A 55,783-nucleotide genomic window follows, 5' to 3' on the forward strand; every position below is an offset into this window, starting at 1 on the left:
TGGCGTTGAACGCGTTCGCTTCGTCGCCCGGGGCCTCGGCCAGCCACGCCGAGGCGTTGTGCACGATGGCCCGCAACCGGTCGGTGTGCTGTTTGAGCTGTTCGATAAATCCCAGGATCCCGGCTTCGCTGGCCAAGTCGGCGAACAGCATCGTCGCCCCCAGGTCACGCAGCATCTGCACGCCCGGGCGTTCGGTACGATAGGTGGCGATCACCGGTTGCCCGTCTTCAAGCAGGCGTCGGGCGCAATGCAGGCCGACGCGCTGGGCTGCGCCGGTGATCAGGATCGGTGCGGTGGCGCTGGACATAGGGTGGCTCGGTTCACGGCAAGAGCAAAACTATAACAGCGACGCAAGATGGCGACGATGACTCTGTGGGAGGGGGCTTGCTCGCGAAGGCGGTGCGTCAGTCAACATTAATGCTGAATGTACCGCCGTCTTCGCGAGCAAGCCCGCTCCCACAGAGGATCATCGGCGCAGCTTAATGATTCTGCGTGGACGGCTTGACCGGCAACGCCTGTTGCGGCGCACCGTTCAGCCAATTCGCCAGCAGATGAGTCGACATCGGGATAAACAGATAGACCATCAGCGGCGTCAAAATGAGTGTGCTGATGAGCACGCGACTCAACAGGCCCAGCTCGCTCAGCAGGGGGCCCAACAGGAAGTTGAACAGCAGCGACACGGGAAAGAACGCGAGCCAGATGGCCACGGCCTGCTTCCAGCGCGGCGGACGCTGGCCAATCGTGCCGAACCAGCCATCGATACCGCGCACCCGGTGTTCGGAAGGATCGGCAAACAGCTCGCTGCCCCGTCCCAGCCAAGCCGTGCGCGAGGCGGAGTGTTCCCAGGCATGCAGGGTCTGCTCGTCGACAAAGCGGAAAATGATCTGGAACTCGTCATCCTCGGGCGGTGGGGCGAGTACGCCCGAACCCAGGTAGCCGGGAAAGTCGGTCGCCAGTTGTTCGCCCTCGCGCAGCCAGGCGATCAGGTCCTGGTAGCGTCCGTTGGCGACGCGGCGGGCAACCATCAGGGTGACGGGTGAGGTAGACATTATGTATCTCCGTAAGACAAGGCGCGGCACTCCGGGTAGGACGTTCGCGGGAGACGCTCCCGGGGTGGTGGGTAACGTCTGGTCGCCAAAAAGCACGCAAGGATTATTCCTGATCGAACGAAATACAACAAAACCACATATCGGTAATGTTTCTTGTTGTCATCATATGACTCGGAGGGAGTAAACTGGGATCCAATTTGCCAGCCGGACTTGTCTGCCAAAATGAGCGTGATCACAGAAGATAACTTCGTTTTCCAGGCGTCGGGTGCCTTCAAGCGGGAAGACTTGTTCCCCATCCGCGAAGTGGCACGCTTGACCGGTGTGAACCCTGTAACCCTGCGCGCATGGGAGCGTCGCTACGGTCTGATCCAGCCCACTCGCACCGAAAGCGGGCATCGCCTGTATTCCTTGGGCGATATCGAAAAGGTGCGCAGCATCCTGGCCTGGATCGAGCGTGGCGTGGCGGTCAGTAAAGTGGGCAAGATCCTGGCGAAGACCGAGTCGGTGCAACCGGTCTCCGCACTGATCTCATCTGATCTGGTAAGCGCCGATTACGCCCAGTGGCAGCAACAGGTGGCGGATGCGGTTGGCAACTTTGACGATATAGAGCTGGATCGCATCTACGGGCAGATTTTCTCCACCTACACAGTACCGGTCATTTTTCAGGACATCCTGATGCCGCTTTGGCGACAACTGCTGCAACGCCAGCAGACGTTCGGGCAAGCCAGCGAATGGGTGTTTTTCGATGGTTTCCTGCGTTCGCGCATCATCCAGCGACTCTTGTTAAAGCGCGAAGGCACATCGCGGCGGGTCCTGGTCAGCGCCATTGCCGGGCAGTGCCGCGAGCTGGAGCTGCTGGTCACGGCGCTGTATCTGTCCAAGGCGGAAGTAGGCGTCAGGGTGCTGACGGTCGGCCTGCCATTCAACGAACTGCCCCTGGTGTGCCAGAAGGTCCAGCCTTTGGCGCTGGTCCTGGTGTCCAATCATGCGCCGGTCCCCGAGTTACCCAAACGTTTGGGTAAATTGGCGATGAGCCTGGATTGTCCGTTGATGTTGGCCGGCGATGCGTCCGATCTGGCTGAAGACTGCCTGGCAGGTTCGTCGATCGGTTGCCTGGGCAATGAAGGGACGTTGATGCGCCAGCGCTTGCGGCAATTATTGACGGGTACTCTGGATACGTAATACCCGGTTTGTGCAGCAGGGGACTAGATATGCATGGCCGGATGGGTCAGGCGGTGCTGCTGAAGGATGTACTGACGCAGGCGCTCGGTCTCATCCTCGTCATTCTGGCTCAGATGGTAGGCAAACAAACCTTGAGCAGTTTCCCGTTCGAAGGTGCCCCGCAACGAAATTCTCTCGTAGCCTGACGGGCTGAACCACAAAGCGAATTGCTTGGGTGGCTTGGTCCGGCTGCGGCTTTCCAGCAAGACACCTTTACAGGACACCTCGTGTACCCAGAGAGGTCCTGGCCGGCTCCGGGCATCTTCCAGAGCCACTGGCTCCTCGAGGGCCAGGCGCCATGGGCGTACCTTCGGTCCGTCTTCGTAGATACTCGGCACACCCAACCGCAGGTGCATCGCATGGAATTCATCTTCCACCAGATGCAACGGGAAGGTCATTTGCTGGTTTTCAAAATTGGCTTGCAGCGTAACCTGCTCATTGGCCGCCAGGCGCGTCAGCAGGTCACGGATTTGCGATCCACCGTTTACCAGCAAGCTCGACGTGACATCCCGCTCGTTCAACTGCGGGTTGTGCTGCATGGTCCGGATGAAATCCAGTTCATCCTGAGTCAGGAGGGCATCGCGCTGCATGGTCTACTCGAAATGATGATTTACATATTCACTGGTGATTGTAGTGACTGACCGTTAATTCGCGGCTTTGTTTGTACCGTTCGTCGCCTCGAGCCGAGTAATTGTTTCCCGGGCTTCGGTCAGTTGCTGTTCCAACTGGGCGATACGCTGCTGGGCCTTGACCTGGGCCGTGACGTCTTTCTGGACGCCGACGAAATAGGTATGGCCGTCGGCCTCGCTTCTAACCGTTGATAACGACAGTTCATTCCAGAATGGCGTGCCATCCTTGCGGTAGTTGCGCAGCACCTCTCGGCACGCACCACCTTTCTTCAAGGTATCGCGAATCAGTTCGAGGGAGGGCTGGTCGCGATCGCCCGATTGCAGGAATCGGCAATCCTGATAGAGGATTTCGTCGCGGTTATAACCAGTCAATCGTTCGAAGGCTGGGTTCACGTAGATCAGGATATTGTCTTCGTCGCCTTCTTTTTCGGCGATGACAATACCGTCGTTCGAAGCATTGATGACCAGTTGCATCAGATGAGCGTTGATCATGGCGGGCCCCTTTAAACATCCTTGTTAAAGCACATTCTAGAAGAAATCGACAGGCTGTCTACTGGCCATTATTGGCTTGTTGAGAGCTATTCGCAGCCCGGCGAGTGCTGCTGTTACTATCGCGGTTCTCTTATTTTGGTTCAGGATCAGATTGATGAAAGTCGCCATCCTTTCCGGCTCGGTATATGGCACCGCCGAAGAAGTCGCCCGACACGCTGCCAAACTGTTTCGCGACGCGGGTTTTGAAGCCTGGCACGACCCTCGCGCCACCCTGGCGCAGATTCAGGCATTTGCTCCAGAGGCCTTGCTGGCGGTGACCTCTACGACGGGCATGGGTGAGTTGCCGGACAACGTGATGCCATTGTATTCGACGCTGCGCGACCAATTGCCTGGGTTCCTCCGCGGCTTGCCTGGCGCTGTGATCGGCCTGGGCGATGCCAGCTATGGCGATACGTTCTGCGCCGGGGGCGAGCAGATGCGCGAGCTGTTCGGTGAGTTGGGCGTGGGTGAGGTGCTGCCGATGCTGCGTCTGGACGCCAGCGAAAGCGTCACCCCGGAAACCGATGCCGAGCCATGGCTCGCTGAATTGATCGACGCCTTGCGCCGTTGACGGACGGGCGGTGACTCGTTCGGCCAGTAAGCTGGCTGCCAATGCAACTACCGCCTGCGCAAGAGCTGACTAGACTGGACTTCTTGGGCATCAAGTTTCTTGATCAGATTCACATAATAAGAAACTCACATAATAAGAAACCAAGGGGATCCGAGCCGTGAGCGTAGCGCCCGTCCAATCAACACTCAGCATCAAAGATCAGGTCAGTGCGGCCGAATGGCAAACCCGGGTAGATCTTGCCGCCTGCTATCGGCTTGTCGCCCTGCATGGCTGGGATGACCTGATCTTCACCCATATCTCTGCCAAAGTCCCCGGCACTGAAGATTTCCTGATCAACCCGTTCGGGTTGATGTTTCATGAAGTCACCGCGTCAAGCCTGGTCAAGGTTGATCAGGCCGGCAACAAACTGATGGACAGCCCTTACGAGATCAACCCGGCCGGCTACACCATCCACAGTGCGGTGCACGAGGTGCGTCATGATGTGGTCTGTGTGTTGCACACCCACACTGCTGCCGGTGTCGCGGTGTCGGCACAGAAGCAGGGTGTGCTGCCGATCAGTCAGCAATCGCTGTTCGTGCTGTCGAGCCTGGCCTATCACGCGTACGAAGGGGTGGCCTTGAATCATGAAGAAAAAGCACGTTTGCAGGCAGACCTGGGCGACAGTAATTTCCTGATGCTGCACAACCATGGCCTGCTGACATGCGGCGGCACCATCGCCGATACCTTCCTGATGATGTTCACCTTCCAGCGAGCCTGTGACATCCAGGTCCTGGCCCAGAACGGTGGTGCCGAACTGATCGCCATCGAACCGCAGATCCTGGCCGGCGCCCGGGCAATGATCGCCGGGGTGACCAGAAGTGCCCAAGGCATGGGCGGTGCACTGGCCTGGCCGGCGCTGCTGCGTAAACTTGACCAGCAAGATTCGGGTTATAGAAGCTGATGCCTCTGGCCCAGATTCCCCTGCGCATCTGGCGCCAGCGCGGCCAGACCTTCATGTTCCGTGGTCATGCCATTCGTTACTGGGTGGCGGGGCAGGGCGAGCCACTGCTGCTGATCCACGGTTTCCCCACCGCCAGTTGGGATTGGCATTACCTGTGGCAGCCATTGGCGCAACGCTACCGGGTGATTGCGTGTGACATGCTCGGTTTCGGCGACTCCGCCAAGCCGATGGATCATGCCTACAGCCTGCTGGAGCAGGCGGATCTGCAACAGGCGCTGCTGGCGCATTTGAATGTGAAGCAAGCGGTGCATGTGCTGGCCCACGATTACGGTGACAGCGTGGCCCAGGAGCTGATTGCCCGGCATGGCGAGGCGCGCATCCAGATCGCCAGTTGTGTATTTCTCAATGGCGGCCTGTTCCCCGAAACCCATCGTCCGGTACTGGCGCAAAAACTGTTGCTCAGCCCCCTTGGCTGGCTGCTGGGGCGGGCGTTCTCCCGACACAGCCTGGTTAAAAGCTTTCACCAGATTTTCGGCCCCAGGACCGGCCCAACAGAAAGTGAGCTGGATGACTTCTGGAGCCTGGTGCAAACCCATCGAGGTCCGCGGATCATGCACAAACTCATCGCCTATATTCCCGAGCGGCGTGTGCAGCGAGATCGCTGGGTACAAGCGATGCAGCGCGGCGAGGTACCGTTGCGGGTGATCGACGGCGCGGTCGACCCGATTTCCGGTGAGCACATGGTGGCGCGCTATGAGGCCCTGATCCCTAACCCGGACACGGTGCTGTTGCCCGACATCGGTCACTACCCGCACACCGAGGCACCGGCGCTGGTGCTTGAGCACTATCTGGCATTTCGCGAAGCTATCGCGGCGCCGCGCAGACAAATGGCTTGTTCATGATGATTTAGCACGGCAGGAGCAGACCTGTGGGAGCGGGCTTGCTCGCGAAGGCATCGGCACATCCATCACATGTGCCTCTGCCAGCAGGGAAATCGAATATGCCGCTGTGGTGTGGGCCTGCATCATCCCCCCACCTTATCGGCCACCATTCACTTCCAACCGTGTTGATTGTGACCGGCCGACTTGTGCCGGACACTCGTGCTCATTGTCCTGTCGGCCTACTGGAGTTCTGCCATGAATGAATCTGTGCGCTTCGAAGATAAAGTCGTGATCGTCACAGGAGCCGGTGGTGGCCTGGGGCGCGCCCATGCGCTGTTGTTCGCCAGGCAAGGCGCGAAAGTATTGGTCAACGACCTTGGCGGCTCGGCGCAAGGGGAAGGGGCCAATGCCTCGGCTGCGGACCGGGTGGTCGCCGAAATTCGCGAAGCCGGCGGCATTGCCGAGGCCAACCACGACTCAGTCACCGATGGCGACAAACTCGTTCAAAATGCCCTCGACGTGTTTGGTCGGGTCGATGTGGTGGTCAACAACGCCGGTATCCTGCGGGACAAGACCTTTCACAAAATGGACGACGCCGACTGGGACCTGGTCTACCGCGTTCATGTCGAAGGCGCCTACAAAGTCACCCGCGCCGCCTGGCCGCACCTGCGTGAGCAGAATTATGGGCGGGTGATCTTCACGGCCTCCACGTCTGGTATCTACGGCAACTTCGGCCAATCCAACTACGGCATGGCCAAGCTCGGTCTGTATGGCCTGACCCGCACCCTGGCCATCGAAGGCCGCAAGAACAATATTCTGGTCAATGCCATCGCCCCTACCGGCGGTACTCGCATGACCGAGGGTCTGATCCCGCCGCAGGTGTTCGAACAGCTCAAGCCAGAACTCGTCAGCCCGCTGGTGGTGTACCTGGCCAGTGAAACCTGCCAGGAAACCTCCGGTTTGTTCGAAGTAGGCGGCGGTTGGATGGGCAAGGTGCGCTGGGAGCGCAGCCTGGGTGCCGGCTTCGACCCGCGCAAAGGTTTCTCGCCTGAAGACGTCGCCGCCCATTGGCAGCAGATCTGTGATTTCGAAGATGCGGTACACCCCAATGACAACCTGGAAGCGTTGAAGGAGATGATGGCGAATCTGCAACGTCACGCCGTTTAATCCGCCGCCTCGACCGGTTGCCGTCAGCGACGGCAACTTCGGTCAGGGGAAGTATTTCTTCACCAGCGCCGCCAGGTTTGCGGCGGTCTCGATATCCATCACACCGTCATATTTCGCCTGCCGAAAGTGCAGCTGGAAGGCCCGCACCAGACGCTGGAAACCCGCAGCCGTGGTGGCTGCCGACGTGTCATAGCCATATTTCTTGAACAGCCCGAGCAATTGTTCGCGGGTGGGCAAGCCGTTGCATTGGTAGGCCTGCGTGTAGGCCTTTTGCGTGGGCTCATCGAACCACGCGCCAATGCCCTTGGTGTACAACGCCTGCCAGGGAAACATCGGGCCGGGGTCGCTTTTCCTACCGGCAGCAATATCCGAATGCCCCATCACATTGACCGGGCTGATGTCGGGATAACGCTTGAGAATGTTCAACGCCAGGTGTTCGATCGCCTCGATTTGCTCGGGCTGATAGGATGGAAAGGTGAATTGCCCTTGGTTATCGGTGGCAAGGTTGACGATTTCTACGCCAATCGAGGTGTCATTCAAGTTATTGCGACCGCCCCAACTGCTCACCCCCGCGTGCCAGGCACGTTGGTTCTCGTCCACGAGATTGAAAATCTGCTGTTCCTTGAAACCTGCTTTCACATAGCTCGGATCGCTGATGTCCGGAACGAGGTAGTGGGCGCTGACCGAAGCACCGGTCAGTGCGCTAACAGAGGATGAAAAGTTCGCGGCCGTGTAATGAAAAACCAGAAAGCGAACGCGGCTGTTATAACCTTTTTTTGATCGAAAGCTGTTGCAGTTGATCGGCGTCATAGAGAACTCACTGAAGTTTAAAGTCGAAGCAGAATGCTGCGACTGACTTTCAGCCTATCAGCGAATTTTTAATGGGTGCGTAGTGGGTTTCTTGCTTTGTTGTAGGAACGGGCGCTTGGATATGTTCTCTGGCGACTATCAGCAACCGCTGCAACCTATGCAGCGGTTAATACCCTAAAACATTCAAACTGGGTTTAGAGATAACGTTTTTCTTTTATGAATTCTGGTTCTTGCCAGTTCGGGCCTTTGATCGCGACGGGGCCTTCACCGTTCGCCAGGACTCCTTCTTCAAATAGTCTAGCGTAGGTTCTGAGCAGTTCTCCGTTTGCCACAACTTCAAAACGATAGCGTCCAACCATCCTGTCCAGTGAAGGATAAGCCATGCCGATACCGAACGCTGAGACAATATCTTTGATCGATTCGTTTCTCACGATCTGTTCGATAGTGCTCATTAAAACTCTCCTTTCAAAAGACGTTTGTATATTTCTTCCATTTGCTTTCTACCCGCCTCGAGTGCTTCCGAGGAGTACAGCAATGATTCGCTACTGCCCAGCTTATAATCCTCCAGCGTGGCAGTGTGTGCGTTGTTCCATTCGGCCGAGCCATTGCTCGGAATGAAGTCATCCGCCAGCCCTTGGGCTCTGAACCTCTCTAACTCTCTGGTCTCGTGGGTATAAAAGCGTTTGTCGACGTCACCTGGATTCATCTCACCGCTCAATATGCGCTCAAGCCGCTCAATCATTATGACATTAGCATCAGATTGATCGAGCCGGGCAATATGCAGTTTCACGGCATCTAAACCCTCTTGAGTGACCATGGCTGTCCTCCAATCCAACTCCAGAATAGGCCCACCGGCCTGCTGTGGATTGAAATCGCGCCCACTGTGCTCACCTTTGGTAGTGGCGCCCTCGTAAGGACTGTTAATGACGGTATAGATCGGCGGAATGCCCGACTCGGGTGGGAACACCGTAACGAACCCACCAAAACGGTAGAGATCAAACTCCGGGTGCGTATCGATTCGTCCAGCGACCGCCTCCGGGGTTGCGCCGGTATAAGGGATCATGTTCGGCACGCTGGCAGGCAGCGATGTAGACGCGCCATTCGGCTTCACTATGGGAGTCCAGATAATGTTGCTGGACGCGGCATCCGGACTTATGGATCGGTAAAAGTTACCCAATGAATCAAGCGTGGCGAGCTGTACGGCTGCTTTGGACAACGTCGGCGCACTGTGGGTGGCCGTTACGACATACTCTGTTTTGTTGCCCGTTGTTCTGGAACCAATGGCGAGAGGCAGGTTGATCTCACCCTGGGCTGCTGCGATGGCGCGCAAATCGTCGGATTTGTCCGGTGTGAGCTCAGAAAGCGGGACGCTCAAGGAGTAGAGGTCACCGTTGCCCAGTTCCGACGAATAAAACAGTGCCGCAAACCCTGCCAAAGCTGGCGCGGCTACTGCGGAGGCCGACTCGACTACCATGGTGATCGCGGTTCGTAGCGCAGCCTGGATGGCCAGGGTCGTTTCTTGGCTTGTGGCCAAGGTGCTGCCAGCGGTGGCGAATACCGGACCGGCGCCGGCTGCCGCGCCCAGCATGGGGAATGTGCGACCAGACAGGGCTTGGCGCAGTGCTTGTACCTCGGCCGTGCGTCGGATTTCGGCTTCGGTTGCCTTGCGTGCCTCCTCTGCGGCCAGGCGTTTGGCTTCGGCTTGAGCTGCGGCTTTTGCAGCCGCTGCCAGGCGCTGTGCCTCTGCTGCCAGCCGTGCTTGTTCTTCGGCCAGGCGTTTAGCCTCTGCCGCCAGTCGTGCTCGTTCTTCGGCCAGACGTTTAGCCTCTGCCGCCAGCCGTGCTCGTTCTTCAGCCGCACGTTTAGCTTCGGCTTGGGCCTTTGCCTGAGCCGCTGCCGCCGATTTTGCCTTGGCCTCGGCAATGGTTTTGTTTTGTATGGCTAAGCGGGTCTCCAACAGTTTTATCTGTTCGGCCAGGAACTTCGCCTGGTAAGCTGCGGCGTAAGAAATATTCCATTTGGCTATTGCGTTGTAATAACCTCTTTGCCCTCCGCGACGACCAACGAGCTCGAAACCTTTATGGGCAGGATCTCTGGCCTTGTGGGTCAGTGGGTCGTGACCATAATAAAGGTTGGCGGTTTTTATTTGTTGTTGGTGATCTGCCCTGGCTTTGGAAAGTTGTAGATTAAGTGTCCGTAACTCGATGTCGAAATCAGAGGCCGTTGTCGGGATCGCAGCCCGAACAGTTGCTCTTGTTTTTACGAGTTCGGCATCGGTTATGTAGGTAATGTTTTTGATGTTTTCTTTGAAGCATTCTTCGACAGATTCATTGCTTTCATCCAGCCAATCAAAGGCATAGTCAACTGCGTCGTATGCGCGATCGGCGTGGTCGGGACCTGACACTCCCCTGGCGCTAAATCCGAATCCAGAAGACGACGAAGGTGTACGGGGTATGCCTCTATTTACGAGAATATTTTTCTCTTGCTGCATATCGAATCCCTTTCGATTAGCGTGTTGATATAGCCATGTGTTCAGTATTTGCCATCATTCATGGCTATTGATGTCGTCGCCATCCAAGGCGACGAAGAAGACTATAAGTTCGATCACATAAGCCGGGCAGGTGAGCTTTTCCGACGGTGTTGTAGGAAACAAGAAGTTTTATCTGGGAAATAACCGCACATAAAAAAGGCCGCTGCAAAAAGCAGCGGCCTAAACATGACGTTGCAAAGGAGCTACAAATCAACGTCGGTGAACACGGGATGATGGATCGATACGCCAATCCATCCGAAGGACGGTGCGTCAGGTACGAGGGGACCATGACGACTTGTGCTTGCAGGCCCGTTGCTCTGCAAGCCCGGCCAGCATAGGCATCGTGTGCGTTCGGAAACAGCCCGGAACCGGACATGCACTGTTGCAGGGCGCGCAACAGTCAAAAGGCCGGGATGAATATGCGCGGCGCTGATGGTCCATCATCCAGTCTGTCCATGCTCGGCGCAAAGACCCGCCCCATAGGGGGGGTCATCCTTTCGGGGTACAGCGCGAATACCTCCTTGGTGCGCTTATCGCCCATGGCGGGCGGCAGTAGGGTGAAGCCTCTGTCACTCACCGGGGAAGACGCATGACAACAATAACAATGCGCGCCATCTTCAAGCCGCAGGCGCTGGCCGTCGCGGTGGCCTTGGGTTGCTGTGCCCAGGCGCAGGCCGTTTCATTCAACATTGGCGAGATCGAGGGGCAGTTCGACTCCTCGCTGTCCGTGGGCGCGAGCTGGGGTATGCGCGACGCGGACAAGGACCTGATCGGCACGGTCAACGGCGGTACGGGCCAGTCCTCCACCGGTGACGATGGGCGGCAGAACTTCAAGAAAGGCGAGACCTTTTCCAAAATCTTCAAAGGCCTGCACGACCTCGAACTCAAGTATGGCGACACGGGTGTGTTCGTGCGCGGCAAGTACTGGTACGACTTCGAACTCAAGGACGAAAGCCGTCCGTTCAAGGACATCAGCGACAGTAATCGCAAGGAAGGCGCCAAGTCGTCAGGGGCGCAGATCCTCGATGCCTTCGTCTACCACAACTATTCCATCGCCGATTTGCCGGGCACGGTGCGCGCCGGCAAGCAGGTGGTCAGTTGGGGTGAGAGTACCTTCATCGGCAACTCCATCAACAGCATCAACCCGGTGGACGTGTCTGCGTTCCGTCGTCCGGGTGCAGAGATCAAGGAAGGCCTGATCCCGGTGAACATGCTGTTCGCCTCCCAGGGTTTGACCGACAAGCTGACCATCGAAGGGTTCTACCAACTGGAGTGGGACCAGACGGTTGTGGACAACTGCGGTACGTTCTTCGGCAATGACGTGGTGGCCGATGGTTGCACCAGTGGCTACACCGTGGGCAGCCCGGCGATCGCGCCATTCGTGCCATTGACTCAAGCCTTTGGCCAAGGCATCGAGGTGAATGACGAAGGCGTTGTCATTGCTCGCAGCGGCGACCGTGACGCCCGTGATTCCGGGCAGTGGGGCACCGCGTTGCGCTGGCTCGGCGATGATACCGAGTACGGTTTGTACTTCATGAATTACCACAGTCGCACGCCGACTGTTGGCACCACCACGGCGGGCGCCTCGACGTTGGCGGCCCTGCCTGGAATGATCGCGATCGCCAACGGTATTTCTCCCGGCAGTGGTGCCGGCCTGGCGCAAAGCGTGATGCTGGGACGTGGTCAGTATTACCTCGAATACCCCGAGGACATTCGTCTGTACGGCGCCAGCTTCTCCACCACGCTGCCTACCGGCACCGCATGGACCGGCGAAATCAGCTATCGCCCCAACGCACCGGTGCAGATCAATACCAACGACCTGACCCTGGCCTTGCTCAACCCGATTGCCGGTGGCGCGGCATCACCTATTGCCACCTCGGCAGGCGCCGACAACACCGGCTACCGCCGCAAGGAAATCACCCAGGTCCAGAGCACCCTGACGCACTTCTTCGACCAGGTACTGGGCGCTGATCGCCTGACCCTGGTGGGCGAGGCGGCGGTGGTACACGTCGGCGGTTTGGAATCCAAGGACAAACTGCGTTACGGCCGCGATTCGGTCTACGGCCAGTACGGCTTCAACGGCGACACCGACGGTTTTGTCACTTCGACCTCCTGGGGCTATCGCGCCCGGGCGATTCTCGACTACTCCAACGTGATCGGTGGCGTGAACTTCAAGCCCAACGTGTCCTGGTCCCATGACGTGGCCGGCTACGGTCCCAACGGCTTGTTCAACGAAGGCGCCAAGGCCGTCAGCCTTGGTGTCGATGCCGATTACCGCAATACCTACACCGCCAGCCTCAGCTACACCGACTTTTTTGGCGGCGATTACAACGTTCTCGAAGACCGCGATTTCCTCGCGTTGAGCTTCGGCGTGAACTTCTGATCTGGCTGACAAGGAAAACCCAATGCGCAAGATGATCCTGCAATGCGGTGCCCTGGCCTTGAGCCTGCTGGCCGCGAACGTAATGGCGGCAGTCTCGCCGGACGAAGCGAATAAGCTGGGCACCAGTCTCACGCCACTGGGCGCGGAAAAGGCCGGCAACGCCGATGGTTCGATCCCGGCCTGGACCGGTGGCATTCCAAAAAACGCCGGTGCGGTGGACAGTAAAGGCTTCCTCGCGGATCCGTTCGCCAATGAAAAACCGCTGTTCACCATCACTGCCGCCACCGTGGACAAGTACAAGGACAAACTGTCCGAAGGCCAGGTCGCGATGTTCAAGCGCTACCCGGAAACCTACAAGATCCCGGTCTATCCGACCCACCGCAGCGTGGGCCTGCCGCCGGAAATCTACGAAGCGGCCAAGCGCAGTGCGCTCAATGTGAACGCCATCAACGACGGTAACGGCCTGGCCAATTTCACCGGCAACCGCTACTACGCGTTCCCGATTCCCAAGAACGGCGTGGAAGTGCTGTGGAACCACGTCACCCGTTATCACGGTGGCAACCTGCGGCGGGTCATCACCCAGGCCACCCCACAAACCAATGGCAGCTTCACGCCGATCCGCTTTGAAGAAGAAATCGCCGTGCCGTTTCTGATCAAGGACGCCGACCCGGAAAAGGCCAGCAACGTGCTGACCTATTTCAAGCAGTCGGTCACCGCCCCGGCGCGCCTGGCCGGTAACGTGTTGCTGGTGCATGAGACCCTCGACCAGGTGAAAGAACCGCGCCTGGCCTGGATCTACAACGCCGGCCAGCGCCGCGTGCGTCGCGCCCCGCAAGTGGCCTACGACGGCCCGGGCACCGCCGCCGACGGCTTGCGCACCTCGGACAACTTCGACCTGTTTTCCGGTGCGCCGGACCGCTACGACTGGAAGCTGATCGGCAAAAAGGAAATGTACATCCCGTACAACAGCTACAAGCTCGATTCGCCGAGCCTCAAGTACGACGATGTGATCAAGGCCGGCCACATCAACCAGGACCTGGCTCGCTATGAATTGCACCGGGTCTGGGAAGTGGTCGGCACGGTCAAGCCCAGCGAACGGCACATCTACGCCAAACGCCATATGTACTTCGACGAAGACAGCTGGCAGGCGGCACTGGTGGATCACTACGACGGTCGCGGTCAACTGTGGCGGGTGGCCGAGGGGCATGCGCAGTTCTACTACGACCACCAGAACCCGGGCTACACCCTTGAGGCGCTCTACGACATCATCGCCGGTCGCTACATCGCGCTGGGGATGAAGAACGAGGAGAAGCACAGTTACGAGTACGGTTTCGAAGCCAGGGCGGCCGACTACACGCCGGCGGCGCTGCGTTCGGAGGGGGTTCGTTAAGGACTGGCATTTAACTGTGGCGAGGGATTGATCTGTGGGAGCAAGGCTTGCCCGCGATGAACGATAACGCGGTTGAGCTTTTAGACTGCGGCGTGTCCATCGCGGGCAAGCCTTGCTCCCACAGTAAATCCTCTCCTCACAAAGTGTGCCTGACTTGATAATCATGATCGACCGGCAGCGAATCTGCCGGTCATTTTTTTATGGGCGCCAATCAGCGCGCTGAATACTTCTCCAAAGGTGAGCGGCACAGGACTAGGGTGATGGAACAATAATAAACAGGACTCTCGCACATGACCGCCATGACTCCGTGCCCGGATCGTCCTGGATTGCTGCCTCGCCTGTCCTCGACGCATGTGCCACGGCGGTCCTTGAGCGAGCCCTTGCTGACCTCCGAGGCGCGGGTGAAGCTGCTTTGCGCCCCGCCGGGCAGTGGCAAGAGTGCGTTGTTCGCCGAATGTTTCCTGCAGGCCCCCGCCGAGTGTCGGCTGCACTGGCTGCCCCTGGCCGGCGCGGTGCTCGACACGCAGCAGATGTGCGAGTGCCTGGCGCAAACCCTCGGCTTGCCCACGCAGGATGAAGCAGCGCTGTTGGCGCACCTGGCGCGTTTGCAAACGCCGACCTGGCTGTTCCTGGATGATTATTGCCGGGTACCGAATCCCGAGCTGGACCAATTCCTCGACCGTCTGTTGAACGTCAGCAGTCCGGCGTTGCACCTGTGGATCAATAGCCGCCGCCGTCCACATTGCAATTGGCCGCGGCTGTTGCTCGATGACGAGTTGCACGAATTCGACACCCAGGCCCTGGTCTTCACCCATGATGATGTCCAGCAACTGCTCAGTCATCTGCCCGCCCCCCAGGCAGCCCGTACGGCCCGCGAGGTGATTCAACGCAGCGGTGGCTGGTGCGCCGGGGTGCGCATCGCCCTGCTTGAGCGTTGTGAATGGGCGCGCCGTCATGCATCACCGGGGCGGCCAGGGACCTTGCATGATTACCTCGAGTACGAGCTGTTCAGCACGCTGGCCCCGGACCTGGCGCAAGCCTGGCGCGTGTTGGCCCATTTACCGCGCTTCAATGCCCGACTTTGCGAGCACCTGTTTGGCGAGACGGTAGGCGCCGAATGCCTGCCTTTGTTGCTGGACCTGGGGTGTTTTATCGAACCGTGGGAGCAGACTTCGGACTGGCTGCACATTTTTCCACCCCTGGCCCGCCTGGTACGTGACGAGCCCTGGTCGCAGGGACGGTCCTGGCATCGACGGGCCTGCCAGTGGTTCGCGGCCGAACAGGACTGGCAAATGGCATTCGAACAAGCCATGCACGCCGGAGAGTTCGAGTCCGCCGTCAGCTTTTTGCAGCACCTGAGCTTCGAGCACGTCTTGCAGCGCAACAACGTGGCGCTGTTGCTGAACCTGCATGATCAACAAGGTGAGGCGTTGACGCTCGGTACACCGCAATCGGTTGGGTTGGTGACCGCTGCCCTGCTGTTCGCCGGACGCTTCGAACAAGCGTCGGCGTGCATCGAACAACTGGCCAGATTTGTGCCACAGCCCCAGGCCTGTCAGCAGCGAAAACTAGTGGCGCGGTGGCAGGTCCTGCGGGGGTGGCTGCTGCACCTCTCTGGCGATGGCGAACAGGCGCACGAGCATTTCCTCCAGGCCCAGGCCGGCCTCGATCCAGAAGCCTGGGCGCTGCGGTTGCTGTGCCTGTTAGGGCTGACGCAACAGGCGTTGCTCAAAGGCGAGCTGGCCGAGGCTCACCGGATCAACCGCGAGGCGTTATGCCTGGCGCGCGCCCAAGGCTCGCTGGTGTTTGAAGGGCTGCTGGAACTGGATCACGCTCAAGTGCTGGAACAGCGCGGTGCCCCTCATCGGGCCGACCATCTGCTGAGCGCGGTCCAGGCCTTGCTGGATAAGCCTGGCCAGGATTTTTCGGCCTTGTCAGGGCGTATTGCCTTGCGACGTGGGCGCCTGGCATTGCGCATGGGGTTTGACGAGTTGGCCGCCGAGCAGTTTCAAACCGGCCTGGAAACCGGCCTGCGCAGCCAGGACAAACAAGTGCTCTATGGTTTTCTCGGCAAAGCGAACCTGGCGGCCAACCAAGGCGACTACGGCGAAGCGTTCATGCAACTGCGCGATGCCGAGCGGATCATGCAGCAGCGGCACATCCCCGACACGGTATACCGCGGCGTGTTGCTGCAAACCAGTTGCCAGTTCTGGTTGCAACAAGGGCGCCCGGAGCTGGCCCATGAAGCCTTGACCCGCGTGTTGCGGCATTTTCGCGGGCCCCAGGCCAAGCATGCGCCTCCCGCGACCCTGGAGCTGATACCGCGACTTGAATATCTGCTGGTACTGGCCGAGGTCTACCTGCATCGAGCCCACGATCCGCACACCCAGCTGGGAGCAATGATCGCCCAGGCGCAGCGCGGTGAAATGCACAGCCTGGAAACCGAGTTGCATCTGGCGTTGGCTGAAGTGGTCTGGTTGTCCGGCGACCGTTCCCTGGCTCGGACGATGGTGCGCGAGGGGCTTGAGCGAGTCGCCAACTGGCGGGCCCAGCAAGCTCTGTGTGAGCTGCGCTTGCGCCAGCCCGAGCTGGTGCGTTGGGCACAAACGGCGGAGCAGATCGAGCCGCCCGCCGTGCTGGCGGTCGAGGAAACGTTACTCAGCCATCGTGAGCTGGAAGTGCTCGAGCTGATTGCGCAAGGCTATTCCAATCTACAAATTGCCGAGCGGTTATTCATATCGTTGCATACCGTAAAAACCCATTCGCGGCGAATACATAGCAAGTTGGGGGTGCAACGGCGTACTCAAGCGGTAGCGAAGGCTAAAGTCATGGGGGTAATGGCTTAGATTGAAAGTAATAAGTGGAAGTCTTTACGCACTCTTACATTTGTCTTTTTACAGTAAGGGGGTGGGCTGATGTATAACTGAGCCGACGGATCGAACAGGACGTTTGACCATGACATGACAAGGACGTATATGAACACTCAGTTATTTTCTTCTTACTCCGAAAAACTGCGGGCACTGAAGAATACTCGCGTGGATTTTGCAGTGCAGGTGCTGTTGGGGCGTTATCTGGAGGCACTGGGCGTCAACCCGCTGCACACGTATCTGAATACATTGGCGGATTTTCCGAATCCCGAAGTTGGAACTTCCGAAACCCTGTTCGATGAAACGCTGGCCTGGGTTGAAAAACAGCGGGCGCCCCACTACACGCAAGGCATCAGTAACGTTTTCAGCAAGCGTTATTCCTTTGCCGCTGAAGATCGTGTCAAGGCGCTGGATTTAATAGCGTTTGAAAAAGTTGTCGCGGAGATCGTCACCAGCCTGACTGAAAAACCTTCAATGGATTTATCCCGGCGTTCCCTCAAGTCTTTATCCGTTGAGGATCTTCATGGCGCACTGAAAGTGCACTTGCCCGGCGTCGATCTGGATAAAGTCTACATCACCGGTTTTGTGACCCATGACTCCGGTGAACGGGTGGTGTCTTCTTCTCAAGCGCTGGTCGACTATCTACTGGACCATTTCAGCAATAATGATATTCCCTATCACTGCACAGGTGATCACCAGGCTATTTATATGGTCGCCTTCAGCGACGAAGAACGTTATCTCCACCCGCGGCTGGCCCCCGCTCACCTCAACGATCTACTGATCAGGATTGTCCCGGATTTGCTCGTCTGATCCTGGACCTGCTTCATACCCCATCCGCCAACTTACGGCGCGGGTCGCCGTCAGCAGTCGTTGCGCCGCCGGGCCGTGCTCGTCGGCGTGGAACAGCGAGGTCGGGCCGACGATGGTCATGACGGCCGTCACCTGACCGACGGCGTTGAATACCGGGGCGGACAAAGCGTCCACCCCGGGCATCAGCAAACCGTGCACATGATGCAGGCCACGACTGCGGATCTGCTCGCACAGGGCGGCATAAACCTTATCGTCGGCCAGGGTATGGTGGCTGGTGCTGTTCACTTCCTGCTCACGCAACCCGATGGTCTCGCGCTCCGGCAAATAGGCACTGAAGACCAACCCTGTGGACGAGCTGAGCAGCGGCAATACCGAACCCAGTTGCGTCACCACGGTCACCGCCCGCACGGCAGGCTCGATGCGCACCACGGTCGCGCCATGATTGCCCCACACCGCCAAAAAACAGGTTTCGTTCAAGTCATCGCGCAACTCGGCCAGGGGCAGGGCGGCCACTTGCAGCACGTCCATGCCGTTCAATGCGGCCAGGCCCACGCGCAAGGCCTCGCGACCCAGGCCGTAGTGGTTGGTGGCGCTGTTCTGTTCGGCAAACCCGCTGGCGATCAAGGCCTGCAGGTACCGGTGAACCTTGCTCGCCGGCATTTGCACGTGTTCGGCCAGGCGCGACAGTGACGTGGAGGGGGAGAGTTCGGCCAGGGCCTTGAGAATGTCGGTGCCGACTTCGGCCGAGCGAACTTTCTGTTTACCGTTGTTGGGCGGGGTTTCCATGGAGGCGCTGGGTCCAGAGGCGAATGGGCGTCTTTATAGCTTGACGGTCGCTGTCGAGCAAATTACGTTATGCGTAATTGGATTACGATAAAAATAACCCGGTGCGCCTCAAACTTTCCGTTGAGTGACGGGCCGCATCTCAGGAGGCTCCATGAACCTCGATTCCACAGCGTCGGAGCTGGTTTACCAGTCCGGCTTGGGCAATGAGTTCGCCAGCGAAGCGCTGCCCGGCGCACTGCCCGTCGGCCAGAACTCCCCGCAAAAAGCCCCGTACGGTCTCTACGCCGAATTGTTCTCCGGCACCGCATTCACCATGACGCGCAGTGAAGCGCGGCGTACCTGGATGTATCGCATCCGGCCGTCGGCCAATCACCCGGCTTTTGTCAAGCTGGAACGGCAACTGGCCGGTGGCCCGCTGGGTGAGGTCACGCCCAATCGCCTGCGCTGGAACCCGCTGGAGATTCCCGCCGAACCCACCGATTTCATCGACGGGCTGGTGCGCATGGCGGCCAATGCTGGCGCGGACAAACCGGCCGGCATCAGCATTTTTCACTACCGGGCCAACCGCTCCATGGAGCGGGTGTTCTTCAATGCCGACGGTGAGTGGCTGATCGTGCCGCAGTTGGGACGGCTGCGGATTGCCACCGAGTTGGGCGTGCTGGAACTGGCACCGCTGGAAATTGCCGTGTTGCCCCGGGGCCTGAAGTTTCGCGTCGAGCTGCTCGATCCACAGGCCCGCGGTTACCTCGCCGAGAACCATGGCGCGCCGCTGCGCCTGCCGGACCTCGGGCCTATCGGCAGCAATGGCCTGGCCAATCCGCGGGACTTTCTGACCCCGGTCGCTCATTACGAGAACCTCGCCCAGCCGACCACGCTGGTGCAGAAATTCCTCGGTGAGTTATGGGCCTGTGAACTGGATCATTCGCCCCTCGACGTGGTGGCCTGGCACGGCACCAACGTGCCGTACAAATACGACCTGCGCCGCTTCAACACCATTGGCACGGTCAGCTTCGACCACCCGGACCCGTCGATTTTCACCGTGTTGACCTCGCCCACCAGCGTCCCCGGCCTGGCCAACCTCGATTTCGTGATCTTCCCGCCACGCTGGATGGTGGCGGAAAACACCTTTCGTCCGCCGTGGTTCCATCGCAACCTGATGAATGAATTCATGGGCCTGATCCAGGGCGCCTACGACGCCAAGGCCGAAGGTTTCCTGCCGGGCGGGGCTTCCTTGCACAGCTGCATGAGCGCCCATGGCCCGGACGGTGAGACCTGCACCAAGGCGATCAATGCCGAATTGGCACCTGCGAAAATCGACAACACCATGGCCTTCATGTTCGAAACCAGCCAAGTCCTGCGCCCGAGCCGTTTCGCCCTGGACTGCCCGCAACTGCAAACCGACTACGATGCTTGTTGGGCCTCGCTGCCTGTCACGTTCGACCCGACCCGGAGATAACCCATGACTCAACTTTCCCCTGCCCGTAGCTGGGTCGCCTCCGCCAACGGCCATGCCGACTTCCCCCTGCAAAACCTGCCGCTGGGCATCTTCAGCACCGACGGCGGTGCGCCCCGTAGCGGCGTGGCGATTGGCGAGCAGATTTTCGATTTACAGGCCGGGTTGCAGGCGGGCCTGTTTGACGGCGCGGCGGGCGAAGCCGTCGAGGCGATGAAGGACGGCCAGTTGAATGCATTCTTCGACCTGGGCCGCAGCGCCCGGGTGGCCTTGCGTGAACGCTTGCTGGAACTGCTGCGCGAAGACAGCCCGCTGCGGGGCAAGATCGAAGCCCAGGGGGCGAAACTGCTGGTCCGCGCAGCCGACTGCCAGATGCACTTGCCGGCCAAGATCAATGACTACACCGATTTCTACGTCGGTATCGAGCACGCGCAAAACGTCGGCAAGCTGTTCCGTCCCGACAATCCGCTGTTGCCCAACTACAAATACGTCCCCATCGGTTATCACGGCCGCGCCTCGACCATTCGCCCGTCCGGCACCGATGTGCGCCGCCCCAAGGGCCAGACCCTGCCGGCCGGCCGGACCGAGCCGACCTTCGGCCCGTGTGCGCGGCTGGATTATGAGCTGGAACTGGGCATCTGGATCGGCAAGGGCAATGCCTTGGGCGAACCCATCGCCATCGGCGATGCCGCCGAGCACATTGGTGGTTTCTGCCTGCTCAACGACTGGTCGGCCCGGGACATCCAGGCCTGGGAGTACCAGCCGTTGGGGCCGTTCCTGTCGAAGAGTTTCCTGACCAGTATTTCGCCATGGGTCGTGACGGCCGAAGCCCTTGAGCCGTTCCGTCGCCCGCAACCGGCGCGCCCGCAAGGCGATCCGCAGCCACTGCCGTATTTGCTGGACAAGCGTGACCAGGCCGCAGGGGCATTCGATATCGAGTTGGAAGTCCTGTTGCTGACCGAAACCATGCGCGAGCAGAACCTGCCGGCCCATCGCCTGACCCTGAGCAACACCCAGTACATGTATTGGACCGTGGCTCAGATGGTCGCCCACCACAGCGTCAACGGCTGCCAGTTGCAGGCCGGTGATCTGTTTGGTTCGGGCACCTTGTCGGGGCCTGAAAACGGTCAGTTCGGCAGCCTGCTGGAAATCACCGAGGGCGGTAAAAAGCCGATCGAGCTGGCTTCTGGCGAAGTGCGTAAATTCCTCGAGGACGGCGACGAAATCATCCTGCGGGCCCGCTGCCGGGGTGAGGGCGTGACCTCCATCGGCTTCGGCGAATGCCGCGGCAAGATCTTGCCGGCGCGTTGAGGGGCAGGGCATGGAACTCTATACCTACTATCGTTCCACCTCGTCCTATCGGGTGCGCATCGCCCTGGCGCTCAAGGGCCTGGATTACCAGGCCCTGCCGGTCAACCTGATCGCTGTGCCTGGGGGCGAGCATCGCCAGCCGGCCTACCTGGCGATCAATCCCCAGGGACGGGTACCGGCGCTGCGTACTGACGAAGGCGCGTTGCTGGTGCAGTCGCCCGCCATCATCGAATACCTGGAGGAACGTTATCCACAGGTGCCGCTGCTCAACGCAGACCTGGTGGTGCGGGCCCATGAGCGCGGCGTCGCGGCGTTGATCGGTTGCGACATTCATCCGCTGCACAACGTCAGCGTGCTCAACAAGCTGCGGCAGTGGGGCCACGATGAAGCCCAGGTGACGGAGTGGATCGGGCAGTGGATCAGCCAGGGGTTGGCGGCGGTTGAGCAGTTGATTGGCGACCAAGGTTACTGCTTCGGTGCCGCGCCAGGAGTGGCGGATGTTTACCTGATCCCACAGTTGTATGCGGCCGAGCGGTTCAATGTGTCTTTGCAGGCGTACCCGCGGATCCGTCGCGTTGCGGCGTTGGCGGCTGCGCATCCAGCGTTCCAACAGGCGCATCCGGCGAATCAGCCCGATACACCTTGATCGCCCATCAGTTATTCCTGTGGGGTTCCGGGGTGTGCGCGAATCTGCAATCACCATAAACCCCTGTGGGAGCTGAGCTTGCTCGCGATAGCGGTGTATCAGCTTGCATCAATGTTGACGGAGTCACCGTCATCGCGAGCAAGCTCGGCTCCCACAGGTGTGATGAACAGGCAATCTCCACCCCACCGGTTCAATGCACAACCGAATTCGGTGGCAGATGCCCCAGCCGCTCCGTCAATCGTATCCGCTGGATCGGGTCTTCGCTGAGCATCAGCGCGTGCTCCAAGTCGAATCGTTCGGCGTTGGGGCAATCGAGGCGCTGGTACAGGCTGGCGCGGGCCAGGTAGTCGGCGGCGCTGGCGTTGCCCAGTTCCAGCACCCGTTCGGCGTCGATCAGCGCCGCGATGTAATCGTCGTTCGCCAGATGCAACTGGCGCAGATTACGCGACAGGCGTTGGAGCATCTGCATCGGCTCGGCGTTGACCAGATGTTCAGCTTTGAGCGGCATGTTCGCGCCGTATTGGCGTTGCAGCAATTCCCGGCAGTCATTGGGGTACAGCCGACGCCCGCCACATGGATCGAGCAGATGGTCGGCCCCGGGTACTTTCAGCAGGAAATGGCCGGGGAAATTGACACCGACCATCGGAATTTCCAGGCCTCGGGCCAACTCCAGGGCAATCAGGCCCAGCGCCAGGGGTTGCCCACGTTTGCGGCTGAGCACTTGGTTCAGCAACGCCGCACGGGGGCGCAGGGGGGTGAAATCGTCCTGGGCGAACCCCAGGTCATTGAGGCGTCGCAACAAGGGCTGGCCCAATTCACTGACAGGCAGCAACGGCAAGCCATGGCTGACCCGCTGTTGCAGCTCCTTGAAATCCTTCAGCAAGGCCGGTACGTCCACGTCGCGATCGTGTTCGGCAGCGATCCATAACGCCGCTTCGAACAGCGCCGGTGGCGAGCGGTGCAGGCAATCAAAAAAGGCTTGGCGCGGTTTCATCAAACTCTCCGGGCTATGTCCCGTTTTAGCTCTGTCACGGATTTTCGTCCAGTCTCGCAAAGATGCGGTGACAGGTTATGTCCAAAAAGACTGACGACCCTGGCGACTTATTCCGGCTCGCTCCAGCAATTTTCAACTGCACGCCTATACTGGCGAAACAAACAAAAGTGATTCGGGAGCCTTTCGATGTTCGCTCTCATGCAAAGCTCCCGCCTTGAATCGCTGCACTTAAGCGTAGACCCGATGACCGGGTTGAAGGCGGTGATTGCCATTCATTGCAGCCGTCCCGGGCCCGCCCTGGGGGGTTGTCGTTATCTTGCCTACCCCGACGACGAAAGTGCCGTGGTCGACGCCGTGCGCCTGGCCCAGGGCATGAGCTACAAGGCCGCCCTGGCCGGTCTACCCGTGGGTGGCGGAGTGGCGGTGATCATGCGCCCGGCCCATGTCGAAAGCCGGGCGGCGTTGTTCGAAGCCTTTGGTCGCTGCATTGAGCAACTGGACGGGCGCTACATCACCGCCATCGACAGCGGCACCTCGGTGGCCGACATGGATTGCATTGCCCAGCAGACCCGCCATGTCACCAGCACCACGGCCTCGGGCGACCCCGCGCCCCACGCGGCGATGGGTGTATTTGCCGGCATCCGTGCCACGGCCATGGCCCGCTTGGGCAGCGATAACCTGGAAAGCCTGCGGGTGGCAATACAGGGGCTGGGCAATGTCGGCTATGCCCTGGCCGAACAGTTGCACGCGGCGGGCGCCGAACTACTGGTCAGCGACATCGACCCAGGCAAGGTGCAATTGGCGATGGAGCAACTGGGCGCCCATCCGATCGCCAACGATGCGTTGCTCAGCACGCCATGCGACATCCTCGCCCCCTGCGGCCTGGGCGGTGTGCTCAACAGCCAAAGCGTGGCGCAACTGCGCTGCTCGGCCGTCGCCGGCTCGGCCCATAACCAGTTGAGCAACCTGCAGGTGGCGGATCAACTGGAACGGCGCGGGATACTGTATGCACCGGACTATGTGATCAACTCTGGCGGCCTGATCTACGTCGCCCTCAAGCATCGCGGCGAAGAGCTGCCGACCATCACCGCGCACTTGTCGAAAATCGGTGCGCGACTCACGGAAGTCTTCGCCCACGCCCAGGCAGAAAAACGCTCACCAGCCCGGGTGGCCGATGAGCTGGCGGAGCGTTTGTTGTACCGATAAAAAGCCGGTCAGGGTCGGCTGCCCCCAGCGATGGCGGCTGTTTGGCTTTGGCGGGTCCAGGTCAGCACGAAATGCGCCACGAGGCCGAAGATCAAGCCCCAGAACGCGGCGGCCAAGCCGAGAAAACTCATGCCCGAGGCCGTCACCAGGAAGGTGATCAGCGCCGCTTCCCGTTGTTTTTCGTCGGCCATTGCCCCCGTCAGGCCGGCACTGATCGCGCCGAACAAAGCCAGGCCGGCGAGGGACGCGATCAGTTCTTTGGGGAGCGCGGAAAACACCGAGGCCAGGGTCGCGCCGAAGATGCCCATCAGAATGTAGAACACCCCGCAGGCAATCCCGGCGATGTAGCGTTTGTCGCGGTCTTCGTGGGCTTCGCGACCGGTGCAGATCGCTGCGGTAATGGCAGCCAGGTTCAAGCCGTGGGAGCCGAAGGGTGCCATCAGGACCGAACCAATCGCGGTGACCGAAATGATCGAGCGCGCCGGCGTGCTGTAGCCCGCGGTGCGCAACACCGCCATGCCCGGCACGTACTGGCCGGTCAGGGTCACCAGTGCCAGTGGCAGGCCAATGTTGATGATCGCGTGCCAGCTCCATTCAGGGGCGATGAAAACCGGCTGGGCCACGGCGATGGTAATCGAGCTGCTGTTGAGTTCACCAAAGAAGGCGGACACCGCGCAGCCGACAATCAGTACCGACAGAATCGCGTAGCGTGGCGAAAAGCGTTTGAAGATCAGGTAAGACGCAATCATCGCCAATACCAGCGCCGGTTGCAGCTGGATCGATGTGAACAGTTCGGCGCCAAAGCGAAACAGAATGCCCGCGAGCATGGCGGCGGCGATGGCTTTGGGCAGGCGACTCATCAGCTTGTCGAACGCGCCGGACAAACCGACCACGGCAATGATCACCGACGCCACTACATAGGCGCCGATGGCCTGGGGCAGGGTGACGCCGGGCAGCATCGACACCAGCAACGCCGCGCCCGGTGTCGACCATGCCGTAATCACCGGAACCCGCAGGCGCCAGCTCAAGAACAAGCCAGTGATCCCGCTGCCGATGGAGATGGCCCAGATCCACGAGGACACCACGTCGTTGGGCAGGTGCGCTTGCTTGGCTGCCTGAAACACGATGATCAGCGGGCCGGCATAAGAAATGATCACGGCGATAAAGCCCGCAATCACGGCTGACAGGGATAGATCCTTTCTGAGTGTGTCCATGATGTCTCGACTTGGCGCGGCAGGTCGCGCGGTGATCAGGGAGGGATTGAGTCGATTGATTCGATTCATTATCAGTGTATTTGAAAGGATTGGGTTGATTCAATTGAGGAAATGAACGTTTTACTTGTTCTCTCGGTTATTTGATATTAGTCAATTGATTTATAAGGATATTATTTTTATCGGATCTTTTGTCATGCCTGGGGTCGAATTGATGAATCGAATCAATCGACTCAATTTTTTGGTCTGATCGATTTATTAGGCGTTTTACCACCCTGTGATATCCTCGGATGTTCATCATTTCTACGATGGCAGCGATCATCCATGTGGGTTCCCCAGCTAAGCGAGTTCAACCAGCCGGTGTATTTATCGATTGCCGATGCGTTGGCGCGCGATATCAGCAACGGTGTGTTGAACGAAGGTGATCGACTGCCGACGTTGCGGGAGCTGGCCACTGCCCTGAGTGTCACGCCGGGCACCATCAGCCGGGCTTACAGCGAAGCTCATCGGCGCAGGCTGGTGCAGGGGGAAGTGGGACGTGGCACTTACGTGCTCGGCCAGAAGCCTTTGGAGCCGCTGGCGAGCAACAGCGCCGCGCCGCTGAATCTGGGACACGCCGAATTACTCGACCTTTCAATCATCAAGCCGTCCAGCGAAACCCTGGAATACTGGTTGCGCGATGCGCTGGTGGGCATGGCCAAGAGCACCGATTTCGCCCGCGCCCTGGATTACGCGCCGGACGGTGGCCATCCCGCGCATCGCGAAGCGGGCGCGCAGTGGTTGCGTCATGCGTTGCCTGACGCGCAAGGGCAGCAAGTGGTAATCACCGCAGGGGCCCAGCATGGCTTGATGGTTGCGATGAGCGCCCTGACCAGCGCCGGTGACCTGGTGCTTTGCGAGGCGCTTTGCTACCCCGGCATCATTTCCCTGGCCCATGGCCTTGAGCGCCGCCTGCGTGGCGTGCCAATGGACGACGAAGGCATCATCCCCGACGCGTTGCGCGAACTGTGCCTGCGGGAGAAACCGGCGATGCTGGTCTGCGTGGCGACCTGCCAGAACCCGACGACGGCGATCATGTCACCAAAGCGCCGGGCCCAGATCGCGGCGCTGGCCGAGGAGTTCGACTTCATCATCCTGGACGATGACATTTACGGCTTCCTTGCCACCGACCCGTCGATCAAGCCGCTGTCGGCGTTTGCCCCGGATCGTTCGGTGTACCTGACCAGTCTGTCGAAGGCGGTCATGCCGGCGCTTCGCATCGGCTATCTCTATAGCCCGCCGAAACTGCTGTCCCGCCTGAGCTCGATGGTGCGCAGCAGCGTCTGGATGCCGTCACCGTTGACCGCGCAACTGGCCAGCAATGTGATTGGCGAAGGCCTGGACAAAAAACTGATCCGTATCCAGCGCAACGAAGCCGCCGGACGGCAAGCGATTGCCCGGGAAATCTTTGCCAATTTCGAACTCAAGGCCCAGCCATATTCGTATCACGTCTGGTTGACGCTGCCCGAGCCTTGGACCAGCGACGAGTTCACCATGCTCGCCCGGGCCAACGGTGTATTGGTGCTCAGTGGCACCCAATTTCAGGCTGAGCGGTCCGGGAGCACCCGTTGTGTGCGACTGGTATTGATGTCGCCCACCAGCCAGGACGAGCTGCGTTTTGCCCTGACTAAGCTGGCCAGCCTGATCGATTCCGATCCGCGCCGTTATTACTAAAAAAATCGCAGCCTTCGACAGCTCCTACCTGGAATACACCGTGTAGGAGCTGCCGAAGGCTGCGATCTTTTTTAAAGGTTATTCAGCCGGGGTGTTGAGCAATTCGGACAAGGCGTCCGGCTGGCTCTTGAACGCCTTGGCGAACACATCGCGATTCTTCGCCATGTAGATCCCGGCTTCTTCCACCTGTTGCTCACTCAGCGATGGAACGGCTTTTTGCAACACTTCGGCCAGCAATTCGGCGAGTTCCAGCATTTTGTCATGACGGTCAGCTTCGGCTTTATCCATGAACAAGCGCTCCAGATCTCGGCTGCTGCGGTATACCACTTCGACGGCCATTCACCACCTCACATGCCTTCACATTGGTTGTCTGTGTGACTACTGTATTTATATACAGGCAAAAGAATAAGCGAATCCTCTGCCTTTGGATAGTGGCTTTTTAATGTAGACCGATTTCGGCATGTGAGGGCAAAGCTTGCGTGGGAGCAAAGCTTGCTCACGATAAGCCCCATGACGCTCACAAAAGTGTCGAATGCTATCCCATCGCCATCTCACCCCAGCCGCTGGCCTTTTTTCTGCATGCAGAACAACCGTCACGTCCAACCCGCATCATCCGGTCGAGTCGACCTAAGGAAACTACATCGTGAAAATAAACTGGGCCGAGAACCTGCGCCAGAATGTGCATCAACTGGCTGAGTCCCTGGGAAACCTGTTCGTCGAGACCTTCCACTACCTGGCGTTGTTCGCCATTGGTGCGGTGACCGCCTGGGCGGCGGTGATGGAATTCCTGCAGATGATCGAAGCGGGGCACATCAAGATCGATGACATTCTCTTGCTGTTCATCTATCTGGAATTGGGCGCGATGGTCGGGATCTACTTCAAGACCAACCACATGCCGGTGCGGTTTCTGATCTATGTGGCGATTACCGCGCTGACGCGCCTGCTGATTTCCAACGTCTCCCACCACAGCCCGCCGGACCTGGGAATCATCTACCTGTGCGGTGGCATCCTGCTGCTGGCGTTTGCGATTCTGGTGGTGCGCTACGCCTCGTCGCAATTCCCTTCGGTCAAGATCGAGCACCCGCACCGTAAGGTTGGCGCGGGTTCCAGTGAGCATGCCGAAGTAGAGAAGGGCGAAATCTAGAGGGTGACGGCGGAGGACGCCGGGCCCTGCGTGCGCGGTGGTGGCAGCTTGATGTTGTCACCGCCGGTCATGGCTTCGAGGATCGCCACGGCGCTGTGGCCCTGTTCGATGGCGATGCCGAACTGAATGCTTTGCACCAGGCGCTTGAGCCGTTCCGGATCGTTGCGCTGCTGGGCGCTGATCATGCGTTTGGCGACAATGCGCCCACTCTTGGACAGGGTCAGCATGATGCTGCCGTCCAGGCCCTGGATGCTCAGGTTGATTTGATACTGCGGCGCAAAAGCGTCGGTAATAATCTGAAAAGGGTTGTCCATGATGCGTCACCGCCTGATTGAACGTGCAGTTGTTGACCGGCCGCGATCGGGATTAGTTCGCAACATCGGACCATCGGCCATTCCATGATCGTGTTCATCCAAGCCTGGCAGGCGACGGATCAAAGGATCGCAACCTGCGGCAGCTTCCTAGGGGAGTTAGCAAGGGGCATGCCGGAAAAACTGTCGGACAATGATCGCGGTACTTAAGCGCCGAACGCTCTGGAATGCGGCTGGTGTGGCTGCCCGTTTCGGGGCAATAACGAACGGATGTTCGTTGACGGTGCAGGGCGGGAAGGGGATTTGCGAGGGATAAGCAAGGCGAGGCAACTCCCGACATTAACAGCGCTTTTGCTCGTTGTCCGGCTTTATTTGCAAATCAATATTTATCTTTTTTCAGGGGTTGAATTGTTCTTCTGTCAGCCCGACTCTGTATTCAAGGGGCCGTTGCATCAACGTCGACGGCCCCCGGCGAGCTAGCTGAAATAAGGGATGAACTATGCAAATCCAAGTCAACAGCGATAACCATATTCAAAGCAGCATCCGACTGGAGGAGTGGGTACGTACTACCATCGAAAGCACGCTCGAACGTTATGAAGAGGACCTGACACGGGTCGAGGTTCATTTGCGTGATGAGAACGGCGACAAGCCCGGTCCCCATGACCTGCGTTGCCAGCTTGAAGCGCGGCCAAAGGGCCACCAGCCGATTTCCGTGACGCACAAGGCCGATACGCTGGAACTGGCGATCGAAGGGGCGGCCACCAAACTGGAAAATGCCCTGGAGCACTTGTTCGGAAAACTGCGTGGCAAACGCGCTGTCGTTGCTGCACCGAGCGATTCTGTAGCCTTGGCCGATGCGATGCTGGAAGAAGAATTCCTGGAGAACGAACGGGCTGCGCTTCACGGCTGAAACCTCGTTCCTTTTTAAATTCCTGACTGAAAACGGGCCTGCATTTGCAGGCCCGTTTTGTTTTTATCGATCCGGTGTGGTGAGCAAGTGAGCGGTGCCTGGAAGCATGCGATCAATGTGGGAGCGAGCTTGCTCGCGATGGCGATCGCCGGGGCAGTACCGTCCTAGCGCAAAAACGCCTGCCGATACTCCCCGGGCGTTGCCCCCAAGGTCTGGCGGAAGCGATTGGTGAAATGGCTGGCGCTGGCAAATCCACAGGCCAGCGCCACATCGCCCAGCGGTTGTGCAGTGCTGCGCAGCAAGTGCCGCGCGCAGGCCAAGCGTCTTGCCAGCACATATTGATGGGGCGGCAGCCCGAAGCTCTCGCGGAACATCCGCGCAAAGTGATACTCGGACAACGTGCACAGCGCCGCCAATTGCCCGAGGCTGATGGCGTCGGCCAGATGGCTGTCGATGTAGTCCACCAGCAACCGCCGCTGGTGAGCGGCCAGTCCACCTTTGAGGCGCAGCCCCTGGCGCAGGCCAACCTGGCTGAGCAGCAGATGGTTGAGCAGGTCGTGGGCCAGGCTGGTGGTCAGCAGGCGTTCGCCGGGTTCGTCCCAGTTCAACGCGATCAACTGGCGAAAGCGCTGTGCCTGTTGCGGATCGTCGAGGAAAGTCGCCTCGCACAACTGCACTTGCCGGGGTTCGCGGTCCAGCAGCGTGACGCAGCCGAGGGCGAATTGTTCGGGGCTGAAGTACAGGTGGGCGAGGCGAATGTCGCCGTTGATGACCCAGGCCGACTCATGCCCGGCCGGCAGGACGCAGAGTTTGTCCGGTGCGCCGGTGGTGTCGGGCCTTTCGCGGCGAAACGTGCCGGTGCCGCCGGCGACGTAACACGACAGCGTATGGTGGGTCGGCGCCTCATAGTCCTGGGCGTCGTGATGATTGCTCCACAAAGCGGCCGCCATGCCGTCCCCGAGCTCGGCGCTGTGCTCCAGACGAGCATTGGGCGAACTGTTGAGGGCCTGGAAGACTTGCAGGGTTTGCAGTGTGGGCATGATCGGTTCTCTCTAACGCCTTGCATCCTACTCCGTCGCTGGGCTCGTGCCAGCCTGCAAGTCGACAAAACCGCAAGTTTACGCAAGCGCCCGGTGAGGCGGCGGCGTGACACTGGACGCCATTGTCAGGAGTCATCGCCATGAACCTCTCGTTGTACCTGCTTACCGTGCTCATCTGGGGCACTACCTGGATCGCGCTGAAACTGCAGTTGGGCGTCGTTGCCATCCCCGTGTCGATTGTCTATCGCTTCGGCCTCGCGGCGCTGATTCTGTTTGCAATGCTGTTGCTCAGCCGGCGCCTGCAGGTGATGAACCGGCGCGGCCATTTGATCTGTGTAGCCCAGGGCCTGTGCCTGTTCTGCATCAACTTCATGTGTTTCCTCACCGCCAGCCAGTGGATTCCCAGCGGATTGGTCGCCGTGGTGTTTTCCACCGCCACGCTTTGGAACGCTTTCAATGCCCGAGTGTTCTTCGGCCAGCGGATCGCACGTAACGTGCTCTTGGGCGGCGCCTTGGGGTTGCTCGGGCTGGGGCTGTTGTTCTGGCCAGAGGTGGCCGGCCACAGCGCGAGCCCGCAGACGCTGCTCGGGTTGGCGTTGGCGTTGCTGGGGACGTTGTGTTTCTCGGCGGGCAACATGCTCTCGAGCCTGCAACAAAAGGCTGGCCTCAAGCCGTTGACCACCAATGCCTGGGGCATGGCCTACGGTGCGACGATGTTGGCGGTGTGGTGTGCGTTTAAAGGCATCCCGTTCGACATGGAATGGAATGCTCGTTACGTCGGCTCGTTGTTGTACCTGGTGATCCCGGGTTCGGTGATCGGCTTTACCGCTTACCTGACGCTGGTGGGGCGCATGGGCCCGGAGCGGGCGGCGTATTGCACGGTGCTGTTTCCGGTGGTGGCGTTGAACGTCTCGGCGTTTGCCGAGGGCTATCAATGGACCGCACCGGCGTTGGCCGGGCTGGTCCTGGTGATGTTGGGGAACGTGCTGGTGTTTCGCAAGCCACGACCAGTGGCAGCGAATGTCGTGCTGGGTGCGCGTTGAGACTTGGCGTCTAGCGGTAATCCTGTGGCGAGGGAGCAAGCTCCCTCGCCACAGAGGGAGTCTCGTGGTATCCGCGTAAGAGGGGTTACTTCCAGACCTGCGGGTTGACCAGGTTCTGCGGTCGCTCGCCCATCAATGCACTGCGCAAGTTAGCCATAGCAAGATTGGCCATGGCTTCGCGGGTTTCGTGGGTCGCCGAGCCGATGTGGGGCAGGGTCACGGCGTTCTTCAGTTGGAACAGCGGCGATTCGGCCAATGGTTCTTTCTCGTAGACATCCAGCCCGGCACCGCGGATACGGTTGTTCTGCAAGGCTTCGATCAACGCCGGTTCATCCACCACCGGACCACGGGAAATATTGACCAGGATAGCGCTGGGTTTCATCAGGGCCAGTTCACGCTGGCTGATCAGATGACGGGTCTTCTCACTCAGGGGGACCACGAGGCAGACAAAGTCCGCTTCGGCCAGTAACTGATCCAGCTCGCGAAATTGGGCGCCCAACTGGTTTTCCAGTTCGGTCTTGCGGCTGTTGCCGCTGTAGATAATCGGCATGTTGAACCCTAGCCGGCCACGCCGGGCAATGGCCGCACCGATGTTACCCATGCCGACGATACCCAGGGTCTTGCCGTGTACATCGCTGCCGAACAGCTGTGGGCCGACCGTCGCCTGCCATTGTCCGGCCTTGGTCCAGGCGTCCAGTTCAGCGACGCGCCGGGCGCTGCTCATCAGCAAGGCGAAGGCCAGGTCGGCGGTGCTTTCGGTGAGCACGTCGGGGGTGTTGGTGAGCATGATGCCGCGTTCATTGAAGTAGGCCAGGTCGTAGTTGTCGTAGCCCACCGACACGCTGGACACCACTTGCAGGTTCGCGGCGCCTTGCAGTTGCTCGCGGCCAAGCTTGCGACCGACCCCGATCAGCCCGTGGACGTGGGGCAAGGCTTCGTTGAATTGCGCGTTGATGTCGCCGTTCGACGGGTTTGGCACGATCACGTCGAAATCCTGCTGCAGACGCTCGACCATCTTGGGTGTGATACGGCTAAAGGCAAGTACGGTTTTTTTCATCGCGGAAGGCTCATCGGGCAAGGAATACCAAGCACGCTAACATTCCTGGTGAGGATTAGGCGAGAGGGGGGCGACTGGATAGCGCAAATTCCACCTGTGGGAGCGGGCTTGCTCGCGAAAGCGGTCTGGCATTCAACATCAATGCAAGCTGCCCCGACGCCTTCGCGAGCAAGCCCGCTCCTACCTTTGTTCTGTGGGCTTTGATTTTGTGAGTGCTGCAATTCCCACAGGGGGTCTACTTCATCCTTTGGTTATCTACGCCGCCCGCAACGAAATAAACGCGTAGTTGACCGGTACTTCGGTGACCACGCGCGCGCCGCTGGCCAAGACCTGGCTGGCGATGTCGTCACCGGACAAGTGGAACTGCCATTCACTGGCTTGTTGCGCCAGCGGCTGCGAGCGGAGCTGATCGAGGGTCGCGGCGAAGGCGGTCATGTCCGGCAGATACGCGGTAAACCCGTCGCCCTTCAGCGCGGTGGTGTGAATGCCCAGCGAAGCGCAGATGCGCTCCTTGACCTGGATGTCTGCACGATCGGCCTGGCGTGAGCGTTCGATCAGCTGTGCCAGTTCCCGATCGACCAGTTCACCGCCGAGGATCAATTGCGGCCCGGTCTCCCAGGATTCCGGCGGGCATTCTTTCGCGGCGATATTAAGAGGGATGTGCGGGTTGATTTCCATTGGATAGATGCGGCACACCAATGGCCGGCGTTCGTAGATGCGGCAGAGGTTTTCATCGTCAAGATTTCGGCAGCGGCCGGTGTTATAGGCGGCGAAAGTGATCGCCACGCGGGCTTCGGTGGTACCGCTGCGGACCACCGCTGAACGGCGCTCGGCGTGTTCGCGTTGTGCCACCGGCAGGCCGAGGCCATTGGGCAGGAACGCCTCCACCAGGACAATCACCTGGCCGCCGTCGTCCGCCCACATGCGGGCCTCATCGAGGGTCAGGGGGACGTGGTGATCGGTGCAGCACTTGCCACACCCTACGCAGGAAAACGTTGTGTTCATTGAGCGACCGGTCGCAGAAGGCTGGAAAACGGCGACAGAAAAACGCCGTGATCAACCTGCGAAGCAAGTTATGCGCCACTCATTGGGCGTCATTGGCCGGGCGGATCGAGTCCCACTCGGTCACGTAGGCGGTTTTGGTTTTTTTGCGGTAGAGGCACAACTCGGTACCGGTCGCGCCTTTCATGTGTTTTTGCGGGTATTGGCCCTGCAGCAACAGCGCGGTGTAGCCCACCCGGTCATCGAATTGCGCAGCGGTGCCCACCGGTTCGGCGCTTTTCAAACCGCTGGCCTTGAGGCAACTGGCGAGCGCGGCTTTGTCATGGGCGGCCCAGGCGTCGGGGCTGGAGGCATGGGCTTGGAAGGCCAGGGCGGTGAGGCCAAGGAGGATCAGCGCGTGGGGTTTCATCAGGAGTGTCCTTGTTCTGGGAAGCCAGGACAGGAGTATGCCTGAGGTTTGCCGGGTGACGATCAACCCCATGCTGGCGCGTGGGATCGATCGTCAGGCACGGATCAGTGACCCTGCTCGGCGACGGCCTTGGCGGCCGTGATCAGGCACTTGGTCAGTTCCGGCGAGGAGAACTTGGTCAGTACACCGTTGGCACCGGCCAGCCGGGCTTTTTCGCTGTTCATGGCGCTGTCCAGGGAGGTGTGCAACAGCACGTAGAGGTGGGCGAAGTCCGGGGTCTCGCGCAGGGTTCGGGTGAGGGCGTAGCCGTCCATTTCCGACATTTCGATGTCGGAGACGATCAGGTTGATCTGCTGTTCGGTGCCCTGCAGGTCCAGCAGGCACTCGATGGCTTCCTTGGCGCTACGGGCGGTGTGGCATTGCAGGCCCAGGTTGCGCAGGGTGTAGACCGATTGTTGCAGTGCCACCTGGCTGTCGTCGACCACCAGGATCCGTGCATTGCCCAGTACCTCGGCGTCTTCCATGCTCAGTTCGGTCGGCGCGGTTTCGATCTGTGCCGGGGCGATGCCATGGATGACCTTTTCGATGTCCAGCACCTGCACCAGCGTGCCATCCACCGAGGTCACGCCCGTGATGAACGCACGCACACCGCCGGAACCGTAGGGCGGTGGTTTGATGTCGGTGGTCAGGCAATGCACGATCTTGCTCACGGCCTGTACATGCAGGCCCTGCTTGGACCGGCTGACGTCGGTGACGATCAGGCAGCCGCCGTCCGGATCTTCCAGTGGCCGCTCGCCAATGGCGCGGCTCAGGTCAATCACTGACAGCGAAGTCCCGCGCAGGGTGGCAATGCCTTTGACGTGCGGGTGCGACTCCGGCAGCTTGGTCAGGGGCGGGCAGGGAATGATTTCACTGACCTTGAGCAGGTTGATTGCCATCAGCTTGCCGCTGCGCAAGGTAAACAGCAGAAGCGAAAGTGAATCTGCGCGGGCTTTGTTGGAAGACATAAAAACCTTCTGTGGAAAAAGGTGGGGCGAGCGCTGGGATCGCCAAAACAGCTTGTGATATTGGGTTATCGACTTGTCGGGGGCAGGCTTTAGGACGAAAGCTGTCGACGGTCGGGATCGTTGTAACAAGGTCCTTATGAAGAGGTGGCTTTTGTGGCGAGGGCTGTGCTGTTACTTGAGCCCCAACCGCCTGGCCATCCGCCCCAGGTTCGCCCGATCCAGCCCCAATTCCCGGGCGGCGCTGGCCCAGTTGTACTGGTGGCGTTCCAGGCTGGCGCCGATCAGCCTGCGCTGGAAATCGTCCACCGCGTCGCGCAAGTCTCCCGTGACCCCGTCCAAGGTCGGCACAGGGCTCGCAGATGAAGGCGCTGGAGTGTCCTCGGCGGCCTGGGGCAAATCCAGATCCTGGGCGCTGAGGCTGAGGATTTTCGGGCGCACGGCGCAGTTGCCCAAGGCTTTCAAGGCGCTGCGGCCGATCAGGTGCTCCAGTTCACGGACGTTGCCCGGCCAGTCATAGGCCAGCAGCGCGGCCTGGGCGTCGCTGCTCAGGCGCAGGCTGTTAAGGCCCATGCGCGAACGGTTCTGTTCCAGGAAGAAGCCGCTGAGCAGCAGCACATCGCGCCCGCGATCGCGCAACGCTGGTACCTGCAACGGATACACACTGAGACGATGGTAGAAATCGGCCCGATAACGTCCGTTGCGCACTTCCTCGGCGAGGTCGCGGTTGGTGGCCGCGATCAGTCGCACATCGACGCGATGTTCCCTGTCCGAGCCCAGACGTTGCAACTGGCCGCTCTGCAACACGCGCAGCAACTTGGCCTGGACGGTCAGGGACAGCTCACCCACTTCATCGAGGAACAACGTGCCGCCGTCGGCCAGTTCAAACTTGCCGCGACGGTCGCTCGTGGCCCCGGTGAATGCGCCGCGGACATGACCGAAGAGTTCGCTTTCCACCAGGGTGTCCGGCAGCGCGGCGCAGTTGAGGCTGATGAGGGGCTGTTCGGCGCGCTTGGAGGCGGCGTGGATGGCTTGGGCGACCAGTTCCTTGCCAACCCCGGTTTCACCCGTGATCAGCACTGTCAGGTCGCTGCCGCCCACAAGCTTGATCTCTTCCACCAAGCGTTTATGGGGCTTGCTCTGGCCAATCATGTCGCGCTGTTGCTGGCCGCTGGCCTGGCGATAGACCTCGGCACGGCGGTGTTCGTCCTCGGCCTTCAAGGCCAGGCGCTCGATGCGTGCGGCGGCGCTGACCGTGGCGGCGGCGAGGCTGGCGAAAGCTTGCAGGGCGCTCAGGTCGATGGGTTCGAAGCTTCCCGGGTCCAGCGAGTCAAGCGTCAGCAGGCCCCAGGGGCGCTCGTCGACGAACAATGGGCAGCCCATGCAATCGTGGACTTCCAGATGCTCAGCGAGGCCTTCAACCAAGCCGTCGTAGGGATCAGGCAAGTTGCTGTCGGCGGCGAAACGGGTGGGCAGCGGGTTGGCCAGCAAAGCCGCGAAGCGCGGGTGTTCGCTGACGCGGAATCGGCGACCCAGGGTATCGGTGCTCAAGCCGTCCACTGCCAGCGGCACCAGGCAATCGCCATCCAGGCGCAACAACGCCGCGGCATCACAGGGCAGCAGGGCGCGCAAGGCGCCGAGCAGGCGACGATAACGCTCGCCTTCGGGCAGTTCTCGGGAGAGGTCGGCCACCAGGGGCAGCAAGGCCGTCAGCAGGGAGGTTGCGGTCATAATGACTCCATGTAGTCGTAATGACTATAAGTTGCGTCGTGTCGATATGACTACACATTATTTAAGTAATTGATAATAAACATAAAAATTTATGGCATGGAATCTGATACAGCCTGTGGACTGTTATCTGTAACACGCCAGGAGTCACTCTATGCTCAGTCGAGAAGAACGCGCCATTATTCGCTCCACGGTTCCATTGCTGGAAAGCGGCGGGGAAGCGCTGATTACTCACTTCTATCGCATGATGCTGTCCGAATACCCGCAGGTGCGCCCGCTGTTCAACCAGGCTCACCAGGCCAGTGGCGATCAGCCGCGTGCGTTGGCCAACGGTGTGCTGATGTATGCGCGGCACATCGATCAGCTTGATCAACTGGGTGACCTGGTGGCGAAAATCGTCAATAAGCACGTTGCCTTGCAGATCCTGCCGGAGCATTACCCGATTGTCGGTTCGTGCCTGCTGCGGGCGATTGCCGAGGTGCTGGGCGAAGAGATCGCCACGCCTGAAGTGATTGCCGCTTGGGCCGCTGCCTATAATCAGTTGGCCGATATCCTGATTGGCGCCGAAACTGGCATGTATGAACAGAAAGCCGCAGCGCCGGGCGGTTGGCGGGGCGAGCGCGAGTTCATCCTGGTGGCCAAGGAACAGGAAAGCTCGGAGATCACCTCGTTCTATTTCGAACCTGCGGACAAAGGTCCGATTCTGGTGGCCGAGCCGGGCCAGTACATCGGCATGAAGTTGCTGCTCGATGGCGAGGAAGTGCGCCGCAACTATTCGCTGTCGGCCCTGGCGGATAACGGTCAATACCGCATCAGCGTCAAGCGCGAGGCCGGTGGGCGGGTGTCCAACTACCTGCATCATCATTTCCAGATCGGCAGTAGCATCCAGTTGTTCCCGCCGAGCGGGGATTTCTACCTGACGGCCAGCGACAAGCCGTTGGTGTTGATCAGTGGCGGTGTTGGCATCACCCCGACCCTGGCGATGTTGCAGGCGGCGCTGCAAACCGAGCGGCCGGTGCATTTCATCCACTGCGCGCGCAACGGCCGCGCCCATGCCTTCCGTGGCTGGATCGACGAGTTGGCCGAGCGGCATCCACAGCTCAAGCGTTTCTACTGCTACGACGAAGACGACGGCCTGAGCCCGGCGGCTGACAAGGTGGGATTGTTGAGCCAAGAGCAACTGGCGCAATGGCTGCCGGAACAGCGCGACCTGGACGCCTATTTCCTCGGGCCGAAAGGCTTCATGGGGGCCGTCAAGCGTCACCTCAAGGCCCTGGGCGTACCGGACCAGCAGAGTCGTTACGAGTTCTTCGGGCCAGCGGCGGCGCTGGAATAAAAGCAGCGGCGAGCCTGGGAAACCGGGTCGCCTTCATCGCGAGCAAGCTCGCTCCCACAAGGGATTTGTGCGGGACGCCAATCTTCCAAGCGCCCCGGGACGAATGTGGGCGCGAGCTGCAGGCTCGATACCCCTCCAACTGCCTCCTCCCCTTGCGCGCAAAATTAATCCGCACTTAACCCTCCTGCGGTTTATTTCCAGCCAATGTTGCCGACCTCCGCTCGTTCACTGTCATGGTCAGCGTGTAGACTTCGGCTATCCGATAGCGCGCCGGGTGTCGCCAGGCTGCGCGTCAATCCATGCCTACAAAGGGAAACGCAATGAGTGAGGAAATGCTGCGCTTGGGCCGTGAGCGGCGCTATCTGGTGCTGCTGGGGCTGATCTGCCTGGCGCTGATCGGCGGCGCGCTGTACATGCAGGTGGTCCTCGGTGAGGCACCGTGCCCGCTGTGCATCCTGCAGCGCTATGCGCTGTTGCTGATCGCGATTTTTGCCTTCATCGGCGCGGCCATGCGCACCCGCACCAGTCTGACGATTTTCGAGGGCCTTGTGGTGCTTTGCGCCCTGGCCGGCGCCGCCGTGGCGGGGCATCACGTGTACACCCAGTTCGTCCCGGCGGTCAGCTGCGGTGTCGACGTGTTGCAACCGATTGTCGACGGTCTGCCGCTGGCGAAGATCTTCCCGCTGGGTTTCCAGGTCGATGGCTTCTGCTCCACGCCGTATCCGCCGATCCTCGGTCTGTCCCTGGCACAATGGGCACTGGTGGCTTTCGTACTGACCGTGGTGCTGGTGCCGTTGCTGGTGTCCCGTAACCGCAAACACCTTCGCTGAAACACCACAGGCAAGCGCCCCGGTTCTCTTCTGGAGAGCCGGGGCGTTTTGCGTTCAGTCCCGGGATCGATCGGCCTTGATCCGGAGCAAGAATGGCCTGCGACAATGTGCGACATGTTGTCACATATCTTGCGCCCCACGCCCATCCCAAGTGTGGATAAACGCCTCATCCTGTAACAAAAAAACAGCCGGGATCGTCCCGATTATCAAAAGCCGCTCCTCGTGGAACAGGCATTTTTAACAGCGAAGCGCCAGACGGCTCAGCCCCCGAAAAATGGGCCTTTGGCGGGAAAAAAAACCTCATCCTAATCCCCTCGGGCTGTCTAAAACGGGCGTAGTAGGCTTATATTTTTTGGGGTTCTTGTTGAGAATGAATTTCGATAAGATGCCGTCCGGTTGCACTAACGGCCAGGGATTGTTGCCGGATCGGATAAAAATTATTTCGGGATGAGTCATGGTCTACAGCGCCTCAGCTCACTACAATCGCCCGCACCGATTTTCCGACCCGGCTCAGGCTTGAGCTCGAGAGTGGTCGAAGGGCGCCAGCGCCCCATGCGACCCCAGGTGTCGGTGCCTCCAACTATCCGCACCAAATGGAATTGGGCTTGAACTAGGCCTTTGACCAACGAATAAGAACTCACTGCTGGCCCAGGATGTGTCGAGCGGCGTCTGACTGACGTTCGATGGGCAGCCCTTATTCAATCCAAGAAAATGCCAACCCTTGGCAGGGTGAAGTGTTGGCGATCAAAACCCAACTGCATTGCGCAAGCTGCTTTAGAGGTCGTGAGATGAGTAAAAACAGGTACCCCCGATTACTAGGCTTGTTGCCGCTGCTCGGCACGTTGCTGCTGGGAGGCTGCAACATGACCCTGCTCGATCCCAAGGGCCAGGTCGGCCTGGATGAACGAAACCTGATCATCACCGCCACGCTGCTGATGTTGCTGGTCGTTGTGCCGGTTATCGTCATGACCTTCCTGTTCGCCTGGAAGTACCGCGCGACCAACGCCAATGCCACGTACACGCCGAAGTGGTCGCACTCGACCAAGATCGAAGTCGCGGTGTGGACGATTCCGGTGCTGATCATCATTGCCCTGGGTTACATCACCTACAAGTCGACCCACGCCCTGGACCCGTATCGTCCGCTGGATTCCGACGTCAAGCCGATCACCATTGAAGTGGTTTCGATGGACTGGAAGTGGCTGTTCATCTATCCGGAACAAGGCATCGCCACCGTCAACAAGATCGTGTTCCCGGCCCACACGCCGATCAACTTCAAGGTCACCTCCGACACCGTGATGAACTCGTTCTTCATCCCGGGCCTGGGCGGCCAGATCTACGCGATGGCGGGCATGCAGACCAAGCTGCACCTGATCGCCAACCAGAACGCCGAACTCGACGGTATCTCCGCCAACTACAGTGGCGCGGGCTTTACCGGCATGAAGTTCAAAGCAATCGCCACGACCCAGGAAGATTTCGACGCCTGGGTCAACGATGTCAAGAAGGCACCTAAACAGCTTGAAAAAGCTGAATACGAAGCCCTTTCCAAACCGAGCCAGAACAACCCAGTCGAACTCTACTCGTCGGTCACGCCGAACCTGTTCCAGACCATCATCGACAAATATGAAGGGATGAATCCGGGCAAGCCGATGCACCACGAGAAGAAAGAGAAGGAAGTGGCCCACAACATGGAAGGGATGGACATGAGTTCGCATTCAGCTGCCGGGGCAGAGGAGTAAACGATGTTTGGTAAATTAAGTTGGGAAGCGATCCCGTTCCACGAGCCGATTGTCATGGTGACCCTCGCCATCATCGCGCTCGGTGGTCTGGCGTTGTTCGCGGGGATTACCTACTTCAAGAAGTGGACCTACCTGTGGACCGAGTGGCTGACTTCGGTCGACCACAAGAAGATTGGCGTGATGTACATCATCGTCGCCATGGTCATGCTGCTGCGTGGTTTTGCCGACGCCATCATGATGCGCACCCAATTGGCCATGGCCACCGAGGGTTCGCCGGGCTACCTGCCGCCTGAACACTATGACCAGATCTTCACCGCCCACGGTGTGATCATGATCATCTTCATGGCGATGCCATTCTTCACCGGCCTGATGAACCTTGCAGTGCCGCTGCAGATCGGCGCGCGTGACGTTGCCTATCCGTTCCTGAACTCCCTGAGCTTCTGGCTGCTGGTTTCCGGCGTCGTGCTGATCAACCTGTCCCTGGGCGTTGGCGAATTCGCCAAGACCGGTTGGGTTGCCTATCCGCCGCTGTCGGGCCTGCAATACAGTCCGGGCGTGGGGATGGATTACTACATCTGGGCGCTACAGCTCTCCGGGTTGGGTACGACGCTGACGGGGGTCAACTTCCTGGCCACCGTGCTGAAAATGCGTACCCCGGGCATGAAGCTGATGGACATGCCGATCTTCACCTGGACCTGCACCTGGGCCAACGTACTGATCGTCGCTTCCTTCCCGATCCTGACCGCTACCCTGGCGCTGCTGACGCTTGACCGTTACATGGATTTCCACATTTTCACCAATGAACTGGGTGGAAATCCGATGATGTACGTCAACCTGTTCTGGGCCTGGGGTCACCCCGAGGTGTACATCCTGATTCTGCCGGCGTTCGGGATTTTCTCCGAAGTCATCTCGACCTTCTCCGGCAAGAAGCTGTTTGGCCATCACTCGATGATCTACGCTTCGGGCGCGATCTCGGTACTGGGCTTCATGGTCTGGCTGCACCACTTCTTCACCATGGGTTCGGGGGCCAGCGTCAACGCCTTCTTCGGCCTGGCGACAATGCTGATTTCGATCCCGACGGGGGTGAAGCTGTTCAACTGGCTGTTCACCATCTACCAGGGCCGTCTGCGTTTCACCAGCCATGTGCTGTGGACCCTGGGCTTCATGGTGACCTTCGCCATCGGCGGCATGACCGGCGTACTGCTGGCCATTCCGGGTGCTGACTTCGTGCTGCACAACAGCCTGTTCGTGATCGCGCACTTCCATAACGTGATCATCGGCGGCGCGGTGTTTGGCTACATCGCCGGTTTCGCCTTCTACTTCCCGAAAGCGTTCGGCTTCAAGCTGCACGAAGGTTGGGGCAAGGCAGCGTTCTGGTTCTGGATCTCGGGCTTCTTCGTCGCGTTCATGCCGCTCTATGCGCTGGGCTTCATGGGCATGACCCGTCGTCTGAACGCCACCACCAACCCTGAGTGGGTGCCGTACCTGTACGTCGCCATGTTCGGTGCGGTGATGATCGCCGTCGGTATCGCCTGCCAGTTGATCCAGCTATACGTCAGCGTGCGTGACCGCAAGAAGCCAGAGAACATGTGCGAACACGGCGACCCGTGGAATGCCCATACCCTGGAATGGTCGACCTCGTCGCCACCGCCGTTCTACAACTTTGCCGTGCTGCCAAAAGCCGACGTCATCGACCCGTTCACCGAAGCCAAGGAAAACGGTACCGCGTACCAGGCTCCGGCCAAGTACGCGCCGATCCACATGCCCAACAACACCGCCACCGGTGTGGTCATGGGCGCTCTGCTGACTGTGTTCGGTTTCGCGATGATCTGGCACATCTGGTGGCTGGCCATCGCCAGCCTCGTCGGCACCGTGGTGTATTTCACCATCCATGCCGCCCGTGACGATCAGGGCTACATGGTGCCGGTGGATGTCATCGAGCGCATCGAAGCCGAGCAGCACAAACGTCTGGTCGCGGCCGGGAAAGTCCCCGCCAACGCCACCCGTGTTGAAACCTCGTTGGAACAGGCTTAAACCATGTCGAACTTAGTGACCACTGTTGGACACGCCCATGGTCATGACCATGGGCACGATGACCATCACCACGACTCGGGCGAGATGACCGTATTCGGTTTCTGGCTCTACCTGATGACCGACTGCATTCTGTTTGCGTCGATCTTCGCGGTGTACGCGGTGCTGGTAAACAACGTCGCCGGTGGCCCGTCGGGCCACGACATCTTCGAGCTGCCGTACGTGCTGGGCGAAACCGCCCTGCTGCTGTTCAGCTCGATCACCTACGGCTTCGCCATGCTGGCGTTGTTCAAAGGCAAGAAGAGCCAGGTGCTGGGCTGGTTGGGCATGACCTTCCTGCTGGGTGCCGGCTTTATCGGCATGGAGATCAACGAGTTCCACATCCTGATCGCCGAAGGCTACGGCCCTAGCCGCAGCGGCTTCCTGTCCGGGTTCTTCACCCTGGTCGGCACCCACGGTCTGCACGTGACCAGCGGTCTGATCTGGATGGCGATCATGATGTACCAGGTCCACAAAAACGGCCTGACCGCTACCAACAAGACGCGCCTGAGCTGCCTGAGCCTGTTCTGGCACTTCCTGGACGTGGTGTGGATCTGCGTATTCACCGTTGTTTATCTGATGGGGACCCTGTAAATGGCTAACGCTCATTCCCATGATGGTCACGACGCCGGCCACGGCAGCGTCAAGTCCTACGCCATCGGTTTCATCCTGTCGGTGATCCTGACCGTCATTCCGTTCGGCCTGGTGATGTACCCGACGCTGCCCAAAAGCCTGACCCTGTGGATCATCCTGATCTTCGCCGTGGTCCAGGTTCTGGTGCATCTGGTGTACTTCCTGCACCTGGACCGCTCCGCCGCCCAGCGTAACAACGTGGTCGCGTTTGTCTTTGCCGCGATCGTGATTGTCCTGCTGGTTGGCCTGTCGTTGTGGATCATGTTCAGCATCCACACCAACATGATGGCGCACTGAGGAAAGTCCGGATGTCCTTAAAGCACTTTATCCAAATCACCAAGCCGGGGATCATTTTCGGTAACGTGCTTTCTGTGGCGGGCGGATTTTTCCTGGCCTCGAAAGGGCATGTCGATCTGGCCATCTTCCTGGCGGCGATGATCGGCACTTCCCTGGTGGTAGCGTCCGGTTGCGTGTTCAACAACTGCATCGACCGCGACATTGACATCAAGATGGAGCGCACCAAGAACCGCGCGCTGGTCCAGGGCCTGATCCCGGTGCAACTGGCCCTGGCGTTCGCCACGGTGCTGGGCGTGGCCGGCGTGGCGCTGTTGTACCTGGTGGCCAACCCGTTGGCGGCGCTGTTCGCGGTGATTGGCTTTGTGATCTATGTCGGTCTCTACAGCCTGTACCTCAAGCGCAAGTCGGTTCACGGCACGCTGGTGGGCAGCTTGTCGGGGGCGATGCCGCCGGTGATCGGTTATGTCGCGGTGAGCAACAGTTTCGACATGGCTGCGCTGACGCTGCTGGTGATGTTCAGCCTGTGGCAGATGCCGCATTCCTATGCCATCGCGATCTTCCGCTTCAACGACTACCTGGCGGCCTCGATTCCGGTGCTGCCGGTCAAGCGTGGCATCCAGGTAGCCAAGAAGCACATCCTGCTCTACATCCTGGCCTTCCTGGTGGCGACCTTGATGCTGACCTTCAGCGGCTACGCCGGGATGAGCTACCTCGCCGTCGCCGCCGCCATGGGCATGTACTGGCTGTACATGGCCTGGACCGGCTACAAGGCGGTGGATGACACGGTCTGGGCGCGCAAGCTGTTCGTGTTCTCGATCTTCACCATCACCGCTCTTAGCGTCATGATGTCCCTGGACTTCAAAGTGCCGGGTGAGCTGCTGCTGACCTACGCACCTTAAGCTTCAGACGCTGCACAAAAAGCCCCGCCTTCGTGAGAAGAGCGGGGCTTTTTTTCTAGATGGGCATGGATGGACGCTCATTCGTCGCAATAGATTATGGTTTGTTGAACTATGCGCAATTTGCCTATAGTTTCTGCCATGCGTACCCTGTTTTTTGAAACGACTACGTTCACCGCCACGGTTGGCCATTACCTGACTGACGATGAATATCGCCTGCTTCAGTCCTATATGCTGCAGCATCCAGAGGTCGGTGACGTCATGCCACGTACTGGCGGCTTTCGTAAGCTGCGCTGGTTCGATGAACGTCGTGGTAAAGGGAAGCGCGGTGGGTTGCGAGTCATTTACTATTGGCTCATGAACGATCGTCAGTTTTGGATGTTCGCGATTTATGACAAGGACGAGTTGGAAAACCTGACCTCCGAGCAAGAGAAGACGCTCAAGCGCGCCATAGAAGCTGAGTTGAAAGTACGAGGTACCTTATGAAAAAGCGCGATCTGTTTGCCGAGATGATGCAAGGCGTCGAGGAGATGGCCGCTCACCGCGAGGGCAAGATTACCCTTCGCCAGACATCGATCGAAGACAAACCGGCTCCCGAGGTATCGGCCCAGGAAATCGTGGCTTTGCGCGACAAGCTCCACATGTCTCAAGCCGTTTTCGCCAAGAGCATCAGGACCAGTCCAGGTACCCTGAGAAATTGGGAACAGGAAAAATCCAAGCCTAACGCCCAGGCGGCTTTGTTGATCAAACTGGTCGAGAAGTTTCCAGACATGGTTGAACGGCTTGGCGCTGTTTGAACAGCTGACACCCATGAAAAAGCCCCGCCTTCGAGAGAAGCGCGGGGCTTTTTCATGGGCATCCGAAGATGTTGGATTTCTGTGGGCTCAACCTCCTGAAAAGAAGGCTTATTGCTGGGCGATGCTGTAGCCGTCGAAAGCTTTTTGCTGTTGCAGGGCGGTGACGATGCTTTTGCGGGTGACCTGTTGTTCGGTACCGTCGTTGTCCAGGAAGGTTTCGTTTTCCAGCTCGGCCTCTTCGCCTTCGCCGACAAAATTGAAACCGAGGAACTCGAAGGCCTCGCGGTCGACGTTCGGCTTGGAGCGTGGCGTGCGCAATGGCAGCGTGACGCTGATGCCGTCCTTGCTGATGACAAACACTTCGGCTTCCTTCTTGGCCCGCGACGCCTTGCCCTTGCTGCCGCTTGGGTTGCTGATGGCCTGGTGGGTCTGGTTCAGCACTTTCAGGGCCAGGCCATACACCAGCTCCTGGAAGGCCGGGTCGTCCTTATAGCTGGAGAGGATGCGGTTGATGGAGAAGCGGCTGCTCAGGTCTTCCAACGCGGCGAAATCGGCGGCTTCGGCGTCCTTGAGCTGCTTGAGCTGGCCCATCAGTTCGTAGGCCTTGTCATCGTCGAAGGCATCGTGAGCCTGGCGGATGGCGTTGCGCAGTTCGCGGATCTGGTCGCTTTCGCGGTTCGACTGGAACGCATCAAGAACCATCTCGCTGATGGTTTTGGCCTGGGGCAGATGCTGTGAAAGATTGATGGAGTTTTCGTATTCCGCTTTGGACGACAGGGTGACTACGGATTCAGCGGTGTTGGAATCGGACATTGAAATTTCACTACTTCTGTTAGCGGGATGAGGCGAGAAAGGCATTGAGCTTTTTTCCGGTCGCCTAATCTATTGGACGCGGGCGGTGTTGTCACGGTCGGACTCAAGCCAGGCGTCTTCGCAGGGGCAATAGTCGATCTGCGGTGAGCCGCGTCGGGCTCATTGGCAGATCACATTCTTGCCTGCTGTCTTGGAGCGATACAGCGCCTGGTCGGCACGGTCCAACAGCGCCGCCTGCTGTTCATCGTCGAAGCGTTGCACCACGCCAAAACTCATGGTGATCTGAAAGTCGCCCACCGGCAGCAAGTCAGACAATCCACGGCGAATGGTTTCGGCCATCAGGCAGGCGTCGGCCAGGTCGGTGTTGGGCAAGACCATGATGAATTCATCGCCGCCCCAGCGCACCAGTAAATCGCCGTCGCGTTCACAGCATTTGACCGACTGCACCACTTGCACCAGCGCCGCGTCGCCGAAAGCATGGCCGTAACGATCGTTGATGTCCTTGAAGTCGTCGACGTCCATGGCGATCAACGACAACGGCTCGCGAAAGCGCTGGGAGCGTTCGCAGGCCAGTGGCAGGGCCTGTTCCAGTCGATAGCGATTGGCGACCAGCGTCAGCGCATCGGTTTCGGCGAGCCGACGGTTTTCGTCAAGCTGAATCTGGAGTTGTCGGTTGACCCGGGACAGTTCACGGGTGCGTTCTTCGATGATGGCTTCCAGGGACTTGTTGCGCTGTTCCAGTTGTTCGAACAGGCGCTTCTTGTCATCAATGCTGCGATGGGCCCCGATCATGCGGGCCACCGTGCCGTCAGGATTGCGGGCGATCACGTAACCGCGATCTTCGATCCAGACATAGGAACCGTCGCGCGTGCGGCAGCGGTATTCGGCCTGGTAGGCGGGGGATCGGTGTTCCAGGTAGTCATCGAACAAGGCCATGACCCGTGGGTAATCATCGGGGTGGATCACGCTTTCCCAAGTCAGCACGGTGTTGCTCAATGAATGGGGCAAGTAGCCAAGCATCGTGTACCAGCCGGGGTTGCGGTAGACGAACCCGGTGTTGGCATTCCAGTCCCAGATGCCGTCGCTGACCAGTTCCAGAATGGTGTGTAGTACGTCTTCGTCCAGATCGGACAGGTCGAACCGCAGCATATCGATGTTTGAGGCGTCGCCCATCTTCGTTTCCCCAATCAACCTTGATATCAAAATGCTCGTCCAAGGCTCAAGAGTAGCCGATGGCGCGCGGGGTCACTAGCGGGCGGGCGTCCTACATCATCATTGGGCTTGGGTTTGGGGTTTGCCCCATCTCTGCAGTGCAAACTCGACGAAACTGCGCAACTTCGGCAAACGGTAGCGATCCTGGGCGTACATCAGGCTCATCGGACGATGAGGCAATTGATAGTCCTGCAGCAGTGCTACCAGTTGGCCGTCCTTTAGGTCCTGTTCCACCAGTGCATCGGGCAGCATCACCACGCCCATGCCGGCCAGGGCGGCGCGGTGCAGGCCCGAGGAACTGTTGATCAACATCGGTCCGTTCACCGGGATCTTGATTTCGCCGTCCGGGCCGTTGATCGGCCAGAGATCCTGGGCGAAGCGCCAGTCGTCTCCTGCCAAATAGGCGAACGACAGGCAATCGTGCTGTTGCAGGTCGACGGGTTTTTCCGGTGTGCCGTGCCGAGCCAGGTAGGCAGGGGAGGCGCAGATGGTCAGGGTGTAGTCCATCAACGGACGGGCAATCAGTTTCGGGTCGGGATGGCCGAGGCGGATGGCAACGTCGAAGCCGTGGTCGAGCAGGTCCAGGCGTTGGTTGGTCAGCACCACGTCGAGCTTGACCTGGGGATGGCGCTGGCTGAACTCGGCCAGCGCCGGCGCGAGGCGTTCGGAGCCGAAGGTCAGCGGCGCGGTGATGCGCAAGGTGCCGGTGGGCTCGCCCTGGGTCTGTTCGGCCAGGCGTTCGGAGTCGGCCACCAGCCCCAGGACTTCCAGGCAGCGCTGGTAGTAGGCCGAGCCGAACTCCGTCAGGCGCTGGCGCCGGGTCGTACGGTTGATCAGGCGCACGCCGAGGCGTTGCTCCAGGGCGCGAAGATGATTGCCCACCATGGTCGTGGACATTTCGCACGCCTGGGCGGCCGCCGTCAGGCTGCCGGTTTCCACCACCTTCACGTAAACGGTCATTGCCTGGAACAGGTCCATTATCAAGCTCAGCTTTTAAATGATTGAAGTAAAGCAGCGTTTATCCAGCAAGGGTGGCTAACCATACTGGAAAAAACCACCCGATGGAGCTTGATGCCATGACTGCTGCCTGCCTGATGTCCACTTACCAACCCCTGGCGCTGAATTTCACCCATGGCTTGGGGACGCGCCTGTGGGACCAGGACGGCCGCGAATACCTCGATGCGGTGGCGGGCGTGGCGGTGACCAATGTCGGCCACTCCCACCCCAAGCTGGTGGCAGCGATCAGTGAACAGGCCGGCCTGTTGCTGCACACTTCCAACCTGTACAGCATCGACTGGCAGCAACGGCTGGCGCAGAAACTCACGCAGCTCTCAGGACTGGAGCGAGTGTTTTTCAACAACTCTGGTGCCGAAGCCAACGAAACCGCGCTGAAACTGGCGCGTCTTTATGGCTGGCACAAGGGTATCGAACAGCCTTTGGTGGTGGTCATGGAGAATGCGTTTCATGGGCGCACCTTGGGCACGTTGTCTGCCAGTGATGGCCCGGCGGTACGCTTGGGTTTCAATCGGTTGCCGGGGGATTTCATCAAGGTGCCGTTCGGTAATCTCGCGGCATTGGAAGATATCCAGCAGGCCCATGGTGAACGCATCGTCGCAGTGCTGGTGGAACCGATCCAGGGCGAAAGCGGTGTGCAACTCGCACCACCGGGCTATCTCAAGGCCTTGCGTGAACTGTGCAGCCGGCGCGCCTGGCTGCTGATGCTCGACGAGATCCAGACCGGTATCGGCCGCACCGGCCAATGGTTCGCGTTCCAGCACGAAGGCATCGTGCCGGACGTCATGACCCTCGCCAAAGGCCTGGGCAACGGTGTGCCCATCGGTGCCTGCCTGGCCCGGGGCAAGGCCGCCGAGCTGTTTACGCCCGGCAGTCATGGCAGCACCTTCGGCGGTAATCCGCTGGCCTGTCGCGTCGGTTGCACGGTGCTGGAGATCATCCAGGAGCAAGGCCTGGTGGACAACGCCAGGCAGCAGGGCGAACAGTTGCTCAAGCGGTTGCGGGCCGAACTGGCGGACAACCCGAACGTGCTGGCGATTCGCGGCCAGGGGTTGATGATCGGCATCGAGCTCAAACAACCGGTCCGCGACCTGACCCTTTGCGCCGCCCGGGACCACGCCTTGCTGATCAACGTCACCCGGGGCAATACCATCCGCCTGCTGCCACCACTGACGATTGATGGGCGGGAAGTGGAGATGATCGTCAGGGGCGTGAGCCGGAGTCTGGCGCAGGGATGAAATCGGTCCAGGCCCAATACGCCAAGGCGCTCGCACTGATCAACGCACCCAGCAGGCACACCGCGCCCCAACCCCACTGTGCATAAACCTGGGTCGCGGCGGCGGCTCCCAAGGCGCTGCCGATGGAATAAAAGCACATATAGGCGCCCACTAGACGGCTTTGGGCATCGGGGCGAGCGGCGAAAATCAGGCTCTGGCTGGTGACATGGATGGCCTGTACCGCGAAATCCAGGACAATGACGCCGACCACCAGCGCCACTAACGAGGTTTGGGTGAACGCCGTGGGCAGCCATGACAGTGTCAACAACGTCAGGGCCACGCCCGTGGTGCGTCGGCCCAGGCCTCGGTCGGCCCAGCGCCCAGCCTTCGAGGCGGCCAGGGCGCCGGCTAGGCCCGCCAGGCCAAACAGGCCGATCTGGGTATGGGACAGCGAGAGGGGCGGTGCGCTCAGAGGCAGCACCATGGCGGTCCATAACACGCTAAACGCGGCGAAGATCAGCAAGGCCAGGACACCCCTGATCCTCAAGGTACGCTCCGTGGCGAACAATGTGAGCATGGACCATAGCAGCGCAGGGTATGAATGGTTGAACCGGGGTTGGCGGGTCGAAGGGACTGTCCGGGCCAGCACCATAGCCAACGCCAGCATCAGCCCCGCTGATACAAAGTACACCGCCCTCCACCCGGCCAGATCTGCAATGAGCCCCGATGTGAACCGGGCCAGCAGGATGCCCAGCACCACGCCGCTGGTCACCGTGCCGACCGCTTGCCCGCGCTGCTGCGGCGAGGCAAGGGCGGCGGCGTAGGCCACAATGACCTGGACCAGCACGGCCATCAAACCCACCATGACCATTGCTCCCAGCAACATCGACCAGTGTGTGGCAAACCCCACGGCGGTGAGCGCCAGGGCCGACAGTAGCGTCTGGGTGATCATCAGGCCCTTGCGATTGATCAAGTCCCCCAGGGGAACGATGAACACCAGGCCCAGGGCATAACCGATCTGGGTCGCCGTCACTGCGATGCCGATGAGCCGCGGCGCAACGTGCAGGCTGTGGGCAATCGAATCGAGCAGTGGCTGGACGAAGTAGACATTCGCCACCGCCAATGCGCAGGTCAGGGAGAACAACAACGTCAGCGGCCGAGACAGCCTGGGTGGGTGGGCGGCTGACGCTTGCCGGACAGCTTTGTCGGATGGCGTCGCAATCGCTTGCGCTTCGCAGGTCATAGGGTATTTCCCTTGTTAAATCAGGTTTTGATTTGAAACCAGTAAATTGTTTTTTAGCTACTCTGGTTTTAATATGCAACCTGTTTTTCATCGCAAAGAGGGTGACACATGACTGAAAAAGCATCCCCGGTCAGTCACGAGTGCCCCGTGGCCCGGGCCGTCGAGGTGATCGGCGATCGCTGGTCGCTGTTGATCATTCGAGACGCGTTCGACGATGTGCGGCGGTTCAGCGAATTCCAGAAGAACCTCGGGTTGGCGAAGAACATCCTGGCTTCGCGCCTCAAGGCCCTGGTGGAGGTCGGTGTGCTCGAGACAAGACCTGCCTCCGATGGCAGCGCCTACAAGGAATACGCCTTGACGCAGAAGGGGCGCGAGGTATTCCCGATCGTGGTTTCCCTGCGTCAGTGGGGCGAGCGACACCTGTTCAGCGCGGGCGAAGCTCACTCGGTACTGCTGGACAATGAGCGTGATGAGCCGGTGGCGATGCTTGAGGTTCGTTCGGTAACGGGGAAAAAACTGGAGCCGGGGGACTGCCATCGTCGTACAGTGTTCAAACCCTGAACGCTGCGGGTTTTGCTTTGTAAAGGTTGGGTAAACGCAGCGCAGCGGTACGGAATTTTTGCCCCTGGCCGCGTTCCAACGCCTGCCAGGGTCCATTGTCAGAAGACCTTGCACCCAGAATTGAAAAACCAGGAGCATTCCATGTTCACCTCGCGTCGCTTGATCGTTGTTGCTACTGCAGTAGCCCTGTTGTCCGGCTGTGCGTCGCCTAACCCTTATGACAACCAGGGCCAGGCTTCCACGGAGTCTTCAGGCATGAGCAAGACCGCCAAGTACGGCGGCCTCGGTGCCCTGGCTGGTGCATTGGCCGGTGCGGCCATCGGTCATGATAATCGCGGCAAAGGCGCGTTGATCGGCGCCGCCGTAGTGGGGGCTTCCGCAGCCGGTTATGGCTATTACGCTGACCAACAGGAAAAGAAACTGCGGGCGAGCATGGCCAATACCGGCGTTGAAGTGCAGCGCCAGGGCGACCAGATCAAGCTGATCATGCCGGGCAACATCACCTTCGCCACCGATTCGGCGAACATCGCGTCCAGCTTCTACCAGCCGCTGAATAACCTGGCCAACTCCCTCAAGGAGTTCAACCAGAACCAGATCGAAATCGTCGGCTACACCGACAGCACCGGCAGCCGCCAGCACAACATGGACCTGTCCCAGCGTCGTGCCCAGAGCGTGGCGACCTACCTGACATCCCAAGGCGTGAGCGGCGCGAACCTGTCGGCCCGCGGCGCCGGCCCGGACAATCCGGTGGCCAGCAACGCCGACGTCAATGGCCGTGCGCAAAACCGTCGCGTCGAGGTCAACCTCAAGGCCATCCCCGGCCAGCAATACCAGGCCCCACAGCAGCAGGGCCAGACTTACCAGCAATACCCATAACGGCTGGGCGGCAAATGAAACGGGGGTCCTGGAAACAGGGCCCCCGTTTTTTTGTGGCTGCCAGTTCCAGTCACAACCAACAGTGTGGGAGCGAGCTTGCTCGCGATAGCGGTCTCAGGCCGGGGGCGATTTCGGTGGCAGCATGCGGGTCGGTGGTTTGCCGTCGGCGTTGTGCTGGTAGATCTTCGCGGGCTGCCCCTGCTCATTGAAGAACACTTGGCCAATCCCTGCTGAGTTCCACAGGCGCTCCCCGGCCTCGGCGTGTTCCGGGGTGTGGGGGACGATGCGCATGCTCCGGCGCTTGGTGAACCAGTTCAGGGGCGAGCGCGGCGAGTAGAGCCAGCGGTTCAGGCGGTCGAACCATTCCAGCAGCGCCGGTGGGAATTCATTCTTGATGCCACTGCTGGTGATCTGCCAGATGCGCGGACCGCCCTTGCGGTGTGGGATCAAGACCTCGTAGACGAAGGAATAATGCACATCGCCTGACAGCACCACGTAATTACCCGGTGTACGCGAGTGTCGGAAAATGTTCAGGATCACCTGGGCCGAGCCGCGATGGGCCATCCAGTTTTCCGCGTCCACCAGCAGCGGATAACCGCACCAACTGAACACCCGCTGCACCGTCTCGATCAGCTTCACGCCGAAGATCGGCGCCGGCGAGACGATGATGGCCGAAGGATGATCCAGCAGTTCCTGTTGCAGTTCGCTCAGGGCTTCCCAATCCAGCAGGCCGGAAGGTTGCTTGAGGTTGTTTTCGCCGCGCCAACGGCGGGTACGTGTATCGAGCACCACCAGGGCTGGAGAGCTGGGCAGCACGTAATGCCATTGCTGGAAGCTCAACAGCGTGTCGATCAACTTGTCCTGGGGAGCGCTGTCGAGGTAGCGGTCCCGGGCGGTGTCGCTCAGGGCCACGGTTTGCCGGAGCACGTCATCGAACGCGTCCGGGTTGTTACCCCAGCCCTGGCAGAGCATGTAGGCGATCAACGCGTTGCCGATGATGCGTTTGGAAAACGGATGGCTGTAGGCCGTTTCCTCCCACTGCGCGGATAAATTCCAGTCATCGGTAATATCGTGATCGTCGAAAATCATCAGGCACGACAAGTGCGCAAACACCCGCGCCACACCGCCAAGCCCTGCCTTGAAAGCCTCGATGCGTTGCAGTTCCAGGTCATAACGTTGACGTCGCTCGGCGGTCAGCTCGGGTGGTTGCGGGGCGATCAGCGTCCACGGGACCGGCGACCATACCAGCAGGTACATCGCCATGACCTCGGCGAACGTCACCAGGTGATTGTCAGCGCTGCTGCTGGTGAAAATCGGCTTACGCGCCCCGCCGAAAAATCGCTCGCGCAGGGTTTCGTTGCTCTCAAGCGCTGGTAACAAATCGGCGCGATGGTAATAGCTGGCCGGATGCTGATAAAGCTTGGCGCTGTCCTCCACTACGGCGCCGTCCAGGCATTCCTCGTACAACCCCAGGCGCTCGATCAACCCGTGAATCGCCCGCAACATCGGCCCGGCGACGTCATCGGCGTAGACCTGATCGCCGCTCATCATCAAGAGCGCGGGTCGTTGTTCTGGATTTCCTGCCAGCAGCCGGTCGACGCAGAGTAGGCCGTCGTTGGCCGGGTAATGGGGTTTGCGGCAGGAGCCGTGGACCAACTGCTCGATGCGCGAGTGCAGCACGAAGTTCGGACACCGCGCTTGGCCGTACAACAGATGCGGCGCCCATTCAGCGATCGGGACGCCGTCCACCAGCAGGTCGTAGTCAATCACAACGTCCTGGGGCAGGGGAGTGTCCAGCTTTACATCGATCAGGTGTACGAAAGCCTGCTGCCCCACCGGCACCACGGTGCATTGCGTGGCATCCAGCGTCAGATCGCCCATGCCGTCCACCCGCAGCGTCAATCCCAACGGTCGCGTGCCCACCAGCCACATCACCAACCGCGTGGGCTCCAGCCGCCGCAACAGCGGACCGACCAGGACAGGGGGCAGGGTATGGGTGATGTCAGGGGTGGACGACAGCATCAGCGGATAAAGCTCTGTTCAGGGAGAGGCGGGGATCATAGCGCAATGTGCTTTGCAACTGGGCTTGGGAAGGCGCCGCGGCGAACTCGTTTTTATGGCGAGGGAGCAAGCCCCCTCTCCACTGGGTATTCCCTCACTGGACCTGGTTGGCCGCCTGCGCCGCCTGGATCAAATCCGGCCCAATCTCCTTTTCAAACTTCGCCCACACCGGCTTCATCTTGTCTCGCCATGCGCTACGTTCCTCGGGTGTGAGGGCAATGATTTCGGTGGTCTTGGCATCGAGCACATGTTGCTTGTCCTGCTGGTTAAACCGCTCCGCTTCTTTGTTGGCATGGGCCGTGGACTCGACCACGATCTTGTCCAGTTCAGTGCGGATATCCGGCGGCAGGCCGTTCCAGAAGTCAGAGGTGGTGATCAGCATGTAGTCGAGGATGCCGTGGTTGGTCTCGGTGACGTATTTCTGCACTTCATGCAGTTTCTGGTTGTAGAAGTTGGAGTAGGTGTTTTCTGTGCCATTGACCAAACCGGTGCGTAAACCTTGGTACACCACCGAGAAAATCATCGGTTTCGGCTTGGCGCCCACCGCCTTGAACTGTTCTTCCAGCACCGTGGAGGTCTGTATCCGGAACGCCAGGTCGAGGGCATCTTCAGGCTTGCGCAGTGGCTTGTCGGCCGACAACTGCTTCATGCCGTTGTGCCAATAGGCCAAACCTGTAACGTTCTTGCTCTCCATGGACTTGAGCAGTTTCTGGCCGGCGGGGCTCTGCTGGAAGCGATCCACGGCGGCGATGTCGTCAAACAAAAACGGCAAGTCGAATAGCTGCACCGACTTGGTGTACTGGTCGAACTTGGCCAGCGACCGCGCAATGATTTGCACGTCCCCCAGCAGCAGCGCCTCCATCTCCTTGTCATCGCCATACAGTGTGGAGTTGGGATACACCTCGACCTTCACCTTGCCCGGCAGTCGTTCCTCTGCCAGTTGCTTGAACATCAACGCGCCCTGGCCCTTGGGCGTTTGCTCGCCTACCACGTGGGAGAACTTGATCACGATCGGTTCGGCCGCCATGACCGTGCCCAACGCACCGAAAACCAGGGTGCAGGCGAGCGCTTTCCATATAGGTTTGAGCATTGCGAGTTTCCCTTTATTTGTCTTTATCCTGCGACCTCATTCAAAACCCGGCGCACAGCGGGCAACTGCTACTCCAGAAGACACCGCTGTGGCCACGGTACTCAACTCATTCCCAGCCAATTCGGTAGCGCCAGTGAAATCCACGGTACATAGGTAATCAGCACCAGGAACGCCAGCAAAATCATCAACCACGGCATGGCCGCGCGGATGGTGGCGGGCAGGGACATGCCGGTCACCGCCGAGGTGACGAACAGGTTCAGGCCCACCGGTGGCGTAATCAAACCGATCTCCAGGTTCACCACCATGATGATGCCCAGGTGGATTGGGTCGATGCCCAGTTTCATGGCGATAGGG

The 55,783-nt window shown here is 59.7% G+C and carries 54 protein-coding genes (2 of these 54 cut by a window edge); 29 read left to right on the forward strand and 25 right to left on the reverse strand.

Annotated elements, in window-relative coordinates; all coding sequences use genetic code 11:
* Nucleotides 1-307, reverse strand: partial view of a dihydromonapterin reductase gene (folM, locus tag EPZ47_RS04685; protein ID WP_135843736.1) — the start only. The gene continues 404 nt to the left of window position 1, outside the view; 307 of the gene's 711 nt are visible here — the first part of the coding sequence; its start codon is at nt 305-307; the stop codon falls past the left edge of the window.
* 172 nt (nt 308-479) lie between these two features.
* A complete protein-coding gene (locus EPZ47_RS04695) occupies nt 480-1,049 on the reverse strand; it encodes an antibiotic biosynthesis monooxygenase (protein WP_135843737.1) in 570 nt (189 codons plus the stop codon).
* Between the two features lie 222 nt (nt 1,050-1,271).
* Between EPZ47_RS04695 and EPZ47_RS04700 the strand changes: the two genes are divergently transcribed.
* On the forward strand, nt 1,272-2,231 hold the full coding sequence (locus tag EPZ47_RS04700) for a MerR family transcriptional regulator (RefSeq protein ID WP_135843738.1): 960 nt from the start codon (nt 1,272-1,274) through the stop codon (nt 2,229-2,231).
* Nucleotides 2,232-2,254: 23 nt separating this feature from the next.
* Here the strand turns inward: EPZ47_RS04700 and EPZ47_RS04705 are convergent, their stop codons facing one another.
* Both EPZ47_RS04705 and EPZ47_RS04710 read right to left on the reverse strand, forming a co-directional pair.
* A complete protein-coding gene (locus tag EPZ47_RS04705) occupies nt 2,255-2,860 on the reverse strand; it encodes a hypothetical protein (RefSeq protein ID WP_135843739.1) in 606 nt (201 codons plus the stop codon).
* 54 nt (nt 2,861-2,914) lie between these two features.
* Entirely contained in the window at nt 2,915-3,391 is a 477-nt protein-coding gene (locus EPZ47_RS04710) for a PAS domain-containing protein (protein ID WP_135843740.1), read from the reverse strand.
* A gap of 154 nt (nt 3,392-3,545) precedes the next feature.
* Here EPZ47_RS04710 and EPZ47_RS04715 point away from each other — a divergent pair, with 154 nt between their 5' ends.
* From EPZ47_RS04715 to EPZ47_RS04730, 4 genes are all read left to right on the forward strand, one after another.
* Nucleotides 3,546-4,001, forward strand: a complete 456-nt coding sequence (locus tag EPZ47_RS04715; RefSeq protein WP_135843741.1) for a flavodoxin — start codon at nt 3,546-3,548, stop codon at nt 3,999-4,001.
* A gap of 157 nt (nt 4,002-4,158) precedes the next feature.
* Entirely contained in the window at nt 4,159-4,941 is a 783-nt protein-coding gene (locus EPZ47_RS04720; protein ID WP_135843742.1) for a class II aldolase/adducin family protein, read from the forward strand.
* The gene (locus tag EPZ47_RS04725) at nt 4,941-5,843 is read left to right on the forward strand and encodes an alpha/beta fold hydrolase (RefSeq protein WP_135843743.1); all 903 of its coding nucleotides are present in this window, start codon (nt 4,941-4,943) and stop codon (nt 5,841-5,843) included. Before EPZ47_RS04720 ends, EPZ47_RS04725 begins: the two co-directional genes overlap by 1 nt.
* A 234-nt stretch (nt 5,844-6,077) precedes the next feature.
* Entirely contained in the window at nt 6,078-6,989 is a 912-nt protein-coding gene (locus tag EPZ47_RS04730) for an SDR family oxidoreductase (RefSeq protein ID WP_135843744.1), read from the forward strand.
* Between the two features lie 42 nt (nt 6,990-7,031).
* Here the strand turns inward: EPZ47_RS04730 and EPZ47_RS04735 are convergent, their stop codons facing one another.
* The 3 genes from EPZ47_RS04735 to EPZ47_RS04745 all read right to left on the reverse strand — a co-directional run bounded on the left by EPZ47_RS04735 (nt 7,032) and on the right by EPZ47_RS04745 (nt 10,290).
* The gene (locus EPZ47_RS04735) at nt 7,032-7,799 is read right to left on the reverse strand and encodes an N-acetylmuramoyl-L-alanine amidase (RefSeq protein ID WP_135843745.1); all 768 of its coding nucleotides are present in this window, start codon (nt 7,797-7,799) and stop codon (nt 7,032-7,034) included.
* Between the two features lie 194 nt (nt 7,800-7,993).
* On the reverse strand, nt 7,994-8,251 hold the full coding sequence (locus EPZ47_RS04740) for an immunity protein (protein ID WP_135843746.1): 258 nt from the start codon (nt 8,249-8,251) through the stop codon (nt 7,994-7,996).
* Nucleotides 8,251-10,290 carry an S-type pyocin domain-containing protein gene (locus EPZ47_RS04745; RefSeq protein ID WP_135843747.1) on the reverse strand — a complete coding sequence of 680 codons (2,040 nt, stop codon included), beginning with the start codon at nt 10,288-10,290 and terminating at the stop codon, nt 8,251-8,253. Before EPZ47_RS04745 ends, EPZ47_RS04740 begins: the two co-directional genes overlap by 1 nt.
* Nucleotides 10,291-10,918: 628 nt before the next feature.
* Between EPZ47_RS04745 and EPZ47_RS04750 the strand changes: the two genes are divergently transcribed.
* The 4 genes from EPZ47_RS04750 (at nt 10,919) to EPZ47_RS04765 (ending at nt 17,779) form a co-directional block, all read left to right on the forward strand.
* The gene (locus EPZ47_RS04750; RefSeq protein WP_135843748.1) at nt 10,919-12,712 is read left to right on the forward strand and encodes a DUF1302 domain-containing protein; all 1,794 of its coding nucleotides are present in this window, start codon (nt 10,919-10,921) and stop codon (nt 12,710-12,712) included.
* A 22-nt stretch (nt 12,713-12,734) separates the two neighbouring features.
* Nucleotides 12,735-14,102, forward strand: a complete 1,368-nt coding sequence (locus EPZ47_RS04755) for a DUF1329 domain-containing protein (protein ID WP_135843749.1) — start codon at nt 12,735-12,737, stop codon at nt 14,100-14,102.
* Between the two features lie 290 nt (nt 14,103-14,392).
* On the forward strand, nt 14,393-16,948 hold the full coding sequence (locus tag EPZ47_RS04760; protein ID WP_135843750.1) for a helix-turn-helix transcriptional regulator: 2,556 nt from the start codon (nt 14,393-14,395) through the stop codon (nt 16,946-16,948).
* A gap of 129 nt (nt 16,949-17,077) precedes the next feature.
* Nucleotides 17,078-17,779 (forward strand): hypothetical protein, encoded by a 702-nt coding sequence (locus EPZ47_RS04765; protein ID WP_135843751.1) that lies wholly within the window; start codon nt 17,078-17,080, stop codon nt 17,777-17,779.
* Here the strand turns inward: EPZ47_RS04765 and EPZ47_RS04770 are convergent.
* On the reverse strand, nt 17,744-18,565 hold the full coding sequence (locus EPZ47_RS04770) for an IclR family transcriptional regulator (protein WP_135843752.1): 822 nt from the start codon (nt 18,563-18,565) through the stop codon (nt 17,744-17,746). The two genes, EPZ47_RS04765 and EPZ47_RS04770, sit on opposite strands and share 36 nt — an antisense overlap.
* A 151-nt stretch (nt 18,566-18,716) precedes the next feature.
* On the opposite strand from EPZ47_RS04770, the gene hmgA reads away from it, so the two are divergent.
* From hmgA to maiA, 3 genes are read left to right on the forward strand one after another with little or no spacing between them, the layout of a single operon-like run.
* Complete coding sequence (gene hmgA, locus EPZ47_RS04775) at nt 18,717-20,021, forward strand: homogentisate 1,2-dioxygenase (protein ID WP_135843753.1); 1,305 nt, start codon at nt 18,717-18,719, stop codon at nt 20,019-20,021.
* Between the two features lie 3 nt (nt 20,022-20,024).
* Nucleotides 20,025-21,329, forward strand: a complete 1,305-nt coding sequence (fahA, locus tag EPZ47_RS04780; RefSeq protein WP_135843754.1) for a fumarylacetoacetase — start codon at nt 20,025-20,027, stop codon at nt 21,327-21,329.
* A gap of 10 nt (nt 21,330-21,339) precedes the next feature.
* The gene (maiA, locus tag EPZ47_RS04785) at nt 21,340-21,975 is read left to right on the forward strand and encodes a maleylacetoacetate isomerase (RefSeq protein ID WP_135843755.1); all 636 of its coding nucleotides are present in this window, start codon (nt 21,340-21,342) and stop codon (nt 21,973-21,975) included.
* A gap of 190 nt (nt 21,976-22,165) precedes the next feature.
* On the opposite strand, the gene EPZ47_RS04790 is transcribed toward maiA, so the two are convergent.
* Complete coding sequence (locus EPZ47_RS04790; RefSeq protein WP_135843756.1) at nt 22,166-22,969, reverse strand: SirB1 family protein; 804 nt, start codon at nt 22,967-22,969, stop codon at nt 22,166-22,168.
* Between the two features lie 186 nt (nt 22,970-23,155).
* On the opposite strand from EPZ47_RS04790, the gene EPZ47_RS04795 reads away from it, so the two are divergent.
* Nucleotides 23,156-24,175 carry a Glu/Leu/Phe/Val dehydrogenase family protein gene (locus EPZ47_RS04795; protein ID WP_135843757.1) on the forward strand — a complete coding sequence of 340 codons (1,020 nt, stop codon included), beginning with the start codon at nt 23,156-23,158 and terminating at the stop codon, nt 24,173-24,175.
* A gap of 8 nt (nt 24,176-24,183) precedes the next feature.
* Here EPZ47_RS04795 and EPZ47_RS04800 read toward each other — a convergent pair whose 3' ends face one another.
* The gene (locus EPZ47_RS04800) at nt 24,184-25,389 is read right to left on the reverse strand and encodes a benzoate/H(+) symporter BenE family transporter (RefSeq protein WP_135843758.1); all 1,206 of its coding nucleotides are present in this window, start codon (nt 25,387-25,389) and stop codon (nt 24,184-24,186) included.
* Between the two features lie 321 nt (nt 25,390-25,710).
* Between EPZ47_RS04800 and EPZ47_RS04805 the strand changes: the two genes are divergently transcribed.
* Nucleotides 25,711-27,099: an aminotransferase-like domain-containing protein gene (locus EPZ47_RS04805; RefSeq protein ID WP_135843759.1), complete on the forward strand. Its 1,389-nt coding sequence runs from the start codon at nt 25,711-25,713 to the stop codon at nt 27,097-27,099.
* A gap of 78 nt (nt 27,100-27,177) precedes the next feature.
* On the opposite strand, the gene EPZ47_RS04810 is transcribed toward EPZ47_RS04805, so the two are convergent.
* A complete protein-coding gene (locus EPZ47_RS04810) occupies nt 27,178-27,438 on the reverse strand; it encodes a YebG family protein (RefSeq protein WP_135843760.1) in 261 nt (86 codons plus the stop codon).
* Between the two features lie 304 nt (nt 27,439-27,742).
* Between EPZ47_RS04810 and EPZ47_RS04815 the strand changes: the two genes are divergently transcribed.
* Nucleotides 27,743-28,243, forward strand: coding sequence for a phosphate-starvation-inducible protein PsiE (locus tag EPZ47_RS04815; protein ID WP_135843761.1), 501 nt, complete (start codon nt 27,743-27,745; stop codon nt 28,241-28,243).
* Here EPZ47_RS04815 and EPZ47_RS04820 read toward each other — a convergent pair.
* Nucleotides 28,240-28,557 carry a DUF3509 domain-containing protein gene (locus tag EPZ47_RS04820; RefSeq protein ID WP_135843762.1) on the reverse strand — a complete coding sequence of 106 codons (318 nt, stop codon included), beginning with the start codon at nt 28,555-28,557 and terminating at the stop codon, nt 28,240-28,242. The two genes, EPZ47_RS04815 and EPZ47_RS04820, sit on opposite strands and share 4 nt — an antisense overlap.
* A 496-nt stretch (nt 28,558-29,053) precedes the next feature.
* On the opposite strand from EPZ47_RS04820, the gene EPZ47_RS04825 reads away from it, so the two are divergent.
* Nucleotides 29,054-29,464 (forward strand): HPF/RaiA family ribosome-associated protein, encoded by a 411-nt coding sequence (locus EPZ47_RS04825; RefSeq protein WP_135843763.1) that lies wholly within the window; start codon nt 29,054-29,056, stop codon nt 29,462-29,464.
* A 164-nt stretch (nt 29,465-29,628) separates the two neighbouring features.
* Here EPZ47_RS04825 and EPZ47_RS04830 read toward each other — a convergent pair whose 3' ends face one another.
* Nucleotides 29,629-30,504 (reverse strand): helix-turn-helix domain-containing protein, encoded by an 876-nt coding sequence (locus EPZ47_RS04830; RefSeq protein ID WP_135843764.1) that lies wholly within the window; start codon nt 30,502-30,504, stop codon nt 29,629-29,631.
* Between the two features lie 140 nt (nt 30,505-30,644).
* Here EPZ47_RS04830 and EPZ47_RS04835 point away from each other — a divergent pair, with 140 nt between their 5' ends.
* Nucleotides 30,645-31,547, forward strand: a complete 903-nt coding sequence (locus EPZ47_RS04835; protein ID WP_135843765.1) for a DMT family transporter — start codon at nt 30,645-30,647, stop codon at nt 31,545-31,547.
* 85 nt (nt 31,548-31,632) lie between these two features.
* Here EPZ47_RS04835 and EPZ47_RS04840 read toward each other — a convergent pair whose 3' ends face one another.
* From EPZ47_RS04840 to norR, 5 genes are all read right to left on the reverse strand, one after another.
* Nucleotides 31,633-32,604, reverse strand: coding sequence for a 2-hydroxyacid dehydrogenase (locus EPZ47_RS04840; RefSeq protein ID WP_135843766.1), 972 nt, complete (start codon nt 32,602-32,604; stop codon nt 31,633-31,635).
* 255 nt (nt 32,605-32,859) lie between these two features.
* Complete coding sequence (locus EPZ47_RS04845; protein ID WP_135843767.1) at nt 32,860-33,609, reverse strand: YkgJ family cysteine cluster protein; 750 nt, start codon at nt 33,607-33,609, stop codon at nt 32,860-32,862.
* A 79-nt stretch (nt 33,610-33,688) separates the two neighbouring features.
* On the reverse strand, nt 33,689-34,015 hold the full coding sequence (locus EPZ47_RS04850; protein ID WP_135843768.1) for a beta-ketoacyl-[acyl-carrier-protein] synthase family protein: 327 nt from the start codon (nt 34,013-34,015) through the stop codon (nt 33,689-33,691).
* A 104-nt stretch (nt 34,016-34,119) separates the two neighbouring features.
* Complete coding sequence (locus EPZ47_RS04855; RefSeq protein WP_135843769.1) at nt 34,120-35,022, reverse strand: chemotaxis protein; 903 nt, start codon at nt 35,020-35,022, stop codon at nt 34,120-34,122.
* Nucleotides 35,023-35,193: 171 nt separating this feature from the next.
* Nucleotides 35,194-36,750, reverse strand: a complete 1,557-nt coding sequence (gene norR / locus EPZ47_RS04860) for a nitric oxide reductase transcriptional regulator NorR (RefSeq protein ID WP_135843770.1) — start codon at nt 36,748-36,750, stop codon at nt 35,194-35,196.
* Between the two features lie 151 nt (nt 36,751-36,901).
* Between norR and hmpA the strand changes: the two genes are divergently transcribed.
* The 9 genes from hmpA (at nt 36,902) to EPZ47_RS04910 (ending at nt 45,342) form a co-directional block, all read left to right on the forward strand.
* Nucleotides 36,902-38,083: an NO-inducible flavohemoprotein gene (gene hmpA, locus EPZ47_RS04865; RefSeq protein ID WP_135843771.1), complete on the forward strand. Its 1,182-nt coding sequence runs from the start codon at nt 36,902-36,904 to the stop codon at nt 38,081-38,083.
* A 320-nt stretch (nt 38,084-38,403) separates the two neighbouring features.
* Nucleotides 38,404-38,913 (forward strand): disulfide bond formation protein B, encoded by a 510-nt coding sequence (locus tag EPZ47_RS04870; protein ID WP_135843772.1) that lies wholly within the window; start codon nt 38,404-38,406, stop codon nt 38,911-38,913.
* 788 nt (nt 38,914-39,701) lie between these two features.
* A complete protein-coding gene (cyoA, locus tag EPZ47_RS04880; RefSeq protein ID WP_135843773.1) occupies nt 39,702-40,649 on the forward strand; it encodes a ubiquinol oxidase subunit II in 948 nt (315 codons plus the stop codon).
* 3 nt (nt 40,650-40,652) lie between these two features.
* Nucleotides 40,653-42,683: a cytochrome o ubiquinol oxidase subunit I gene (gene cyoB / locus EPZ47_RS04885; protein ID WP_135843774.1), complete on the forward strand. Its 2,031-nt coding sequence runs from the start codon at nt 40,653-40,655 to the stop codon at nt 42,681-42,683.
* Between the two features lie 3 nt (nt 42,684-42,686).
* Nucleotides 42,687-43,313: a cytochrome o ubiquinol oxidase subunit III gene (locus EPZ47_RS04890; protein WP_135843775.1), complete on the forward strand. Its 627-nt coding sequence runs from the start codon at nt 42,687-42,689 to the stop codon at nt 43,311-43,313.
* Nucleotides 43,314-43,649, forward strand: coding sequence for a cytochrome o ubiquinol oxidase subunit IV (gene cyoD, locus EPZ47_RS04895; protein ID WP_025211927.1), 336 nt, complete (start codon nt 43,314-43,316; stop codon nt 43,647-43,649). It begins immediately after the preceding gene.
* Between the two features lie 11 nt (nt 43,650-43,660).
* Nucleotides 43,661-44,548 (forward strand): heme o synthase, encoded by an 888-nt coding sequence (gene cyoE / locus EPZ47_RS04900; RefSeq protein WP_135843776.1) that lies wholly within the window; start codon nt 43,661-43,663, stop codon nt 44,546-44,548.
* A gap of 138 nt (nt 44,549-44,686) precedes the next feature.
* Nucleotides 44,687-45,031: a toxin gene (locus EPZ47_RS04905; RefSeq protein WP_092223719.1), complete on the forward strand. Its 345-nt coding sequence runs from the start codon at nt 44,687-44,689 to the stop codon at nt 45,029-45,031.
* Nucleotides 45,028-45,342, forward strand: a complete 315-nt coding sequence (locus EPZ47_RS04910) for a helix-turn-helix domain-containing protein (RefSeq protein ID WP_135843777.1) — start codon at nt 45,028-45,030, stop codon at nt 45,340-45,342. The genes EPZ47_RS04905 and EPZ47_RS04910 overlap by 4 nt, the downstream gene beginning before the upstream one ends.
* 108 nt (nt 45,343-45,450) lie before the next feature.
* Here the strand turns inward: EPZ47_RS04910 and EPZ47_RS04915 are convergent, their stop codons facing one another.
* The 3 genes from EPZ47_RS04915 to EPZ47_RS04925 all read right to left on the reverse strand — a co-directional run bounded on the left by EPZ47_RS04915 (nt 45,451) and on the right by EPZ47_RS04925 (nt 48,345).
* The gene (locus EPZ47_RS04915; RefSeq protein WP_135843778.1) at nt 45,451-46,155 is read right to left on the reverse strand and encodes a hypothetical protein; all 705 of its coding nucleotides are present in this window, start codon (nt 46,153-46,155) and stop codon (nt 45,451-45,453) included.
* Nucleotides 46,156-46,314: 159 nt separating this feature from the next.
* Complete coding sequence (locus EPZ47_RS04920) at nt 46,315-47,328, reverse strand: sensor domain-containing diguanylate cyclase (protein WP_135843779.1); 1,014 nt, start codon at nt 47,326-47,328, stop codon at nt 46,315-46,317.
* A 99-nt stretch (nt 47,329-47,427) separates the two neighbouring features.
* A complete protein-coding gene (locus EPZ47_RS04925; RefSeq protein WP_135843780.1) occupies nt 47,428-48,345 on the reverse strand; it encodes a LysR family transcriptional regulator in 918 nt (305 codons plus the stop codon).
* A 98-nt stretch (nt 48,346-48,443) separates the two neighbouring features.
* Between EPZ47_RS04925 and EPZ47_RS04930 the strand changes: the two genes are divergently transcribed.
* Nucleotides 48,444-49,619, forward strand: a complete 1,176-nt coding sequence (locus tag EPZ47_RS04930; RefSeq protein ID WP_135843781.1) for an aspartate aminotransferase family protein — start codon at nt 48,444-48,446, stop codon at nt 49,617-49,619.
* Here the strand turns inward: EPZ47_RS04930 and EPZ47_RS04935 are convergent.
* The gene (locus EPZ47_RS04935) at nt 49,585-50,841 is read right to left on the reverse strand and encodes an MFS transporter (RefSeq protein WP_135843782.1); all 1,257 of its coding nucleotides are present in this window, start codon (nt 50,839-50,841) and stop codon (nt 49,585-49,587) included. The genes EPZ47_RS04930 and EPZ47_RS04935 overlap by 35 nt on opposite strands.
* A gap of 108 nt (nt 50,842-50,949) precedes the next feature.
* On the opposite strand from EPZ47_RS04935, the gene EPZ47_RS04940 reads away from it, so the two are divergent.
* Together EPZ47_RS04940 and EPZ47_RS04945 are read left to right on the forward strand one after the other, a co-directional pair.
* Nucleotides 50,950-51,402: a winged helix-turn-helix transcriptional regulator gene (locus tag EPZ47_RS04940; RefSeq protein ID WP_135843783.1), complete on the forward strand. Its 453-nt coding sequence runs from the start codon at nt 50,950-50,952 to the stop codon at nt 51,400-51,402.
* Between the two features lie 141 nt (nt 51,403-51,543).
* Nucleotides 51,544-52,278 carry a YiaD family glycine zipper/OmpA-like lipoprotein gene (locus tag EPZ47_RS04945; RefSeq protein WP_018604257.1) on the forward strand — a complete coding sequence of 245 codons (735 nt, stop codon included), beginning with the start codon at nt 51,544-51,546 and terminating at the stop codon, nt 52,276-52,278.
* A 114-nt stretch (nt 52,279-52,392) separates the two neighbouring features.
* Here the strand turns inward: EPZ47_RS04945 and EPZ47_RS04950 are convergent, their stop codons facing one another.
* The 3 genes from EPZ47_RS04950 to dctM form a co-directional block, all read right to left on the reverse strand.
* On the reverse strand, nt 52,393-54,300 hold the full coding sequence (locus EPZ47_RS04950; protein WP_135843784.1) for an alkaline phosphatase D family protein: 1,908 nt from the start codon (nt 54,298-54,300) through the stop codon (nt 52,393-52,395).
* Nucleotides 54,301-54,433: 133 nt separating this feature from the next.
* Complete coding sequence (locus tag EPZ47_RS04955; protein WP_135843785.1) at nt 54,434-55,429, reverse strand: TRAP transporter substrate-binding protein; 996 nt, start codon at nt 55,427-55,429, stop codon at nt 54,434-54,436.
* Nucleotides 55,430-55,530: 101 nt separating this feature from the next.
* Nucleotides 55,531-55,783, reverse strand: the 3' portion of a protein-coding gene (dctM, locus tag EPZ47_RS04960; RefSeq protein ID WP_135843786.1) for a C4-dicarboxylate TRAP transporter large permease protein DctM. It continues 1,031 nt past the right edge of the window; 253 of the gene's 1,284 nt are visible here — the last part of the coding sequence; the start codon falls outside the window, past its right edge; its stop codon occupies nt 55,531-55,533.

Origin of the sequence: Pseudomonas viciae, assembly GCF_004786035.1 — a bacterium.
Classification (GTDB): Bacteria; Pseudomonadota; Gammaproteobacteria; order Pseudomonadales; family Pseudomonadaceae; genus Aquipseudomonas; species Aquipseudomonas viciae.

Bases quoted from the DNA above. Each gene is read 5' to 3' on its own strand.
- EPZ47_RS04830 (WP_135843764.1), bottom strand. From the start codon at position 30,504: ATGCCCACACTGCAAACCCTGCAAGTCTTCCAGGCCCTCAACAGTTCG.
- EPZ47_RS04930 (WP_135843781.1), top strand. From the start codon at position 48,444: ATGACTGCTGCCTGCCTGATGTCCACTTACCAACCCCTGGCGCTGAAT.
- norR (WP_135843770.1), bottom strand. From the start codon at position 36,750: ATGACCGCAACCTCCCTGCTGACGGCCTTGCTGCCCCTGGTGGCCGAC.
- EPZ47_RS04870 (WP_135843772.1), top strand. From the start codon at position 38,404: ATGAGTGAGGAAATGCTGCGCTTGGGCCGTGAGCGGCGCTATCTGGTG.
- EPZ47_RS04805 (WP_135843759.1), top strand. From the start codon at position 25,711: ATGTGGGTTCCCCAGCTAAGCGAGTTCAACCAGCCGGTGTATTTATCG.
- EPZ47_RS04835 (WP_135843765.1), top strand. From the start codon at position 30,645: ATGAACCTCTCGTTGTACCTGCTTACCGTGCTCATCTGGGGCACTACC.
- EPZ47_RS04905 (WP_092223719.1), top strand. From the start codon at position 44,687: ATGCGTACCCTGTTTTTTGAAACGACTACGTTCACCGCCACGGTTGGC.
- EPZ47_RS04710 (WP_135843740.1), bottom strand. From the start codon at position 3,391: ATGATCAACGCTCATCTGATGCAACTGGTCATCAATGCTTCGAACGAC.
- EPZ47_RS04740 (WP_135843746.1), bottom strand. From the start codon at position 8,251: ATGAGCACTATCGAACAGATCGTGAGAAACGAATCGATCAAAGATATT.
- EPZ47_RS04760 (WP_135843750.1), top strand. From the start codon at position 14,393: ATGACCGCCATGACTCCGTGCCCGGATCGTCCTGGATTGCTGCCTCGC.
- EPZ47_RS04910 (WP_135843777.1), top strand. From the start codon at position 45,028: ATGAAAAAGCGCGATCTGTTTGCCGAGATGATGCAAGGCGTCGAGGAG.
- EPZ47_RS04950 (WP_135843784.1), bottom strand. From the start codon at position 54,300: ATGCTGTCGTCCACCCCTGACATCACCCATACCCTGCCCCCTGTCCTG.
- EPZ47_RS04795 (WP_135843757.1), top strand. From the start codon at position 23,156: ATGTTCGCTCTCATGCAAAGCTCCCGCCTTGAATCGCTGCACTTAAGC.
- EPZ47_RS04735 (WP_135843745.1), bottom strand. From the start codon at position 7,799: ATGACGCCGATCAACTGCAACAGCTTTCGATCAAAAAAAGGTTATAAC.
- fahA (WP_135843754.1), top strand. From the start codon at position 20,025: ATGACTCAACTTTCCCCTGCCCGTAGCTGGGTCGCCTCCGCCAACGGC.
- hmpA (WP_135843771.1), top strand. From the start codon at position 36,902: ATGCTCAGTCGAGAAGAACGCGCCATTATTCGCTCCACGGTTCCATTG.
- EPZ47_RS04715 (WP_135843741.1), top strand. From the start codon at position 3,546: ATGAAAGTCGCCATCCTTTCCGGCTCGGTATATGGCACCGCCGAAGAA.
- EPZ47_RS04955 (WP_135843785.1), bottom strand. From the start codon at position 55,429: ATGCTCAAACCTATATGGAAAGCGCTCGCCTGCACCCTGGTTTTCGGT.
- EPZ47_RS04705 (WP_135843739.1), bottom strand. From the start codon at position 2,860: ATGCAGCGCGATGCCCTCCTGACTCAGGATGAACTGGATTTCATCCGG.
- EPZ47_RS04850 (WP_135843768.1), bottom strand. From the start codon at position 34,015: ATGAAACCCCACGCGCTGATCCTCCTTGGCCTCACCGCCCTGGCCTTC.
- EPZ47_RS04940 (WP_135843783.1), top strand. From the start codon at position 50,950: ATGACTGAAAAAGCATCCCCGGTCAGTCACGAGTGCCCCGTGGCCCGG.
- cyoD (WP_025211927.1), top strand. From the start codon at position 43,314: ATGGCTAACGCTCATTCCCATGATGGTCACGACGCCGGCCACGGCAGC.
- EPZ47_RS04695 (WP_135843737.1), bottom strand. From the start codon at position 1,049: ATGTCTACCTCACCCGTCACCCTGATGGTTGCCCGCCGCGTCGCCAAC.
- EPZ47_RS04745 (WP_135843747.1), bottom strand. From the start codon at position 10,290: ATGCAGCAAGAGAAAAATATTCTCGTAAATAGAGGCATACCCCGTACA.
- EPZ47_RS04750 (WP_135843748.1), top strand. From the start codon at position 10,919: ATGACAACAATAACAATGCGCGCCATCTTCAAGCCGCAGGCGCTGGCC.
- EPZ47_RS04890 (WP_135843775.1), top strand. From the start codon at position 42,687: ATGTCGAACTTAGTGACCACTGTTGGACACGCCCATGGTCATGACCAT.
- cyoB (WP_135843774.1), top strand. From the start codon at position 40,653: ATGTTTGGTAAATTAAGTTGGGAAGCGATCCCGTTCCACGAGCCGATT.
- EPZ47_RS04800 (WP_135843758.1), bottom strand. From the start codon at position 25,389: ATGGACACACTCAGAAAGGATCTATCCCTGTCAGCCGTGATTGCGGGC.
- cyoE (WP_135843776.1), top strand. From the start codon at position 43,661: ATGTCCTTAAAGCACTTTATCCAAATCACCAAGCCGGGGATCATTTTC.
- cyoA (WP_135843773.1), top strand. From the start codon at position 39,702: ATGAGTAAAAACAGGTACCCCCGATTACTAGGCTTGTTGCCGCTGCTC.
- EPZ47_RS04770 (WP_135843752.1), bottom strand. From the start codon at position 18,565: ATGGAAACCCCGCCCAACAACGGTAAACAGAAAGTTCGCTCGGCCGAA.
- maiA (WP_135843755.1), top strand. From the start codon at position 21,340: ATGGAACTCTATACCTACTATCGTTCCACCTCGTCCTATCGGGTGCGC.
- EPZ47_RS04920 (WP_135843779.1), bottom strand. From the start codon at position 47,328: ATGGGCGACGCCTCAAACATCGATATGCTGCGGTTCGACCTGTCCGAT.
- EPZ47_RS04855 (WP_135843769.1), bottom strand. From the start codon at position 35,022: ATGTCTTCCAACAAAGCCCGCGCAGATTCACTTTCGCTTCTGCTGTTT.
- EPZ47_RS04935 (WP_135843782.1), bottom strand. From the start codon at position 50,841: ATGACCTGCGAAGCGCAAGCGATTGCGACGCCATCCGACAAAGCTGTC.
- EPZ47_RS04730 (WP_135843744.1), top strand. From the start codon at position 6,078: ATGAATGAATCTGTGCGCTTCGAAGATAAAGTCGTGATCGTCACAGGA.
- EPZ47_RS04820 (WP_135843762.1), bottom strand. From the start codon at position 28,557: ATGGACAACCCTTTTCAGATTATTACCGACGCTTTTGCGCCGCAGTAT.
- EPZ47_RS04825 (WP_135843763.1), top strand. From the start codon at position 29,054: ATGCAAATCCAAGTCAACAGCGATAACCATATTCAAAGCAGCATCCGA.
- EPZ47_RS04915 (WP_135843778.1), bottom strand. From the start codon at position 46,155: ATGTCCGATTCCAACACCGCTGAATCCGTAGTCACCCTGTCGTCCAAA.
- EPZ47_RS04810 (WP_135843760.1), bottom strand. From the start codon at position 27,438: ATGGCCGTCGAAGTGGTATACCGCAGCAGCCGAGATCTGGAGCGCTTG.
- EPZ47_RS04840 (WP_135843766.1), bottom strand. From the start codon at position 32,604: ATGAAAAAAACCGTACTTGCCTTTAGCCGTATCACACCCAAGATGGTC.
- EPZ47_RS04700 (WP_135843738.1), top strand. From the start codon at position 1,272: ATGAGCGTGATCACAGAAGATAACTTCGTTTTCCAGGCGTCGGGTGCC.
- EPZ47_RS04925 (WP_135843780.1), bottom strand. From the start codon at position 48,345: ATGGACCTGTTCCAGGCAATGACCGTTTACGTGAAGGTGGTGGAAACC.
- hmgA (WP_135843753.1), top strand. From the start codon at position 18,717: ATGAACCTCGATTCCACAGCGTCGGAGCTGGTTTACCAGTCCGGCTTG.
- EPZ47_RS04845 (WP_135843767.1), bottom strand. From the start codon at position 33,609: ATGAACACAACGTTTTCCTGCGTAGGGTGTGGCAAGTGCTGCACCGAT.
- EPZ47_RS04790 (WP_135843756.1), bottom strand. From the start codon at position 22,969: ATGAAACCGCGCCAAGCCTTTTTTGATTGCCTGCACCGCTCGCCACCG.
- EPZ47_RS04755 (WP_135843749.1), top strand. From the start codon at position 12,735: ATGCGCAAGATGATCCTGCAATGCGGTGCCCTGGCCTTGAGCCTGCTG.
- EPZ47_RS04725 (WP_135843743.1), top strand. From the start codon at position 4,941: ATGCCTCTGGCCCAGATTCCCCTGCGCATCTGGCGCCAGCGCGGCCAG.
- EPZ47_RS04945 (WP_018604257.1), top strand. From the start codon at position 51,544: ATGTTCACCTCGCGTCGCTTGATCGTTGTTGCTACTGCAGTAGCCCTG.
- EPZ47_RS04765 (WP_135843751.1), top strand. From the start codon at position 17,078: ATGAACACTCAGTTATTTTCTTCTTACTCCGAAAAACTGCGGGCACTG.